This window comes from Sphingobacterium olei, assembly GCF_005048855.1.
Lineage (GTDB): Bacteria > Bacteroidota > Bacteroidia > Sphingobacteriales > Sphingobacteriaceae > Sphingobacterium > Sphingobacterium olei.
The window spans coordinates 57,672-101,833 of sequence record NZ_SUME01000013.1 but is presented as its reverse complement, the minus strand read 5'-3'; the positions used below and the strand labels follow the sequence as shown (position 1 = coordinate 101,833).

Here is a 44,162-nt window from a genome sequence, read left to right as displayed (position 1 = left end):
CTATATTGTATTCTTGTGGCTTATACCCCAATATATCACCGCTTTCATTGATCATGGTGTCTACATAATCATAAATATACGCGTAGTATTTGCGCTCTCCAGTCTTATCGTAAGTTTGTAATATCGACTGCGACACTAATCCGTGACAGTAGTTCCATTTCGGCGCTTTTGAAAAATCAAGCATCCAGGCTTCAGGATTACGTTTCATCTCTGAATCGACCATTCGCACATATTTTTTTTGGGCGAATGCTCCGAAGCTAAGAAAAGAAATACAGATCAGTATTAGTAGTTTTTTCATGTGCATTTTTTCTAAAAAACATCTTTCTAGATGAGGGCTTACTTTTGGTGTAAAGATTGTTTTTACGTTCATCTAAAAATACGAACTATATCTCCCCCTCGGGGCAAATATTTCGTAAAAAAGGTTTGATTTCTCGCTCAACACAACTTTGTTACATTTATTTCGGCGTTATAGTGATATCATCTTCTATAAAACCGGGATGTTGGCTGCCGATCACCTTCTCATAGGTGAAGCTCGTCGCTTGCTCTGTTGTCAGCTGTCGAGACCAAGCTACTCGTGTACTTGGACTAGCTCCTTCTCCGGTAGAATTATATTCAGCATAGAAAGCGGTGGTTTCATTAGCAGCATTCCCCCAATTGTGCCATCCCTCCTTACGGATATGTTTACCTAAATTAGGCTGTAGAAATACAACCTTTGCATGGGGTCGCCAAGGTCTTCCAAGATAAACAGACCCTTCAGCAACAGTTGGATAAGCAATAATTTTACATTTTTGAAAAACATACCCGTATAGTTGATTTTCTGGGGTTGAAGCCGCAGTAATGTAGCCATTTCGTGTACTTTGCATATGGCATTCATCAAAAAAAGCGGTAGACCCACCAAAGATAAAGTCTACTGATCCTTCGATAAAGCAATCCCGAAGATATTGGAACGTACCATTGCCTGCATACCAGGTATCTTGATGTCCCAAAAAACGACAATTCCGAAAGGAAGATCGTGCTCCGCCAATATTGATTGCCAAGGCCTGGCCTGCATCGATACCTGCGGTATTTTCAAATGTCAGGTTTTCTGCCACAAAGAAATCACCATTTGCAAAAAATGAGGCAGATCCACTGGTACCAAATTCTGATCCATCAGGCCTTAGTCGTTTGGCATAGTTGTCAAAGATCAGGATGGTATATGCAGCATCCTCCCCATAGAGATAAATATAGTCTTTATTTTTAGAGATCGTGATTACTTCTTTATACGCTCCTTTCTTAATATAGATATAGAAATAGGTCTTCCTATTATTTGGGGCAGCATTAATGGCTGCCTGTACCGTCGTAAAGTCGACTGTACCGTCTGCTGCCACAACGGCATTGGCTTGAATATTTTTATCCGGCTCATCCTCCTCTTTGATAAGTTCCGACAACGAATCATCTTTCTACTGATCCTAACCTAACATAATCTTTTGAAACCTTTAAAATTTTATTGAATGGAATTTTCTTTTTATAGCGCTCTTCTATTATTGTGGATAGCGACGCAAATTCTTCTGTTTTCTTATCAAACCAATATATCTGTTTATCATAGGTTTTAATCCAGAGTAGATTATTCTCCCCATCCAAAATCTGTACAATCCTTTTACTTTCCAGATATGAATTACCTTTTAACGTAGGTTTGTACGTTTTGAAATTCTTGCCATCAAATCTATTTAAGCCATTCCAAGTACCGAGCCACATAAAGCCATCTTGATCCTTTACGACAGCGGTTACAGAACTATGTGCTAGTCCGTCTTCTCCTGAGTAGTATTCTATTTTACAATTTACCTGTGCAAAGGAAAATGTAGAAATCATGAAGCAGATGAAAAAACAGATTGATATATTTGGCATTTAATATTAGAAAATAGGACTAAAGATACTAAATTATTTAGAAGCTTAAAGACCCCCGATCATCGAATAAACAGTTTATTCTAAACCAATCAAATTCTGCAATCCCCCATCGTTTTGTTTTACTGGCCTATACAAGGCTTCCTTTTTGGACGCCTTTAGGTTCAATTTAAGGATATATACATTAAGCCTATCTTAATTATCTCTTATCCCCTAATAGATTCCTGTACCGCATAAGTGCTTCGACGTAATAATAGTCTGCATACGTTAGTGGTACATCCACTTCTGAATTGGCTAAAAGGTGTCCGACGGAGTGCGTGAGGATAAATCCACCGTTACTACCTTTTTTGGCTTTGTAGACATCTGAAGACAGGTTGGTTAACATATTCTCGGCTGCCCGCAAATATTGATTTTGTTGTTCTCCATCTACATATGTTTGTAACTCTAGCAGCGCAGAAGCAATAATGGCAGCTGCAGATGCATCACGCTTTGCATCAGGAATATTCTCGGCATCAAAATCCCAATATGGAACACCATCTTTTGGAAGATTCGGATGGTTAAGGATATAATTTGCGATGTGTACCGCCTGGTTTAAGTAAATAGAATCCTGAGTGTCTCGATACATCATGACATAACCGTATAATCCCCACGCCTGTCCGCGTGCCCATGCAGATTCATGTTGTGCACCCTGTGCGGTATGGCGATGGCGCACAGCACCCGTAATGGTATCGTAATCTATCACATGATAAGAGCTATAGTCATTACGAAAATGATTTTTAAGCGTGCTATTGGCGTGAATTTTAGCAATATTTGCAAACTTGGAATCACCGCTTTCACGAGAAGCCCAATTCAGAAATTCCAGATTCATCATATTATCAATGATAACCGGAAATTGCCACTGATCGGTATGGTGATCCCAGGATTTAATAGCTCCAACGGCATCTTTGTACCTCGATATTAGAGATTCTGCACCTTGCAACATCACACTTCTATAATGCAAATCGGGCATGAGACGATTGGCATTGCCAAAACTACAATACAACATAAAACCTAGGTCATGCGTACCTTTATTATTTTTTTCTTTTTCGAGCAACTGCAATTTTTGCTTAGCCTCGACAGCTAAAGTCGAATCGCCAGAATATTCGTATAAATAAAGTAATGTTCCAGGGTAAAAGCCAGATGTCCACCATCTGGTCGAGCTAGTTTCCAACGAATCTTGTTCTTCATAATAGGTTTTTGGTAACGATTGAGGAGGTAACCGCTTGGCCATAACTTGATATTGTTCTACGGCGTTCTTAAGTTGTTGGTCAACGAAGTCTGCTGTCAAAAGTAACTGATCTCCATTTGTTGATGAGGTAGACTGACATGCAAGTAACGTCCCTGTTAAAGCTAAGAGTAAAATTGATTTTAATTTTTTCATCATCTAAATATCATGTGGTTTATGGTTAACAACGAACAAGATAAAGAAAAATCAAAAAGCATTCAAAGGATTGTAATGAATTAAAAGCGAAAACGTTTTCGGATTGTCGATTGCGTTTAAAACTGTTCGTTCATTGGTTCCAGATTTACCATCACTCTGGTCATGTTTCCTATGTTAACAGCGCTAGCTATCGAAAGCATTGTCGTTGTGCTGTCGCCATAGGCATAAGATACCTCTATCGTTGTTTTATGAAAATGATCTATTTGGATCTATCCGTGTTTAGTAAACTCGAAACCCAATGAGGTTGGGATATCCGAGTGCTGTGTAAAAAGAATTACTTGAAGAAAAGGTCGAAATTAAAAAAGATGTTTATAATTTGATTTTATAATTTCAAATACTTCGTCCATCTTTCCGCCAAGCATCAATTTTGTCATCGACTTCACCATGCCCACAACCTGTTCTGCTTCAACTTTAGGAGGCATAGCTAAGGCATTGGGATTGGTAAAAACATTTAAGAGATAAGGCCCTTGATATGTAAAAGCACGTTGTAAAGCCTCTTCGACTTCATCGGGAATATGTACTGACTCACTACGTATACCCATCGCCTCTCCTACTTTAGTAAAATCTGGATTGAGCATATCGGTTTCGCTGTCGGGCAAACCAGCAACTTGCATCTCTAGTCGCACCATGCCTAATGTCCTATTATTGAATACAATTATTTTTATCGGCAACTGATACTGCTTGATGGTGGCTAGATCACCTAGCAACATCGATAGCCCGCCATCTCCGCATAAGGCGATAACCTGTCGATGTGGGTGTGCCAATGCGGCACCAATGGCCATTGGCATTGCATTGGCCATAGAACCGTGATTGAAAGAACCGAGCATTGTCCGCAATCTCGTTGATTTTATAAATCTTGCTCCCCAGACACAGGACATTCCTGTATCAACCGTAAATATAGCGTCGTCGCTTGCCAACGTGCAGATAGTGCTCGTTAAGAATTCCGGTTGGATATTATCTTCCTTACCAGTTTCCTTCACATACGTATTGAGATTTTCTTTTACTTTTTCATATAGTTTGAGTTGACTCCTTAAAAAATCATCATTCTCCTTTTTATTTAACAACGGTAAAAGCGCCTGAATAGTCGCCGCAGTATCACCACAGAGTCCCAGAGTTAATTGCGCACGACGGCCAAGTCTCTCGGGGGCCGTATCAATTTGGACAATTTTATTCTTGGTAGGCATAAATGCCTCATAAGGAAAATCGGTACCAAGCAATATGACTAAATCAGCGGCATGCATACTATGAAAGGCCGATGGCATTCCAAGCAATCCCGTCATTCCTATCTCATTGGGATTGTCATATTGAATACTCATCTTCCCTCTAAAAGAGTAACCCACAGGTGCATGGAGGTATTGGGCTAATTGTAAAACTTCTGGATGTGCATGCTCTGCACCGATACCACAAAACAGGGTTATCTTTTCATGCGCATTGATAAGAGTTGCCAACTGTTCTAGTTCCGCATCATTCGGGCGGATAACAGGTTTTGTCCAAAAATATTGGGTCGATGTAAGATTCTCAACAGCATCCATTTCGGTCAAATCGCCCGGTAAACCGACAACTGCTGCACCTCTTTTACTTATGGCATGCTGTATGGCAGCTTGCAACATTCGTGGTGCCTGTTGAGCCGTAGTAATCATTTGGTTGTATACACTGCAGTCATCAAAGAGTTTAATCGTATTGGTTTCTTGAAAATAATCCATTCCAAACTCATGTGTGTTTATTGTTGAAGCTATTACGAGTAAAGGTACATGAGATCTATGCGCATCGTATACACCATTGATTAAATGTACGTGTCCAGGCCCGCAGCTGCCAGCACAGCAAGCCAAACCATCCAACTCAGCTTCCGCTGCCGCCGCATAGGCCCCTACTTCTTCATGACGTACATGTATCCATTTTATTTTTCCATTTCTTCTAACGGCATCATTTAAATGATTTAGACTATCACCCGTAACAGCGTAAATTCTTTTTATGCCCGCCTCTACGAGCATTTCTACAATTTGATCAGAGATATTTTTTTTCATAAGTACATTACCTGTCTTCTAACAGCTATATGGAACATTCCATAAATAGCGAATTGAGCTAACTCCTTATTAACAACATCTATAGCTAAATGTTGTTTGAAAAAACTAAAACTGAGATTCTCAGGCATGAATTAGCAGGCAGTTTATTAACCAGCGTTAAAAAAGAAAACTTTCTTGGCTCATAACGGTTGTTAGAACTATAAGATCAGTTATGGCAAAATTAATACTATGCTATTTATTTATATTCAGCGTTCAGCCGAGTAAAATGCAGTCAAGTTTGGAACAATTGCGTCAGGCTTATTCTTCAGCTTCAACAAATACAGAAATCTGTAGAAAACAGCTTGACCTGATAAAAGAGATCAAAAACCCTACAGTCTTAGAACTGGCATATTCGGGAGCATATCATGCGATGTGGGCCGAACATGCTACTTCTCCTTTAGCAAAGCTAAATTCCTTTAAAAAGGGAAGGGATGAACTGGAACAAGCCATCAGGGACGGCAAAGGAAATACTGAGATTCATTTTTTACGTTTAACTATTCAGTATCATGCACCTGCAATGGTACGATACAAACAAAATATTGAAGAGGATCTCCAAAACGTACTTACAAATTATGACCAGGTATCGTCCGAAACTCTGAAAAAAAATATTAAAAAATTTTTAATTCAAACGGACCTTCTTTCTAACGAACAACGAAAAAAAATGATATAAATCACGTTACACTTTGCCGTAAGCAGGACGGCTGGCAAGTTAGCAAAGTGGTAACGACATACCCCTAAAGAATGGCAATTAATTCCATTTGGAAAATTAGTGTACAATTGCCACCGGATGTATCCGTAAGGGGTTCAAAACCGTAGGCCAATTGGTGGGGAATATATAACTTCCAAACACTACCTACTGGCATTATTTGCAAAGCTTCTTGCCAACCGCGAATAAGTTCATACACAAAAAAAGCTTCCGGTTTATTACGTTTGTACGAGCTATCGAATACAGTGCCGTCCAATAACTCTCCTTTGTAATGGCAAATAACCTTGGATTTCATTTTTGGAATATCGCCCTCTCCTTGCGATATTACCTCATATTGCAATCCTGAGGACAAAACAATAACTTCTTTGCGAGTAGCGTTTTCCGTTAAAAAGAGTACGCCTCTATTTAAGTTTCTTTTCGCTAAATCCTTTATATGTTTAAGATATTTATTCGATTTCGCCATTTTTATCACTATCACTGTAATCCATCCAATTGGAACCTTCATGATAGGCTACGATAGGAACAGCATTATTATAATCAGAAAGATCTGATAACAATTTTTTGATATCCATTTCCATATGTTTAAAGCTATTCTCAAACAGATCTGTACGAAACCCTTTCTCTACCATGAGATCTACATACTGTAGACACACTAAGCGAGCGATTACCTTACCAAGTACTACCATCTGTCTTTGTACCAGCGTATGTTCCAACGAAAAATTAAGATGTTTTTTTAAACGAGAAGCTATACGATTTGTGCTTTCAAACTGAGACATGAATAGATAGAAGTTTTCTTCCTTCTGCTTTTTCATCTGCTTGATAACGATTTCGGATATTTGTGTATACAGCATCTCATTAGATCCTTCAAAAATTTGAAAAGGTCGACTATCCACGATACCCCTTCCTGCAATGTGATCGATCTTATAGCCACTAGAACCTGATAGCTGGACACATATCTGAGCCGATTCTTGCATAAGATCTGTTACAAGCGCTTTCATACTATTTGCTTCTAGCCCTTTTGAAGACAGGTCATATGATATTCCACTCATAGTGGCGCTGTATGCACACATTCCTGAACACAACGTATAAGAAGACTGTATACGGGATAACTGGAATTGTACAGAATCTAAATCAATTAGTTTTTGTGCTCCAACCTTTCGAGTAATACAATGTGACAGTGCTTCGTCCAACATCCGTTGAATAAAGCCCATCCCCATGCCTGGAAATTGTAGGCGGCTACGATGCAGAATATCAAGCATCATCTTAATACCTGTACTCGGAGGTTGTAACTTTTGATTAGCAGGGACAGTAAGATCAATTGTATTTAATCCATAAGGAATCATATATAGCCCAAGGTTGTTGAAGTATTGTTCCACCTTAATCTTTTGTTCTGTCTTACTATTATCTGTAACAAAGAACTCGATATCACGAGCAAGTTCTCCACTGGATAACTGTTTCCGGGCGGCAATTAACCAAAAATCGGCCATTCCTGTAAGTCCTTGCCAATGTTTCTGCCCTTTAAGCTTATATTCCCCATTGTCCAATGTGGTAAAATTCGTACGCATATTCAATGCATCGCTACCAAAATCGGGTTCTGTTATCATTAGTCCACCCATCGCTCCATGTTCAATAAACCGTTGGAATATATCAGCCTGTATCTCAGGTAGACCATATTTTGCTAATGGTTCTAAAAAAAGGGCAATATTTATTCCGAATGTTAGAGACAATGGAAGCGACTCATAAGAAGCTGCGGATAAAATACCTAAACACTCCTTTACTTTAACTCCACGACCACTAAATGCTTCTGGAACCGCAACAGATAGCGGGCTTAGTTCCATTATGTCCGTCCACACTTCAGGCGGTAAACCTCTCTCAATACTTAACTCATTTATATTAGATTCTTGGTGGAATAGCTCCACTAGCCGTTGCTTAAATCGACTAATAAAATCTTCATATCTTTCACTCATAAACTATAATCTTTCATTGTTTAATAACACGTTTTTAAATTTATGAAAATCTAACCAATAACACGACCAAATTTCGAAAAGACAGAAGAATACCAAAGAAAACCTTTCGATTGAGGGCACATATTAAATGCGTATCAAAATGATCGAGAAATAAATCTTAAAAGGTTACAAACTTACTAATGTATCATCTATTCTATACCCCTATCTATCAGACAGATTGACATAATAGCAATGTGAAATTTTATCTTTTATCCATTCGTAGGCAATTTTACTGCGAATACCATTGACACATATGAAAACAATTTTCTTAGATTCATGTCCTAGATGAGTTTCCCAGCAATGCGGCAGATCGTAAACCGAAATATTGAGGTCAGCCAAATTATTTTCCTCATGCTCATGTTGTTCCTGCACATCCACCAGCAGCAGTTCTTCCTGTTCTTTCCATTCCATTAACGTATGAAAATCAATTTTTCCGGTAGATATCTTCGATTGCGATAGTGTGTTATCCGACTGTATATTAATAACCTGCACCTGATTAGTAAAACTGTCTATGAGCATCATTTTACCGGCTAGGCTATCACCAATACCGGCAATCAGTTTAAACGCCTCGCTAACCATCAAACTTCCAACCACACCAACCAATGGCGACCATACTCCCGTAATAGCACAGGGCTGTTGATCGCTTGGTTCGGGGAAGATATCCCGATATCCAATATGTTGTGAAGGGCTGAAAACACAAATTTGCGCTTCATAAGTTCCTAGGGCTCCACTGATTAAAGGTGTCCGCAGATCTCTACCGATATCGGCCAGTAGATAACGGGTATCAAAATTATCGCTTCCATCAATAAGGAGATCCGCTTCCGGAATGATCTCCTTAAAATTGTTGGCGGTAAGTCTTGTTTTTTGTGGAAACACGATCTGTTGTTGATATTGCGCATTCAACTTATCCGCTAATATTTCTGATTTAAATAGCCCCACGTCATGATACCCAAAGCTAGTCTGCCGAGCTAAATTAGACACCGACACACAATCGTCATCTATCACGGTGATCTTTCCTACACCTCCTGCAGCGAGAAAAGGAATCACCACATTTCCGAGACCACCGGCGCCAACTACAACGACGTGAGCTGCCTCCAACTTTTCCTGTCCTACTAACCCGAACTCAGGGAGCGCTATTTGACGAGCAAAGCGATTATTATTGCTACGTAGCATAACACCTTTCCCAATCTTTCCAAACGGCTTCATAACCCTGTCTTTCTATTACCTTAACCATTTCAAATGCAGACCGTTCGTCCGAAATTTCAAATTGCTCAAGTGCTTGGGGCTCCACTATATAGCCTCCGGGATTTGTTTTAGATCCAGCACTTAAACTTGTAATACCCAATGGGATAACATGATCCCTAAAATAAGGCTCCTCCCGTGTAGAAAGTGAAAGTTCGACCTGTTCATTGAACAATCGATACGCACAGATTAATTGAAGAAGTTCCCTATCCTTCATGTAGAATTGCTGTGTTTCTATTGTTCCGTCAACAGCATCTTTCATTGAAATAGGCCGCAAGCGTGGAAAAGATAGTGAATATTTTGTTTTCCAATAATGCTGTTCGAGGTACTGTAAATGTAAACCCGTAAAAAAAGCTTCTGTACGCCAATCTTCTAACCCGATCAATGTACCTAGACCGATCTTGTGAATTCCTGCCCGTCCAAGACGATCTGGCGTATCCAAGCGGTATTGAAAGTTGGATTTTTTACCCTTGGGGTGGTAATTTTTATACACGTCCTGGTGATAGGTTTCTTGGTATACTAAAACTGCATTTAGCCCCTCTTTAATTAACCGTTGATAGTCTTCCTGTTCGAGAGGCTGCACCTCCATAGAGATATTTGCAAAATGAGGTTTCAATTGGCGAATCGCCTGCTCCAGGAATTCTACACCTACAATTTTGCTGGCCTCTCCCGTTACCAATAAGACATGCTCATAACCCATACTTTTAATGACTTCTGCTTCCATATGGATTTCTCCCGGGCTAAGTGTACGACGTGGGATCTTGTTATCCATACTGAATGCGCAATATGTACAGATATTCTGACATTCGTTGCTGAGGTACAGTGGGATGTACAGCTGAATGGTCTTTCCAAAACGCTTCTGTGTGATCGTCTGACTTAATGTTGCCATCTCCTCTAGGTAATGGGCTGCTGCTGGAGAAACAAGCGCTTTGAAATCTTCCATAGATCGGTCATTTTTGATCAATGCGCTTTCAACATCCTTGGCGGTCTTATGATAAATACTTGATTTTACCGTGTCCCAATTGTGATTTTGAAATAGTTGATGAAACATTTATACCTCCTCATTTCTTAAAAACGACGTCAATGGACTAGATGGCTGTGCCAGCGTAGAAGCTGCAGCAAGTTCGGCTTCGTATGCCTTTCTGCCTGCCTCCACCGCTAATCTGAAAGCTTGTGCCATGCCCACAGGATCTGTCGCAACCGCTATAGCTGTATTAACTAATACCGCGTCTGCCCCTAACTCCATGGCGAATGCGGCATGTGAAGGGGCTCCCAATCCCGCATCTACTATAACGGGAACTCGACTTTGCTCAATAATAATAGACAAAAATTCTTTTGTCAATACGCCTTTATTACTTCCAATCGGTGCACCCAAGGGCATCACCGCTGCAATACCTACTTCTTCAAGTCTTTTGCATAATACCGGATCAGCATGTATATATGGGAGTACAACGAAACCTTGTTTAACTAACTCTTCTGCCGCTTTTAATGTCTCGATTGGATCAGGCATCAAATATTTAGGATCGGGATGAATTTCTAATTTCACCCAATTAGTCTCCATGGCCTCTCTTCCTATTTGAGCCGCAAAAATCGCCTCTTTAGCGTCACGCGCTCCGGATGTATTAGGTAATAGGGCGGCTTGCGGTTTTGGAATATGCTGCAGCAAATTATCTGAATGTTCGGCTAAGTCTACCCGTTTGAGTGCTACCGTCACCAATTCACTCCCCGATGCTTCTATCGCTTGCTGCATCAATTGAAGACTGCCAAATTTCCCTGTTCCGAGGAAAAGTCTGGATTGAAATATTTTATCTGCTATGTGCAACATCATCGTGTGCTTTAAATTGTGAAAGAATCTGCTTCATCTGCACTACCTGTGCGAAGTTTGCATTTAAAAGTTCGGTAGAGAGGGCGACGCCATACACACCTGTGGACTGAAGCGATAACAGGTCTGCCTTCTTAATACCTCCTACCGCAATAATAGGAATGTTCGAATATCCCAATTGACTCGAGATAGTATGATAGCCAGCCGAACCTAAAATTGGACTGAGACGCTCTTTTGTTGATGTATAGGCATAGGGGCCTAAGCCGATATAATCACAACCCTCAGACATGCGTTGCCGCACGTCTGCGATAGTATTTGCCGTTCCGCCTATAATTGCCCCCTTCCCTAATTGTAACCGAGCAGTTGAAATATCGACATCTTGCAATCCCAAGTGTACACCATCTGCATCTACGTGTTGAGCAACCGATACCCAATCATTTATTATACATTTAGCGCTATACTGAATGCATATACTTTTTACCTGTTCGGCCAAAATTCGAACAGCTTTTTCTTCTTGGTTCTTAAAACGTAATTGTATCCATTTGACACCTACATCGAGCGCATGATGAATACCTACTATCTGTCGTTCAGCTGTATCTCCTTGTGATATAAACTGTAATCGTTCTATATTCCTTTCCATAGTTTCCTAATTTTCAAGAATGTGGCATGTATATCCTCTACTTGCCACAATCCCGACATCAATGCTATACCATCAAAGGATTGAAGAATTTCTGGAAATTGTATTATGCGTTCCAAGCTAATTCCTCCTAAGCCAATTTTTCGGATGCTATCTGAACTGTTTTCAAATTTCATCCGCTCGGATGCAGCCATCGCTGTATAGTCTGATTTACTCACGCTATTAAACAGCGGACTTACCAATATCATTTCGTATCTATCATTTAAGGTTTTCACCGCCGAATAACCATGTATAGCCGTTGAAAACCTATAATCACCTATTTCTTCTTGTTCAAAATATAATCCTTCTACGCCACGCTGCTTTTCCTTAACATGATATCTTTTGAACCCCGTTTCATGGCGCCACTGCGCTGCGGCAAGTGGTAGGATTAAGCGATTATGAAAATGCGGAGGGATATGTTCATACACGTACAGGATTTCTTCCCGAGTCATCTCCCGACGGAAATAAAGATCATCTAACCCAGATTCGAAGAGGGTCAAAAGTACTTCATGTTCGTTGTCGAGCAGATGACCCGGGAGAATGGCCGTTATAGATCCCATACACGCCTTTTATCCATAAATTTCGCTTCCCTGTTCTTTAAAAGCTGAGGCTTTTTCGAACATACCTTCATCCGCTGCATCACGAATTTCCTGTGTAATTTTCATGGAGCAGAACTGGGGTCCGCACATGGAACAAAAGTGTGCTATCTTAGCACCTTCAGCAGGAAGCGTTTCGTCATGATAAGCACGAGCCGTATCGGGATCCAACGCCAAATTAAACTGGTCTTCCCACCTGAATTCAAATCGTGCTTTACTCAAGGCGTTATCTCTATATTGTGCTCCGGGATGTCCTTTTGCAAGGTCTGCTGCATGTGCAGCTAATTTATAGGTGATCACACCATCTTTAACATCATCTTTATTCGGTAATCCCAAATGCTCTTTTGGCGTCACATAGCATAACATGGCTGTTCCAAACCAACCGATCATTGCCGCACCTATGGCGGAGGTGATATGATCATAACCAGGCGCTATATCCGTAGTCAGCGGTCCCAATGTATAGAAAGGGGCTTCTTGACAATCCTTCAGCTGCTTCTCCATATTTTCCTTGATAAGATGCATGGGAACATGGCCTGGCCCTTCTACCATCACCTGTATATCGTGTTTCCAGGCAATTTTAGTCAATTCACCCAACGTTTCCAATTCTGCAAACTGTGCGGCGTCGTTCGCATCGGCTATACTTCCTGGGCGTAATCCATCTCCCAACGAAAATGCCACATCGTAGGCTTTCATAATTTCACAGATCTCCTCAAAATGGGTGTACAAAAAATTTTCCTTATGATGTGCCAAACACCATTTGGCCATAATACTGCCCCCTCTGGAAACGATCCCTGTTACCCGTCTCACGGTCAATGGAATATAACGCAATAAGACACCGGCGTGAATGGTGAAATATGACACTCCTTGTTCGGCCTGCTCGATAAGTGTATCCTTAAAAATTTCCCATGTCAGATCTTCTGCCTTGCCGTTTACTTTTTCCAGTGCCTGATAGATCGGAACGGTACCGATTGGAACCGGAGAATTGCGAAGAATCCATTCTCGCGTCTCGTGAATATTTTGTCCGGTAGAAAGATCCATTATGGTATCGGCTCCCCAGCGACATGCCCATACCGATTTTTCAACTTCTTCTTCAATACTTGACGTAACAGCACTATTCCCGATGTTGGCATTGACCTTCACCAAAAAATTGCGTCCGATGATCATCGGTTCGCTTTCTGGATGATTGATGTTATTCGGTAAAATTGCCCGGCCCGAAGCAATTTCATCACGCACAAATTCAGGTGTAATCATACCCTTAGGTGTATTAGCCCCAAAGCTTTCTCCTGTATGCTGCTGCAACAGATCATTATCTTCGACCTGCTGTATGCGCTGATTTTCGCGGATGGCGACATACTCCATTTCTGGAGTAATAATGCCTTGCTTAGCATAATGCAATTGCGTTACATTCTTCCCACTTTTTGCCCGAAGAGGTTGATGCTGTATTGGAAAGCGGATAGCATCGAGTTGTGCATTTCCTAATCGTTCCTGCCCATAGACTGAACTGATCTGCGGCAACTGCTCCACATCATCCCTATCAGCTATCCATTGTGTGCGAATACGGGCAATACCTTCGTAGATATTTATGGCAGCTTGATCATCCGTATAGACACCACTCGTGTCGTACACGGTGACGGGGGCATTAGGAGAAACTTTGCCGCTGCTCAATTTCGTATCGGAAAGTACGATTTCCCGCATACCGACCCGAATGTTTGGTGTAGTTCCTTCAACATAGATTTTACGTGAACCAGAGATAGCTCCAGTTGTCAACGCTCCTGATTGAGGTAGATTTTCTTTTTTCTTAGCCATTTCTATCCTCCTTGTGCTGCTTTGATTAATAAAATACGATCATTTTCCTGCAGCTTATAGCTACCATGTTGAGATCTCGGGATGAGGTTGTCATTAACGGCAACACCTATCCCTTGGATAGCATCGCCTAATAGGGACTGCAGCAGCTCTGTAAGATAGCATGTGCTGTCTACTTCGTGAATCTTGTTGTTTACATTTACTTTCATTTCCTGAATTTTTAATTGAAATCTTCAGAAATGAACTTGAATGGAGAAGGTATGTATGGGTTTATAAAATAACCCTTTGATCAGTACATTTATATCAAAAAATCAAATTTTGATACACCTATCTTTTCCCTTCGCCGGTACTAACCGGATCAAGTTCTAAGGGTATAATCTCAGCACTAAGGCACCCCTAAAGATTTTGACCAAGTTCAGTGTTTTATTTAAGTTTTCAAAATTTTATTTAAAAAACATTTTAAACATTAAAAAAAGTAGCCGTCAATAAAGATAAAATATGAACACATTATATCAGATATCTTCGATCACATCATCGCTTCTGCTCCATATTTCGGACTACAGATTTATGAAATGGAAGGCATAATACCAGCACCGAACATGATTTAGATGTATATTTAGATTGTAACACGCTAATAGTCGCAAAAAATAAATTTATCATTTGTTAATGACATAAAAACAATGGCAATAAAATTGCGGTAACAAGCCTATGAACAAACTATCATTCTTCGCACCAGCAATATTATTAGCCATTGCGTCCTCGTGTAATACATCACAACGAAATACAGGCAGTACCGCTACAGATTCTATAACTACTGTCAATGAGCCCACTGATACTTCCTTAACAGCCAAACTGAGCATACCTGCCACAATTTCATTGGATCACCCCATTGAGATGACATTTACTGTATATAATCCTACAGACAGCGTAATGAAATTTTGTAAATGGCACACTCCTTTTGAACCGTTGATGAGTAAATACTTAGATATCGTATCGGATACTGACGGCGAAGTAAACTACTTAGGACCTATGGCCAAACGTATCATGCCTCCCCCTGCTAATAGCTACCTTTCGATAAGTCCATCCGACAGTATTTTAGCTAAAGTCGATCTCAAAAAAGGTTATGACCTCACAAAGCCAGGTACATACACTATAAAATACAATTCCGACGGCATCAGCAGGTTGATCGTCCACGATAGTGTAATATTCACAATCAACTAGCAGATATTCTTTGTTAATTGCTTCACAATGGCACAGGTGTATGTGAAGCAATTAATATAAAATGCCCCAATACACTTAATAAGATTCAATAGTGGTTAACTGACCTGTTTCTATCAGTTCTTTAAAGTTGCGCAGGTCACTTTCTAAAAGTTTCTCAAAAGTCGGTGTAAATAAATTCGCTACATTCCTACCGACTTGGCCCGCCGGGGCATGATACGTTACCACTAAATTGATGATCGTCCCCACACCACCGATTACATCCGAAAACTCTACTTTGCCACTATTTTCAACTACCGCATTGGTTTGCGAATGCCACCCGATAAGTTGGTTAGGTTCATCTTTGACCAATACGGTATTCCAACTAAGCACATCCGATCCCCAGGGTAATTCAAATTCCCAATGCGAGATTGTATCGGTCTTTTCTTCCACGCGCTTTATGTATTTCATGAAATTGGGAAGATTAGCTAGATAACGCCAATATGCGTATACTTCTTCACGCGGTTTATTAACGATAATTTCTGATTGTACATTAATAGCATTCGATCTATGACATGAATCAGTACAATCCAATTTTTGGGATAATTTACATTTACCGGTTACCCCCCGATAAAGCAAATATGAGCCCGTTAGCAATTTTAATGGACGTTTTAATGGGTTTCTTCGAAATGATCTCGTGATTATCATTGCACCTAAGGCGATGGATACAGCACGTTCTGAAAAACCCAGTTGTTTGTCGTCCTGTGCGGATTCAAGGTTATGCTTCCTGACATTATCTTGATTAGTGATTATGCTTTCCATTTATTTAAGTTTTAAAGCGTATTAATTTATCCCTCTTTTTTAATGCATATACAGCGCCAAAACACACTGTATAAATACTTCTTTATAACCAAATAATACGTCTTTTCTACCTATATAGTTAGTATACGCTGATTTCCATAAAAGCAAAAAAATCTAGGCTTATAATTAAAAAGAGCCATTCCTAACGGGAATGGCTCTTTTTAATTATCTTCAAATGGTCTTGCTACCACTTAACAATGTCGTTCCCTAAGGTAAATATCATTAGTGCTACTAATATAAAGAAACCTACCATTTGTGCACGTTCTAAGAATTTATCACTTAGTGGTTTGCCCTGGATCATTTCTACCAATAGGAAGATAACGTGTCCTCCATCCAATGCTGGGATTGGTAACAGATTCATGAATGCAAGAGCCATGGAAAGCATGCCTACTAAATTCCAAAAGCGGTACCAGTCTACATCAGTGCCAAACATCTTTGCAATACCAACTGGTCCGGATAAGGCTTTATCCGCGCGAACCTCACCTTTAAATATTTTACCGAAACCTTTGATGTTATCTGTAATAACCGAGAAAGCTTTCTTCGTGCCTATTGGTAGTGCTTGCATAAGACCATATTGGGAAGTGATCAGTACCAAAGATGGATCGGGTTTGATTCCAAATCCTAGTGTACCATCAGCAGAAACATTACCATTTAAAGCTACTAATTGTCCATTCCGAAGTACTTCCAATGAAATTGATTTTTCAGCTTGATTCAAAATAGCATTTTTAAACTGGTCGAAATAAACTATAGATTGACCGTTTACACTAACAATACTATCGTTCTTTTGTAACCCCATTTTCTCTGCTTCCGAAGCACCTTGAATTTGATCGATTCCCATCATTTTAAGGCGCGGTTCAACGAATTCATTCGTTTTATGATCAGCAACTTGATTTAAAATATCAGATGGAACCTGAATCTCCTGTGGTGCACCGTTTCGTTCAATAGTCAATATCGCATCGCCCATTAGGACTTCAGAGCTAAATAAATCTTTATAATTAATGACGGGTCTATTGTTAATTTCTATTATTTTATCTCCGGCCTGAAGTCCGATTTCCTTTCCAATTATTCCAGGTACAATACCATTTGTCAATTTGGAATTATCTATATCGGTTTGTCCATATTTGAACGTTAACATCCAAAAAACCATAATCCCTACAATCACATTGACGATTATACCGCCCAACATGACGATAAGACGCTGCCAAGCTGGTTTGGAACGGAACTCCCAAGGCTTCGGTTCTTCTTGAAGTTGCGCTGTATCCATGGATTCGTCTACCATACCTGCGATCTTCACATAACCACCTAACGGTAACCAACCAATTCCATATTCACAACCTTTATAAGTGAATTTAAACAACTTAACACCCCATGCATCGAAAAATAAATAGAATTTCTCTACTTTAATACCAAACATGCGTGCCGCCAAAAAGTGTCCAAGCTCATGTAATATTATCAAAATTGACAGGGCTAGTATTACCTGTCCAACCATTACGAATGTTCCCATCTAAAATATTTACTTTTTACTCTTAAGTATTAAATCTCGTGCCACAATCCGACTTTCGGAATCATAGGCAATATAATCGTCTATATGTAACGTTGTACTATTTTTCACCTGACATAATGTCTCTTCTATTACGTCGCTCATACCCAAAAAAGAAATTTCGTTCTTCAAAAATGCGTCAACTACGACTTCATTCGCGGCATTCAAGACACAAGCTCTATTACCTCCCTCACGCAAGGCTTGATAGGCCATCTTCAAATTTCGGAATGTGTCTAAATCGGGCTTCTCAAATGTCAATGATCCATGGTTCATAAAATCAAAACGAGGAAATGAGTTCGAAAAACGAACAGGGTAAGTTAACGCATATTGAATAGGAAGTTTCATATCAGGAAGTCCCATTTGTGCTTTCATGGACCCATCCTGAAACTGTACGATTGAATGTATAATAGATTGTGGGTGGACAATAACATCTATTTTATCGGTTTCCAAATCAAAAAGCCATTTCGCTTCTATCACTTCAAGTCCCTTATTCATCAATGATGCCGAATCAATTGTAATTTTAGCACCCATTGACCAGTTTGGATGTTTCAATGCCTGCTCGCATGTTACATTTTCCAAAAAAGAACGGTCTTTCCCACGGAAAGGGCCTCCGGAGGCTGTAAGATATATCTTCTCTATGGGATTTAATTCCTCACCAGTAAGACATTGAAAAATAGCGGAATGCTCCGAATCAACAGGTAGTAATTTAACACCATATTTTTTCACCAAATCGATTACTAACTCTCCGGCCACCACCAACGTTTCCTTATTGGCTAATGCAATATCTTTACCGTGACGGATAGCATTTACTGTAGGATGTAATCCAGCCGAACCAACCACTGCATTTAGAACAACATCAATTTCCTCCAATTCAACTGCTGCTTCCAGCGCCTCACTTCCACAAAAAACTTCGATAGGCAGACCTTGCAGGGATGTTTTTACATAGAGATAATGTGATTCGTTAACGATGACAACAATTTTTGGTTTAAATTCTAACGCCTGTTGAATTAATTGTTCCGCATTATTACTCGCTGTAAGCACAGTTACATTAAATCGATCGGGAAAAGCACGGACAACATCAAGAGCTTGCGTCCCAATACTTCCGGTAGATCCCAGTATAGCTATTCTTTTTTTGTTCAATGCTTTTATTCTCCTTTATATTATATTTTTGAACAGCTCAGGATCATCACCCCCTTTATATTCTTCGACCATATCCGTATAAGCAACAGCCATGGCCAAACTTACCAACGGAACTATTAAAAAAATACTAATTGCCATAAAGAATAAGGCAGTCATATTATAACTAAGATTCAAAAGTACAAAAGATATGATAGAGGTTAACGCCAAAAAGAAAAACAGCGTAACAATCTTAAAAAAATTACCTTTTGTAAATGCAACACTTAGTTTTACCGCTCTAAAAAAATTCACATTCTTCTCCAATATAAAAAAAGGAAAAAATGTTATTCTCAAAAGCAAAACAGTTACAATTATACCCGTCAAAACAGGGACAATTTCGAAGATGACGAAATCCGTCTCCAAGCCCAAATAAATCAAAGGAAAACAGATAATTCCCGACACCAATGTTACGATACCGGTTAATAGGGAGCACAAAACAAGTCCGAATAAAAAATTGACAAATTGTTTTGTTGAAGGAATATAATGCATCAATGAACTATGTTCTACACCCTGCGAAAGTAATATCGCCCGTTTTATTAGCACCAATTGTAGTCCAAAAAACAAAACAATAGTCAACAGCATTAAAACAACTTTTGCTATCATATTCGACTCCAAAAAGTACACCGGAAAATATGCAGCCAGCTGACTTATTACAAACAGAATAAAACACAGTCCGGCGATAGAAAAATAATGTTTTTTTAAGATATCTAAAGCTCTAAAAATAACATCGTTTGCTTTAAAAGTACTTTCTTTAAGAAACTCTAACATGTTGCTAAATAATAGTGCAAAGATGATATAATTTTTGGAATACAACAATCTTAAAACAAAAAGTTTAGAAAATTATATCATATTTATTTACTTCGGAACCATATCTGTATAAATCTCACACAGGGGTGATTTTTTGAAATAAAAAAGGCTTCCTATAAAGAAAGTGCAAAGATTTTATTTAAATGTAGGTGGCACTGGCTTTTCCAATAGATATTGGTAATAAAACCGTACCCTTTCATTAAAGTCATACCGCGATTTAGACCGTTCAAATCCATGTCTACTGCCCGGATATATCATCAACTCAAATGGCACTGCTCGGTCAGTAAGTGCATCCACCAATTGAATGGTATTCTGCATATGCACATTGTCATCCATATCACCGTGCATGATACGCAATCCGCCTTTATATTTATCTACATAAGTTAAAATAGAGCCGTTTTTATAGCCTTCAGCATTATCTTGAGGCGTGTCCATCCATCTCTCAGTATAATGGGTGTCGTACAATTCCCAGCCTGTAACCGGAGCCCCCGCAATACCATAGTCAAAATAATCAGCTCCTTTTGTCAATGCCAGGCAAGTCATGTATCCACCATAACTATGTCCTGTAATCAATAGTTTGTTTTTTGCTACCCAAGGTTTCGCCTTCAACCATTTTGCTACGGTAATGTAGTCCACTAGTTCCCAATTTCCCAGATTTCGATGCATTAATGCAACACCTTGTTTACCATAATGTCCCGAGGCTCTATGGTCACAGGCGATTTGAATTATTCCTTCAGCAGCCCAATATTGATTAGATGTACCTTTCCAGGTATTGCGTACAGATCCAGCATCGGGACCACCATAAATACTCATTATGACAGGATATTCGGTTGTTACGTCGAAGTCCGTCGGATACGTAATAATTATCGGCAGGTCAAACTTACCATCATCAGACTTAATGGTAAAATATTCTGTTTTTCCAATTTTATAATCATCGAAATCAGCAGATTTTGTATCAGCCAACTCTTTTAATACCTTACCTTGATTATCCAATAAAGCGATCTTATTCGGCGCCTTTACATTCGAATAGTTTGTGATGAAATATTTACCATCTGGAGAGACTTGGACATTATGTGTGAAATCACCAAAAGTTAACCTTTTGAAGTTTTTACCAGAGTAATCCACGCGGTACAAATCTACTGTTGCAGAATTTTCTTTCCGAGCGGTAAAATAAATGACCTTATTCTTTTCGTCGATATATTGCAAAGAAGAAACTTGCCAATCTCCGGTGGTAATCGGATTCAACAATTTACCAGCTAATGTGTAGAGGTAGTAGTGTGCCCATCCGGTTTTATCAGATTTAAGAATATAGTGCTTATTATCCGCTAGATAGGTAATTCGTTCATCATGATCCAGGTTGATCCAAGAAGATTGCTCCTCATTATAAATTTCGTTCTTTGTTCCATTCTTCGGGTTTACGGCATAAAATTTCAAATTAGTCTGGTCTCTATTCATCCATTGTACCATGATTGTTTGACTATTGAAACTCCAATAAGGCTGACCGAAGTATTGGTCATCTTTCTCATTAAAATCTGCCCAAACTATTGGAGAACCCTCCACTTTTACAAAACCGATTTTCACCTCTGGATTATCCTGTCCTGCTTTCGGATAGCGAGTCTCTTCCAAGTAACCGTTTTGTCCCTTCGAAACATAAATTGGGAACATCGGCACCTTTGTGTCATCGAAGCGCATGAAGGCTATTTGCTTACTGTCTGGCGACCACCAAAAGGCTTTATAATTTGTGGGTCGTCCTAAAATTTCTTCATAATACACCCACGATGACCAACCATTGTACATTACATCTGTGCCATCTGTAGTATACTGTATTTCTTTTGTTCCCGACACATCGATACTAAACAAATTACTCTTACGAGTAAAGGCAATGTATTTTCCATCCGGTGATAAGGTAGGATTTTGCTCTTCTAGATCAGGTGATTGCGTTACTCTTTGCGCCGCTTGCTGTCCAAATTGAATGTAAATATCATTCTCCTTGACAAACACTCTTACATCTGAAGAAGGAGCTCGCTCATAGGCACTTTTTTCTCCTGTCTTTACATTTACCTTGTACGTTGTACGGTTATCTTTGTCTATCTCTAAATAATGTTCAGCATCCGCCCAACCCGTATATTGGTTAACAGGTTTTGTAACCGTATACCCATTGCCCCATGACTCATTAAAATTTAAACGCTTGGTTTGTGCTTTTAGGGGGTAGGCTGTTATAAATAACGCAGCAACAAAAATGTTGCATATCAATGTCTTCATAAAATTGATCATAATGTATTGAAACACGAAATTAACAATTGTATTCCTATTACCATGTAACATATTTACAATAAAATTCTCATGGAACATCTAACTCGTCTTAAGTGAGATCAATATGAATTAAAACAACTCAGTTTACCGGCTACTCAATAATGCCAATAAACAGCAACTACTAAATAAACTTTTATCTGTACATTTTCCTATTTAAACGGAATAGACAAAGGTAGTCTGAGGTAAAAAAAAAGCCACTCAAAAAGTGGCTCATATCTAGTTAAATGATTTACGCTAGAACGAAAAATCGTCTTTTTCGACTAATGCTCCATTACTTTCGTAGGCAGAATCATCTTGACTGGGCTCATATCTCTTCTCAACCACTTCTTGATTAGATTTGATGTACGCGACTACGTCTGTTAGTCCTTCTGCAAATTTCTCAAAATCTTCTTTGTATAAGAAAATTTTATGTTTAATAAACTGTCCATCCTCAAAACGTTTTTTACTTTCTGTGATTGTCACATAATAATCGTTTGATCGCGTCGCTTTTACATCAAAAAAATAAGTACGTTTACCCGCTCTCACCTTTTTTGAAAATACCTCTTCACGCTCTTTGTTTTCAAAATCTCCCATTAGTCTAGTAAGTATTTAAGTTTAAATCCTATGTTTTATGTTATAAATATATAATATTTAATTTCAAACGTCCAAATTTTATCCAAAAAAAGTGTTTTTTTTATTTACTTATTTCAAATACAAAAGAAGTGTGTTATTTTCACCGATGTTTTTAGGTCATTAACCGAAGTATAAATGAGGTATACCTAAATGCTATTAGTCATATCTGTAGCTATTTCTACATTTGGACTATAAACAACGAACAAATGAAAACAAAGAGAAATTATCAAACACCTCCCCCCCCTCCAAATAATAGCAAAAGTGCTACCATTGTAGGGGCCTTCATCGTGTTATTTGGTGCATTTTTATTATTAAAAAATTTGAACTTAGGTTTTTTAATACCTTCCTGGTTGTTCGGATTCCATTCCATATTGATTATAGTAGGACTCGTAATAGGTGTTAATTCAAAATTTGAAAAAAAATCATCTTACATATTGATCACGATCGGGGTCATTTTCTTGTTGAAAAATTGGATGGATTTTTCAACGGGTAAAGTACTCATACCATTGCTAGCAATCGTATTAGGGATTTATTTGATCCAACGCAACAGAAAATTGCCGTCCCTGCCGGACGACCCTGAAACTCCCCCAGTTCCTCCCACTCCACCCTTTAGAGATGAATTCGACTGGGATAAAAGAGTTGATGAGAATGACCCCATAAACGTCAATAATTCGGATGAAAGAACAGATTCAAACCCTTTTGCTCATACCAATGAGCAAAAGGGGTATTCGTATAATCGATATGCAGAAAACTACCTCAAAGTAGATTCCATATTCGGGAGTTCGAAAAAAATTATTCTATCCAAAAACTTCTTGGGAGGAAGTATGACCAACATTTTTGGAAGCACAGAAATAAATTTACTTCAGGCTGATCTTACCCAACCGATAGTCATTGATGTTTTTCAACTATTTGGAAGCACCAAGATTATTGTTCCACCACATTGGATGGTTTCGACAAGTATTTCGTCCATTTTAAGTGAAAATGACGACCGTCGGGTTATTATAAACCATCCATTTGACGAAAATAAAAATTTATATATCACTGGAACTTCTATCTTAGGAAATGTAACAATAAAAAACAGTTAATCCATAAAATGTCAAACTCTACTGAGGTATTAAAAATAAACAAAAAGCGTCTTATCCATCTGAGTTCATGGATAATTTTTGCGCTATACTTCGTTGTTTCATATATGTTAGTTTGGCTGGAGCACAGATCCAAAGACATATCTATTTACGAGCCTCTCTTTGGTGCTTTATGCATTACAATTTGTTCATATCTAATATTCAGTTCGTTACAATTTTACTTACCCCGAAAGAATCAATATCTCAAAATACTGTTCATCTGCTTATTTTTGACAGCAATGAGTGTTTTTCTCCCTCTATATCTTATCAACCAAATATCAGATACTTTTTCGATTACACAATATTATAAAATTCTTCCCTACCGTACGATTATTAATTTCTTGCTTTTATTCTGTATCCTAATAATCAATATCACCTGGAATATACAGGAAGAGTATGAGGAAAATAAAAAACGTAAAGAAGAATCTGAGCGTCTGGTACGTGAAGCAGAGCTTTACAACCTTCGTCAACAATTGCAGCCTCACTTTCTGTTCAATAGCTTAAATTCGATCATTGCATTGATTGGTGCAAAACCGGATATGGCAAAGAAAATGACTTTTCAGCTGTCGGATTTTCTACGGGGAACAATGCGAAAAGACGACAAACAACTTATTTCCCTTTCGGATGAAATCAAACACCTTGAACTCTATCTCGAAATTGAAAAAGTTAGATTTGGCCATAGATTAAATACGGCTTTCCATTATGATGACGAGGTTTTGCAGGCAAAAGTCCCCAGCATGATCGTACAACCCCTAATGGAAAATGCGATTAAACACGGCCTGTATAATGTAACAGGTGATGTATTAATAGAAACCCACATTGCACTGGAAAATAACATCTTGACGATAGAGATCTCAAACCCTTTTGAAGCCGATCAGTATCAGAATAAAAAAGGGAACGGCTTTGGATTGACCAGCATCCACAGAAGATTATTTTTAATCTACAGCCGCACAGATCTTTTGAGCGTCAACAAAACAGAAACTAAATTTATTGCCCGCATAAAAATTCCTCAAAATGATTAAAGTAATAATAATAGACGATGAGCCTCTTGCTCGGATGATCATTCGCGATTATTTAGAACAAGAAAGTGATATTGAAGTCATCACGGAATGTGGTGACGGTTTTGAAGGTGCTAAAGCCATTCAACAACACAAACCCGATCTGATATTTCTAGATATCCAAATGCCAAAATTAACAGGGTTCGAGATGCTGGAAATTATCGACGAACTCCCGCACGTCATATTTACAACAGCTTTTGAGGAATTTGCAATTCGTGCTTTTGAAAAAAATGCCGTCGATTATCTCCTGAAACCCATCAATCAAGAGCGTTTTTCAAAGGCCCTAGAAAAATTCCGAAATATCCATGGTAACCAGCAACCGAAACAAAGTCTTCAACAATTAAAGACAGATATTGAGGAAGAGACATTAGAACGAATCGTTGTCAAAAACGGGACCCAAATTAAACTGATTCCGGCGCAGCAAATTATCTTTTTAGAAGCTTACGATGATTATGTTAAAATCCACACGCAAAACGGCATGTTCCTCAAAAATAAAACCATGTCATCTTTTGAGAAACAATTGGACAGTAAGCAATTTGTACGTGTGCACCGATCATTTATCATTAAAGTAGATCAGCTTGCTAAAATAGAACCTATGGAAAAAGAAAGTTACCGAGGTATATTGCTGAACGGCGAAAAAGTAAGCATTTCCAAATCCGGATACGCTCGACTAAAACAAACGATTGGTTTATAGCATATTGTTTTTGTACTTTTGTATTGTGAAATATCCTTAGATACGACGTAAACGTAAAACAATCGGAACGATATTAGCTATGGATATTCCCAGCCTGCGGTAGGCTGGCGTATGACCATTAAAAGTCAAACATTTGCATATGAAACGAATAGTCAGTACACTGCTGTGTATAGTCGGATTTACTATATTAATAAAAGCTCAATCTATTGAAGAGAGACAAAACAGAGCCGTTTACAATCAAATTGAATACCTATTCAATACGAAACAAATGGACTCCATCTATAATATGGCCGACGAAAATTTCAAAAAGACCATATCTTCTGTTCAATTAAAAGGGATATTAAACCAGCTGCATTCATTAGGTACAATAAAAAATGCAACTCCAGAAAAATATCAAAATGGTATAGCGGGATATAAGATAGAGATCGGGGACCAGAAATTATTATTCATATTGGGTGTAGACAGCAATTTTAACTATCATACGCTCGCTTTTCAACCCTATGAAGCAAAAGTAGAAGAAAAAAAAGAAAAAGTCATATCCAAAGTGGAAGTGCAAAATCCCTTGGATTTTTTTATCGACTCTGTGGCACGCACATACATCCAAAAAGGGAATACGCAGTCTTTGGTCATCGGTGTGATTCATAGAAATAAAGTAAATACTTTTTTTTATGGAGAGACTGAAAAAGATAACAATACCCTCCCTATTGCAACCACCTTATATGAACTGGGATCAATTACAAAAACGTTTACGGCTACTCTTCTGGCTGATTTGGTAGAAAAGAATGTAATCAGCTTGGATGATAGTATCGCTAAATTTTTACCTGATTCGGTAAAGTCTAATCCCAATTTACAAAAAATAACCTTTAAATCTTTGGCAAACCACACTTCAGGATTGCCACGTATGGCGTTAAACTGGAACACAAGCAGCAAATTCGTGGAAAGCGATCCTTATGCACATTACGACCAGAAAGAACTCTTCAGTTTCCTGAAAAACTTTAAAGCAACCAAGGAGGTCGGAGAAGAATACGAATACAGTAATGTAGGATATGGTTTATTAGGCGAGTTAATTTCTATGATTACCAAAAAAACGTACGCTCAAAATATTGAAGAGGTCATTACCAAACCACTACATATGACAAACACCGTAGAGAAAGTAAATTCCAAAGAGCAACAGCTTGTCAGAGTGTACAATGTACAAGGAGATACTGTACCGACCTGGAACTTTATTTCTCTCGCGGCAACTGGTTCTTTAAAATCGACCATCCAGGATATGTTGTTATATGCCCGATCTCAATTCCAGATGCCTTTATCTCCATTGGAAAAAGCAATGGCCCTGACTAAACAATTCACATTTTTCATCCCTCCTAACACCGATATCGGGCTTGCATGGCATATGTCAATGGTAGACGATATCATCTATTACAACCATAATGGAGGCACTGCCGGTAGCAGTTCTTTTATCGGCATCGCTCCCGATGCCAAGTCGGCTGTAATCGTTCTGTCAAATTCCGCGGTTCCTGTTGAGGCTATCAGTGAAGAAATCCTAAAAAAGGTGATTTTAACAGAGTAAATCCATAACCTGAACTCATCGTGTTCAGTTTGCGAATACAAAGCATTTTATCTAAGTTTGGTAAGAAAAGTTTTAATTTGAATAAATCGAATAAAGAGTGAAAAAACGTATAGCGATTTTTGCTTCCGGTTCCGGATCCAATGCACAAAAAATAATGGAACATTTCAAGTATTCTAATGAAGTTGAAGTGGCTCTAATATTAAGTAACAATCCGGATGCCTATGTACTGCAGCGTGCTGATAATTTCGAGATTCCCTCACATGTTTTTGACAAGCACGATTTTTATCAAACAACGGAGGTCGTAGATCTTCTAAAGAGGTTAGATATCAATCTCGTTGTACTAGCTGGCTTTTTATGGTTGATACCACAAAGTCTATTACAGGCTTTCCCTAATAGGATTATAAATATCCATCCAGCACTTCTTCCTAAGCACGGCGGAAAAGGCATGTATGGCGATCGCGTACATCAGGCTGTCCTCAATGCTGGAGACGATGAACATGGAATTACTATCCATTTTGTAAATGAAAATTTTGATGAAGGCGAAGTGATTTATCAAGCTCGATTTAAAGTTGAACCTGATGACACATTAGAGACTATAAAATTCAACGGTCAACAGCTAGAACATTTACATTATCCCAAAGTGATCGAAAATCTATTGAAGAAGTACGGTTAATGGCTAGTTGTTAAGTTTGAGAACATCTTGCAACGCGCTTAATAAAAATGAAATTAGTTATTTGATTTCAAGAAAACACAACACAGGTCGGTTATTTTTTGTATCTTTGCGGCTTCAAATAAAGAACAATGAATCATCCTGTTAAGATTAAAAATGCACTGGTTTCTGTTTATTATAAAGACAACCTCGCCCCTCTTATTCAACTTCTAAATAAATACGGAGTTACTTTCTACTCTACAGGCGGTACGGAAGCGTTCATCCGAGATTTAGGCATCGACGTAGCGCGTGTTGAAGATCTAACGAGTTATCCATCTATCTTAGGTGGCCGGGTAAAAACGCTTCACCCGAAGGTATTTGGCGGTATCCTTTCCCGCCGTCCTTTAGAAAGCGATCAACAACAATTAGCGCAATACGAAATTCCGGAAATCGATTTGGTTATAGTAGATCTGTATCCATTTGAAGCGACGGTTGCTTCTGGGGCTTCCGAACAAGATATTATTGAAAAAATAGATATCGGTGGTATTTCGTTAATCCGTGCCGCAGCTAAAAACTTCAATGATGTTGTCATCATTTCTTCGAAAACAGATTACACCGAACTGGAGCAAATTTTAGCATCACAAGATGGTATAACCACATTGGAACAACGTAAATCTTTCGCTAAACGTGCTTTCAATACGTCTTCCCATTACGATACCGCTATTTTTAACTATTTCAATCAGGAAGAACCTTTAGCCGTTTTTAAACAATCCCAACAAAAATCGCAGGTATTACGCTATGGAGAAAATCCACATCAAAAAGGAGTTTTCTTTGGTGATCTAGATGCCATGTTTGACAAATTGAACGGGAAAGAGTTATCATATAACAATTTAGTAGATGTAGACGCAGCTGTAGCTATTATCGATGAATTCGAAGAGCCAACATTTGCGATCTTAAAACACACCAATGCCTGTGGAGTAGCCTCTCGTCCCACTGTAAAACAAGCTTGGATAGATGCGTTAGCGTGTGATCCCGTATCGGCTTTTGGGGGCGTGTTAATTACGAATCAGGAAGTAGACGCCGAGACTGCTGAAGAAATTAACAAACTATTTTTCGAAGTATTAATTGCACCTTCCTATAGCGAACAGGCCAAATCCGTACTTACTGCTAAGAAAAACAGGATTATCTTAGTGCGAAAAGAAGTTAATCTGCCTACAGATCAATTCAAGACGTTATTGAATGGCGTGATTCTCCAAGATAAAGATCATACCATAGAAGGGCCAGAATTGATGACGACGGTAACGAACATAAAACCAACGGCAAAGCAGCTAGAGGATCTATATTTTGCAAATAAAATTGTGAAACACACGAAATCAAATACGATTGTATTTGCCAAAAATGGGACGTTAATTGCATCTGGAGTAGGTCAAACCTCCAGAGTGGACGCTTTGAAACAAGCCATCGAAAAAGCTCACGCGTTTGGTTTTGATTTAAAAGGCAGTACAATGGCCTCCGATGCCTTTTTTCCTTTCCCAGACTGCGTAGAAATAGCAGGTGAAGTTGGAATAGCTGCCGTGTTACAGCCAGGCGGTTCGATTAAGGATCAACTGTCTGTCGATATGGCAAACGAAAAAGGATTAGCGATGGTTATTACTGGCGTGCGACACTTTAAACACTAAAATCTAACAGTGCGAAATAAAAAAGGGGGTTTGAAAAATCAAACTCCCTTTTTTATTTAACTAAACTTAACATGCTTGCTCTCAATAATATTCCTTATCTTTAAAACAGAATAACGTTACTTATATTCGATTTATAGATAAATAATAAAAAATTAAACCCACTCCCTAGTAACAGAGTACTACAACTCTTAATGAAATCTACAATTAAATTCAACAACGCCAACACATTATTTTCCAAAGCACTAAAGGAAAAAATAAATACATATTTTAAAAATAATAATCTCAATAAAACTGGGGGTCGGAAAATTTTAGCTAAAGGAATTATTCTTTTCGCTAGCTTTTTAGGGATTTACAGTACATTGCTCTTAGTACAGCCACATTGGGCGATCAGCATTCTTCTATGCGCTCTATTTGGGGTTAATCTTGCCGCAATTGGATTTAATGTGATGCACGACGCTGGGCATGATACATTCTCCAAAAACAAAAAGTTCAACAACATTCTGTCTTATAGCGCCAACTTGATGGGTGCAAATATCTATTTTTGGAAATTAAAGCACAACATAGCACATCATACCTTTACAAATATCGAAGGTGAAGACCATGATATCGATGTTAAATTCATGCGCTTACATAAAGAACAAAAGTATCAGAAACATCATAAATTTCAACAGTATTATTTCCTCGCACTCTATGGTATCTCCTACCTTGCCTGGATTTTCTATCAAGATTATGAAAAGTACTTTAAAGCTTCGTTAGGAAAGAATAATAATGCATTCAGTTTCCCGATACGTGAAAAAGTTATTTTTTGGATAAGCAAAGTTATTAATCTGATTCTATTCATTATTTTGCCTATCATTTTTGTAGGCCCGATTGAGACACTAATTGGATTATTAATATTAGGCGTAGTCTGCGGACTGATGTTAGCTATAGTGTTTCAACTGGCGCATGTGGTTTCCGAAACAAGCTTCAATATCGTAGAAGATGACAATCGAAAAATAGAAAATGAATGGATGATTCACCAATTGAATTCCACCGCAAACTTTGCCACGCAAAACAAGTTTTTAACTTGGCTATTAGGAGGATTAAATTTTCAAGTAGAACATCACTTATTTCCAAAAATAAGCCATATCCACTATCCTGCGATCAATAACATTATTCGTCAGACTTGTGTAGAATACAAAATTAACTATATCGAATTCCCAACATTTGCAAAAGCCTTCAATTCTCATGTCAACGTAATAAAAGAAATGGGATCGAATAAATAAATAACAAAAGAAAAAAAATCATATAAACAATAAAGAAGCCAATCTAGATTATAGACTGGCTTCTTTATTGTTTATGATTGTAAGTAAATCGAAATGATCTTACGGTTCCAAAATAACTTCCGAGACCTGATTTCCTTGTTTAGAACTCCTATATTTATACTTAACCTTTTGATCTATTTTCAATACAAACCCTACTAAATTGTCATTAAAATATACTGTTTGTCTCGATAAATTATCGCGAATAAATCCATAATGACCTTGGTCATTATAATACGATACTTTTCCAAAATTGTATTCGTCCTCAACTTCTGGACGTAACAAGTCCTCTTCCTTAAATTCATATTTCTTTAAAGGAGGAGAATCTGATATATTACCGTACTCGTCAACATATGCAAACATTTCTTCAAAGGACTTTCCTTTGTCATTGTTTTGTTTGTTGAACTCCTTTTTCTCTTGCTTGTGTTGCTTTTTTAATTGCTTTTTCTTTGCTTGTTCTTTTTTTCTGAATGTAATTTGGCTTTGCCCCATTAAACGTGTATAATGTAAATAAATAAATTAAGATATGTCTTAGCGACCAACGGGCTTTATGAAACTTGTTGAAGACAGTTAAAGCGAGGTGATGTATAAGGCTTTCATACAAAGATACAAAATGTAAATGAAAAATCGAAAACTTTGCTCTAGTAAGTTATATATGCCTTAAAAGTTTTGTCATATGAAAATACTTTTAGTATGGAAATAGTGTATTACAAATAATTATCCCTATCCTTGTCCTAATACTAATAAAAAAAATAATGAATACAGGAACTGTAAAGTTTTTTAATGAAACTAAAGGATTTGGTTTTATTACTCCAGAAAATGGTGGCGCTGATGTGTTTGTACACACTTCAGGATTAAAAAACCAAGTTAGAGAAGGTGATACCGTAACTTACGAAGTTGAACGTACACCTAAAGGTCTAAATGCTATTAATGTGAAATTGAGCTAATCGAATTTATATTTAATACTAAACAGCAACGGCTACCTAAAACAGGTAGCCGTTGTTGTTATTTAAAAAATAAGCGAGAAGCTGAAAAACCCAGGTTGCATTACAAAAATAATCCCATTGATGTGGTCTATTAAGCCGAATCTATAGGATATCAAATATCACGTGAGAAATACCTATTTTATTGCGGATAGAAATACCTGTCTTTATTTCTATCCATAATGTAGACATAATTTTCAAAAAAAACAACACACTTTTCTTAACCTTATGCTATATCTTAACATATTTTAAAGAAAAAAAATATCTATAGAATATAAAACACCATTAAATTCGTTACAAAATTGAAGTTTTTTTATTTAAGGCACGTCATTTGTGTTAGTGTTCACTTAAAACAAACTAAACATTTAAAAGAATTATGAGAAGAACACCTTACACCACTTTTCTCGTGCTGCTGGTCATCACCTTTGTTTTGATTTTTGCAACGACATGCGCCGGGGCATTTTAAAATATTTTGTATTGCGCACTTATCATCAATCAAATCACGCTGATTTTTTAAAACAACTAGTATACAGACAAGATAAACGGTTATATTGTCTGTATACTAGTTTACTGTCCCCGGTTTTCCCAGAAATCCGCATTTTTTATTCCCAACTCTTTCGGATTAAAATCTGGGTTCATTATTCCATTCTTACGCTTCTTTACATAATCATTCCACACTTTCATGGCAGTTTTGCTCATCAACAATATAGCAATTAGATTGACCCATGCCATCAGTCCGACACCGATGTCTCCGAGATCCCAAGCCAGACTTGCACTTCTAATAGTACCAAAGTAAGTTGCTGCTAAAAATAAGAAGCGAAGTATCCAAATAAAAATGTTAGCACATGTGCCTTTAAAGATATACGCAACATTTGTCTCCGCATAGTAATAATACGCCATAATAGTTGTAAAGGCAAAGAAAAACAGTGCTAAAGCTACAAATTGCTTTCCGATAGCCGGAAAATGATGTGATATAGCTGCCTGCGTAAATCCGTCGGGATTTACACCAGAAATATTGTCTACGAGATAAGCTGTTGCGTTCCCTGCAGTATCAAATGTTTCACCTACGTTATACATTCCTGTAAATAAAATCATCAGTGCAGTCGCTGTACATACGAGTAATGTATCCACATATACGGAAAAGGCTTGAACCAATCCTTGTTGAGCTGGATGCTTCACGGCTGCCGCTGCTGCTGCGTGAGGTGCGGTACCTTGTCCTGCTTCATTGGAATATATACCTCTTTTCACTCCCCAGGCAATGGCCATCCCGATAACGCCCCCAAATGTAGCATCTATACTAAACGCTGAACTAAAGATCAGTCGAAAGACAGCCGGAACTTGCGTAATATTAAGGGCGATAATTATAATAGCCATCAATATATAAGCCCCTGCCATAAAGGGTACTATAAATTCCGATGCTTGTCCCAAGCGTTTTACGCCTCCTATGATAATTACAGCCAGCAATGTGACAATCCCAAGGCCTACCCAACTTAAGGTCAATTCAATACTTCCGATTTCAAAAACTGGATTCGCAAAATTGAACGCGTTAAACAATGTACTGCTTACTGCATTACTCTGCACACCAGGCAACAATAACCCAGTGCTGATAATTGTTACTATTGCAAAAATAACGGCATACCATTTCACTCCCAATCCCTTTTCGATATAGTAAGCAGGACCTCCTCTAAATTCCTCGCCATCTTTCTGCTTGTAGACCTGAGCTAGTGCTGCCTCTACATAAGCAGATGCAGATCCAAAAAATGCAATGGTCCACATCCAAAATATGGCCCCTGGCCCACCCATAAAAATTGCGGTAGCTACACCCACGATATTCCCGGTTCCTACCCTTCCGGAAATTGCCAAAGCAAATGCCTGGAAGGAAGAAATTCCCTTGTCGGATTGTTTTTTAGCAAAAAGCAGCCTCAGCATATCCCGAAAATAGGTAACCTGTAAAAACTTTGTGCGTATAGAAAAATATACGCCTGTGAATAAGCATAGAAAGATAAAAACATCACTCCAGACCAAATTTGAAATCGATTTAACAATATTTTCCATTTTTTTCGGTTATATCTAATATAATTGTTAATAATTCCTGTAAAGAAACTATTTTTTCAACGTAAATCACAAAAAAACATTAGAAGATCTATATAAAGCAAACGATTTGATATCGTTCCATAATTAGAGAATAAACCGTATCTTTGCGACATGATTAATGTTTCTAATTTATCGCTTCGCTTTGGCAAACGTGTGCTATTCGAAGACGTAAACTTAAAATTTACTACCGGAAATTGTTATGGTATTATCGGGGCAAATGGAGCCGGAAAATCTACATTCCTAAAAATTATATCTGGTGAGGTAGATCCAAGTACTGGATCAGTTGCTTTCACTCCCGGCGAACGTATGTCGGTGTTGAACCAAAATCACTATCAATTCGATGAATTCCCTGTTATTGAAACAGTAATGATGGGAAATCAGGAATTGTATAAGGTGATGAAAGAAAAAGACGCGATCTATATGAAAGAGGACTTCTCTGATGCGGATGGCGAGCGCGCCGGAGAATTAGAGAGCTTATTTGCCGAAATGGATGGATGGAACGCCGAAAGTAATGCCGCTACCCTTTTGAGTAATTTGGGAATCAAAGAAGATCTTCATTACAAATTAGTAAAGGAATTGGACGGTAACGAAAAAGTTCGTGTTTTATTAGCGCAGGCCTTGTTCGGAAAACCAGATATCTTAATTCTGGATGAGCCCACCAATGATCTGGATATCAATACGATTGCTTGGTTAGAAGATTTCTTAGCCAGCTATGAAGCTATTGTATTAGTTGTATCCCATGATCGTCACTTCTTGGATGCTGTATGTACACATATCGTAGATATCGACTTTAGCAAAATGTCGATCTACTCGGGTAATTACACATTCTGGTATGAATCTTCTCAATTAGCCCTGAAACAACGTACCGATCAGAATAAGAAAATGGAGGATAAGGTTAAGGAACTGCAAGAGTTTATCCGTCGTTTTTCGGCCAATGCTTCTAAATCAAAACAAGCTACCTCACGTAAGAAAGCGTTGGATAAGATCAACATTGATGAGATCAAACCTTCCAATCGGAAGTATCCGGCAATTATGTTCAATACGATGGATCGCGAACCAGGAGATCAAATCTTGCAAGTCGAGGGGTTAAGCAAAACCATAAATGGTGAAGTCTATTTCAAGGACATCAGTTTTATGATCAACAAAGGCGATAAAATTACTGTTCTTGCAGAAAATTCACTTGTCACTTCTGCTTTTTACGATATACTTGCTGGCCGTGATAAAGATTATAAAGGAGAATTCAAATGGGGTATAACCATTACACCTGCCGATATGCCCATCGAAAATGCCAGCTTTTTCGACGGAAAAACGGATAATTTAATTGACTGGTTGCGCGACTATACGACTAAACCAGATGCCGATGAACAATTTATTCGGGGTTTTTTGGGCAAAATGTTATTTTCAGGTGAAGAAGTGCTGAAAAAATGTTCGGTACTATCCGGAGGTGAAAAAATGCGCTGTATGTTCTCCAGAATGATGCTCCAGGGAGCAAACTTCTTGTTATTTGATGAACCTACGAATCACCTGGATTTGGAGTCGATCACCGCACTGAACAACGGCATGAAAGATTTTAAAGGATCTATGTTATTTACTTCACGTGACCACGAACTAACAGAAACAGTCGCCAACCGCGTTATCGAATTAACACCAAACGGTATTATCGATAAGTTGATGAGTTACGATGAATATATCAATTCGGACGTCGTAAAAGCACAACGGGAAGAGTTATATGCTATAAAAAGGTAAAAGACCAATCTATTTCGACTGGAGCGAAGCGCCTTTAACGTCATTGTGATGAGCGCAGCGAGGGAAGCAATCTGAAAATGTTATAAACGCAGATTGGTTTCCTTCGGAGCTGCTTCGCGGTCGTCATTCTTCTTCGCAATGACGCGTTTTTTCAAATATTCAAAGGTCTTTTAAACATCGTCCTTTTAAAAAGATCAAGAGCCTATCCAATTACAATGAGGTCAAAGCGATCGGCAAAAAAGGCTTTATTAAATAAAAACTGCTTCTAAATCTTCTTCCGATTGTCATCCGAATCCGTATCAATCAATTTGTTGTAGGGATCGACTCCCACTTCTATCGGCTTTTCCGACACATAAAGCGTGATCTTATTGTTGACTTTATCGATTTTATGCTTTGCTAAATAAAGTTGGTGATCCACCTTAAATTTCCCCTGTACTTTTTGCTCACCGAAAACACCTATTTCGATGTAATCCTGAAGCGGAAGCGACAGTAACTCTTTTTTATCCTTCCTACCGTTTATAGCAGTACCTTTTATATCTTCATAACTGCGTTTCCCTTTTTCATCCGTACGGTATTTCGACACGTTGAATTCAATATCTACCTGATAACTGTTATCTGCTATTTTCTTAGATGTTACTTTGTGGATGGCATTGTCGTACAACGTTATGGTTTCGAACATATCCTGCACCAAGTACTGCAGTGAATCCGGAGTTCTTTCCTTCAGTAATTTAACAAATTCAATAGACGTGGTATAAGGTGCTTCTTGAAAAGCAGTTCGACCGATATATTCCTTCAAAAAGGAATTGAAATTATTTTCACCTAAATAATCACTCATCGTGTACATCACCACTGCTCCCTTATTGTAATGTATATATTGTTGGTTCTCATTATACATCAACGGGTTCTCCTTCAGTTTTTCACCCGCTCGACCAGACAGATAGTTATCCAACGATTCTTTCAAGAACTTTCGCATCTGACCTTTCCCATAGGTATGCTCCAATACTTTGAGCGAACTGTATTCAGCCATCGATTCGGAAAGCATAGTGACTCCTTTTACTTTCGCTCCTATTACCTGATGTGCCCACCATTGATGCGCTAATTCATGTGAAATAACACTGTAAGGGTAGTCAACCTTGTTCGGATCCTCCTCGTCCACTTTGGCAATGAAGCCAATACTTTCTGAGAAAGGCACTGTATTGGCAAAAGCTTGCGCAAATGTGCCGTGGGTTTTCGGAAATTCAATGATCCGCATTTGTTCAAACTGATAGGGACTAAATTGCGATGAATAATAATCAAACGATTTCTTCATCGAAGCCATGATGCGATCGAGATTATATTCATGCCCCTTATGATAGTATATTTCGAGATTTACCCCTTTCCATTTCTCTTTCCTAACTTCATATCTAGCCGAAACAAAAGAATAAAAATTCAACATCTCCTTGTCCATTTTATAATGGAAATATCGTCGTCCTCCCGTCGTCCATTCCTTCTGTAGGTAACCAGGGGCAAGTGCGATTTGATCCACGGATGTACCTACGGTTGTCTCAAAACTGATCCAATCCGCGTCATTCGAAATATAGGTATTTTGTAACGCCAGTGTATCCGTAGTTTCCGCCATACGTTCTTTTTCGGGCAACCCATACTTCTTACGAATATCATTGTCTACCAATTCCATAGCTTCGTTATAACCCAAAGAAGGGAATATGCTATTATTCAAAAAGGTACCATTTCGCAAGATTTCAGACTGGTCAAACAAGAAATTATTCGGTTTATTTTTTACGACACTCGTAATTAATAGCGTATCCCCGGGCTGTAGTGTCCTACCTAGTTCGTACATATCGAAATTAAAAACCGTATCAATAGAAATAGCTTTAGCCCCATCCCCGAGTTGAATAGATTGTAAATTATCCCCGTGATCAATAAATAGGGTATCAATAGATGTCGCACTTTTATTGACTGCTTTATAAATAATCACGGCATCGTAATTCCGTTCATCGGGAAAGATATTCAGGTCGACTTTGACGTCCACAATTCGTGGTTGTGCATAATGTTCATATCGTTTATAGATCTTTTCATAGGATACAGCTTCCTTTTCCCTATCCTGCGCTGACACATAACGGTTCACTACATTATTCTGGTAATATATGGCAGTTCCCAGTCCGAAAAAAGCACTGAGAAAAAACCCAATCGACACGCCTACGTACGGACGCATTCTTTGAAATGCAACGGACACACGCTCCTTAACGCCAGTCAGTATTCCCCTACGCCAAAATAACAACGTAAATCCTACCAAAACACCACTAAATAACAACCAGTACAACCGATAGTAGAGATAAGTACGGATCTCTCCATAGCCGTTCATATCGGAATAATTATACCTTGGCCCTGTATTGAATTTAAAAATGCTTTGTTCTATTCCGATTTTAGACAACATTGGTGTACCGATAATAATTACCAGACAAACAAAGAACCCAACGAAATAATTTTTAAAGAAGGATTGGACAAATAGCGCAAAAGCGATGAGGACGAGATATCGAAGCATATCCAAGAAAAAAAGCTCTGTGATATAATGTCCAATCTCAAACTGATAGAAGCCTGCATACGACTGGTAGGCAATTCCCGAGAACATACTGATTAACAACACCAGGACAGTCATTTTGACCAGGGCAATAAACTTAGTAAGAAAAAGAACCCAGTTAGGCACAGCTGTGGCATCTAACATATTTGCCATCCTTGCGTTTTCAGACCTTTGTATCAACATGCCAGCAAAGAGAAAGATCAGAATCTGTAAAAAGAAAGAATACATATTACCTAGCGTATTTAGCATTTTCCAAGTCACCGGATACGTTTCCGTTCCAAATAGCTGAGCCGTTACACCAGCGGTCACCCATACCATTAAAACGGTTATGATCATAATCACAATGAACGTCCAATTCCTAACGACGTATTTAAAATCATAATGGGAAAGACTCCACGCTGTTTTCAACCGCGACCAAAAAGAATAGTTGAATGTAACCTGTGGTAATTTTATCCTCACGAGCCCCCCAAAATTATTTTTAGTGAAACGTACTCCGCGCTGTTTTCTAGAAAAGATCAATGCAGATTGGGTAAATGCAAACCATCGATATACCGTCAACATAATCCCGACAGCTACACTAAGCCAAATCAGCCTATTATATAAGACCACTCCAAAGAAAGGTAAATTGCGTGTATTCTGCTCCTCCACTGTCCAATATTTGGTATAATAACTAATTGGTTCCAAACCAAAGGGATCAAATAAAGCCGTAAGATAGCGGTTATCCATATTTGCGGTTAACTGTTCTAAAAAGGCTTGTAGTACAAATAATAACAAAATAAAGATAAAACCAATGTATATATTCCGCGCAAAGGTCACGATCGCAAATACGATCGAACCAAAAAACAGGAGATTAGGAATAACAAACAAGACTAAAGCTTGTAAATATGCCCATGCACTGTTAGGGCCTATTAAGTCTTTATTTACACCGGGGAGAAATTGTGCCAGAAAAAATCCGATTATTGTGGTTGATGTAATCAATACGGTTATGATTATCGAACTCAAAAACTTCGCCGACAAGTAGGATAATTTGGTCAACGGATAGGAAAACACCACCTGGTGTACATTGTATTGAAAATCACGATATACAGCTGCCCCTACGATAGTCGGCAATAAAAAATAAACAAATGTCGTAAATGAATTCAGGAATCCACTAACATTTAGTGGTGAGTTTACATAAACCGGACTAGAAGTGGTCGAAGAGACCATATCGAAGACACCTAACGCCGAAGCCATCACCAAAACGGAAACCGCAAAGAAAACGAAGCTGTACACGTAAAATACAGGTGTATTAAGCCAGCGTCTTATTTCGAAAAAGAATATCGTACTAAACATTAGATTGATCACTTTTAAGTGTTACAAAATAAACGTCTTCCAGTAATGGTTTTGTCGACACAAAATTATCTCCCGGAAGAATGTCGCTATATACGCGAACATTTAATGTATTGTCTTGATTGTAATTGGTAAAAATTACGTTATGGTTTGAATTAATTTCGTCAAATTCATCACGCTGGATTGTGCAAGTCCAAATTTTCCCTTCTAATGAAGCTTCACCATCTTGTTTGGATCCTCTATATAATACCTTTCCTCCATTGATAATCGCCAATTCGTGGCATAATTCACGAACATCATCGACAATATGCGTAGAAAAAATAACGGTATGATTTGTACCGATTTCACGCAGGACATTGAGAAAGCGATGTCGTTCCGCAGGATCCAGACCCGCGGTAGGTTCATCCACGATAATGAGTTTTGGGTTATTGAGCAACAGTTGAGCGATGCCAAATCGTTGTTTCATACCTCCGGAATAGCTGCTTACATTTTTTCGTCTCACCTCATATAAATTGGTAATGTGCAACACTTCATCCACTATTTTTTTTCGATCAATACGATTAGGAATTCCTTTAAGCTGAGCAAAGTAATGAAGTAGTTCTTCAGCTGTTAAGTTAGGATACACACCAAATTCCTGTGGCAGATACCCCAACACTTTGCGCAGGGACATTTGATCTTCGAGCACATTTATTTCATCAAAAAAAATGGAACCGGAATCGGGCGTCTGCAAAGTCGCAATAGTACGCATGAGAGATGATTTTCCAGCCCCATTTGGCCCCAATAAACCAAACATACCTACCCCGATTTCTAAATCTAAATTATCTAAAGCTTTTACACCGTTGCTGTAGGTTTTTGTCAGTTGTTTAATTTTTAAACTCATATTTCAGTTTTGATCCATGTTCATATAACTAGTTAGTAGAATTAAATTTATATTTGTTACAGCGTAATCGCTATGAAAACAAAAAAAAACAAAAGATGAAAACAACCAAACTCCTCACCCTCGGTATACTGTTCCTTATACTCGGTACTTCGGCCATGTATTCTATCGTCGATTGGAAAATTATTGACAACGATTACATCATTAAATTTGAAACAAAAAAAGCAAGTGGAACTATCGGCGGATTAAAAGGAACAGTCCATTTTGACCCCGATAATCTTGCCAGAGCCGACATGGACGTTAACGTCGACGTTAACACCTTGAATCTCGGAAATCGTCTAAAAACCAAACATGCCAAAGCCGATGATTTCTTCGATGTGGAACAATATCCTACTATTCATTTCAAATCGACCGAATTCAAAAAAGTAAGCAATGGTTATGAAGTAAATGGCAATTTAACAATCAAATCCACGACAAAGCCCATAAGTATTTTGTTTGCTTTTGATCCTAACGCAGTTAAGCCTACTTTTCTAGGTAATTTTGAGCTAAACAGATTGGATTATGGATTGACAGGAAAAGGCAGTGTTGGTGAAATCTTAAAGGTAAATATAAAAGTACCTGTTAGTAAATAATCTACTCGCTAACAGGTACCAGGTCTTTATCTTATCAATTGATACATACTATGTATCTGTGATTGTGTGAAGATAACTTGACCCCATATAGAAGATGCATTAGGTGCTACGTATGTGGCATCCAATTCTATTCTGTGAATATATTCGGGTAACGAAAGCCCGTCCAAAAGCAACTTTTCATTTTTCATGTTCTGCATGACGAAGGAAAAATAAGCATCATTGTCAACTAATTGCTCTTGTAACCCGAAGTCGGCAGACGTAGCAAGTCCGATCATATCGGCCTTTATCTTTTTCGTGAATTTATAAAATATCTTTTCCGGTAAATAACTAGCTAGATGAGGAGAAGCCTTGACCGTGATCTGCAGGTTTGGCACCAGCTCCTCCCTCAACTCCTTTTTCTCCGTCATCTCAAAGTTCTCGTCCATTTCGTAAGCGATTATCGTGTCAGTTTGTACTACACCGCCTTGTTTCCATTGCATGTCTATATATCCGCCGAAATAGCGTTGCAAAGTATCTACAGGGATTTTGAAATTGGCTAAGGTCGACTGATATTTTTGCATAAGTGGGCGAAGATCTGCATCCAATGCCACGTTCAGGATATTATTTTCATGCAGTATACGTTTTCTGGCTTTTGCATTGGCTCTCCATAACGTGGAATACAATAGTCCTTCCACCTGTATTTTTCCGTTCTGGAAATCAACCTTTAAACGGGTGCTATCATGGAGATTGTTATACAGGATATCCGACTTTGTTGCAAGGAAATCCGTACCTGCAATAGCGCTCATGTTTACCAAATCGCCATTCTCATTTGTCAATAAATGTTGCATGCGTTCCCGTCGATCACTAGTGCTAGTTCCTACAGAGAGAATAAAATTACGTTCATTGCTTAACAAGGCAATTCTTTTGTCTTTGGAAACCAAATACGAAAGATCTGTCGGGTCGAGAAGCGAATCCACATGGATGCCCAGACTTTGGAGGGCAAACGCACGAAAGCGTTGGGCATTGTTTATTTTCTGCAGACTGTAAAAGACAGCAGAGTCTTCCGGAGTTGAAAAAAATATAAGTCGAGCAGGGACGGACCATCCAGACTGCCAGATCTTAATCCGTTTTACAACCTCATCTTCCGATTGCCCGGAAGTATCCTTTCCGAAATAGGTAAAAGGATGCATTACCGCATTTGTAGCTATCTCTCCCAGTAATCGATCGACAGAAATCTGAATCAGCGCATCACTTTCCTTATGCACTTGTGCATCCAACGACTTTTCTGCTCTAACACTAAAAAAAATCCAAATCCCTACAATAAGAAGAAGTAAAACAATTAGGAGTCCAAAGAAAAATTTTCGCATCATACTACTGTCCTTCTTTTTATCGAGTGACGGCCACCCGTTCTAATAAATCTATCAAAAAGTATAGCGCATTTTTACCCTTTTTTGGAAATTCAATTCCCAGTTCACCTTGGAAACTATTTCCCTTCATACCCGGAGATATCATATAAAAATCACCATACTGTGCGAGATCAGACGTGAGGTTATCCAAGTCTCTCGATACCGGAAGATCCAAATCTGCTATTAATGTCGGTATTTTGTTCACATGGAATAGAGCCGCAAATCGATTCTTCTTCATCACCTTCCTACTAGGCCCATCTACATTAGGCTTGTATGTATTATTTTTAATGGCTGTGATCTGGTTTTCATCATTGCCCAAGAAAACGATACCATCTTTCATCAACACGTAGAAATTACTGAATTGACGAGACACTTTTCCAATTTTATAGATTCCGTTCTCCAGCAGTACTTCCTCCTGACGCACACCTAGCTCCAATAGCTGTTCGAAGATACGCATGTCATCTGAGGAAAACATCCATAAGAATTGTGGAATTTCGTCCATTTTTGTCTTTTCGATTTGCGTGTAGTTATAATCTTCATCGTATTCGTAATCGGTATAGGTAATTTCCTGTTTTGTTACACCATTAAGTACAAATAGATTGTCACCCTTGAATACTTTAGCTACGGCTTTCTCGTCTACGATAATATCAAACAGCGTAGCTCCGACCGTAAAAGCTTCTTGATACTGCGGCACAAAAGCTCCGTAATAGCGTTGAATATACTGTGGAATATACTTCAGATAAGCTTCCGAATTCATACTTAAAGACAAAAAGCCCAATGCATCCCAATCTAGGTATTTATACATTTTAGGATTGAGTTTCTTATCGTAAATTTTCTTAAATATTTTGGCGGTTTCCTGATCTAGATCCAATGCGCCGTGCAATTTCAATTTATTTTTGTCCACATCAAAAGATAAATTTGCCTGCTCGTACCCATATTTCAATTTAGAAAGTGATCCGATTCCAAATGCCTGTTCTATGATACCGGTAGGCATAAAATTTTGATACAGTTCATCGACACTCCTTATCCAATAATGTGCAACTGTATTCTTACTGGATTTTCCGGCAAATCCCTTAGGCGCCACGAAGGATTTATAATGACCTGTGATGATATTAGCCATCTCGGCATCGACCCATTCACTTGCAATCACCCCCTTTATAGAATCTGTTTCCGCTAACCATCTATAATATGCCATGCTAGTTTCATCCTGATAGATATCCTCCTGATTCTCATAGATCGAATACCCAATGGAATCCAACATATCATTATCGGTAATCGTATCATAATCGTCATATGAATCTATCATTATTAAATTACTATCACTAACTACATCATATTCGTCATATCCTATTGAAATAGAATCTGCTACATCATCGAATACAGCATAGGCTGTATCCGTAATATCAACCAACGTATCTACATAGTCGTATTCATATGCGGCATCTGCTGCAGCTTCGATGCTCTCTGCTACGGCGTCATCCGTATCGTAGTAATTATAATACGGGTTTTCTGTCAAACCATACCTCTCTTTGACATCTTCTCTGGCCAAGTAACTGTCTTTGACGACACCGGTCAGTACGTAAGCCGTATTTTCATCCCAGCTAATCCGAATACTGCGATCTACAGAATAAATAGTCTGCAAACCATCCACGACATGTACCTTCTTATGGCCGGGTATAAATGCT

38 protein-coding genes and 1 riboswitch (1 of these 39 only partly in view) are annotated in these 44,162 nt (G+C 38.4%); of the genes, 12 read left to right on the top strand and 26 right to left on the bottom strand.

What is annotated here, in order from left to right:
* The 5 genes from FAZ15_RS21705 to FAZ15_RS21685 form a co-directional block, all read right to left on the bottom strand.
* A partial coding sequence (locus FAZ15_RS21705; protein ID WP_202912468.1) for a glycoside hydrolase family 88 protein occupies positions 1-298 on the bottom strand: 298 nt, incomplete at its 3' end.
* Between the two features lie 157 nt (positions 299-455).
* Complete coding sequence (locus FAZ15_RS21700; RefSeq protein WP_136903472.1) at positions 456-1,427, bottom strand: pectinesterase family protein; 972 nt, start codon at positions 1,425-1,427, stop codon at positions 456-458.
* 4 nt (positions 1,428-1,431) lie between these two features.
* Complete coding sequence (locus tag FAZ15_RS21695; RefSeq protein ID WP_162305028.1) at positions 1,432-1,848, bottom strand: two-component regulator propeller domain-containing protein; 417 nt, start codon at positions 1,846-1,848, stop codon at positions 1,432-1,434.
* Positions 1,849-2,080: 232 nt separating this feature from the next.
* Positions 2,081-3,304: a glycoside hydrolase family protein gene (locus FAZ15_RS21690; RefSeq protein WP_317130501.1), complete on the bottom strand. Its 1,224-nt coding sequence runs from the start codon at positions 3,302-3,304 to the stop codon at positions 2,081-2,083.
* A 353-nt stretch (positions 3,305-3,657) separates the two neighbouring features.
* A complete protein-coding gene (locus FAZ15_RS21685) occupies positions 3,658-5,385 on the bottom strand; it encodes a thiamine pyrophosphate-dependent enzyme (RefSeq protein ID WP_136903470.1) in 1,728 nt (575 codons plus the stop codon).
* Positions 5,386-5,596: 211 nt separating this feature from the next.
* Between FAZ15_RS21685 and FAZ15_RS21680 the strand changes: the two genes are divergently transcribed.
* The gene (locus tag FAZ15_RS21680; protein ID WP_136903469.1) at positions 5,597-6,094 is read left to right on the top strand and encodes a hypothetical protein; all 498 of its coding nucleotides are present in this window, start codon (positions 5,597-5,599) and stop codon (positions 6,092-6,094) included.
* Positions 6,095-6,158: 64 nt separating this feature from the next.
* On the opposite strand, the gene FAZ15_RS21675 is transcribed toward FAZ15_RS21680, so the two are convergent.
* The 9 genes from FAZ15_RS21675 to thiS all read right to left on the bottom strand — a co-directional run bounded on the left by FAZ15_RS21675 (position 6,159) and on the right by thiS (position 14,484).
* On the bottom strand, positions 6,159-6,593 hold the full coding sequence (locus FAZ15_RS21675) for an FKBP-type peptidyl-prolyl cis-trans isomerase (protein ID WP_136903468.1): 435 nt from the start codon (positions 6,591-6,593) through the stop codon (positions 6,159-6,161).
* Positions 6,577-8,097, bottom strand: a complete 1,521-nt coding sequence (locus FAZ15_RS21670) for an acyl-CoA dehydrogenase (protein WP_136903467.1) — start codon at positions 8,095-8,097, stop codon at positions 6,577-6,579. The genes FAZ15_RS21675 and FAZ15_RS21670 overlap by 17 nt, the downstream gene beginning before the upstream one ends.
* A 201-nt stretch (positions 8,098-8,298) precedes the next feature.
* A complete protein-coding gene (locus FAZ15_RS21665; protein WP_136903466.1) occupies positions 8,299-9,342 on the bottom strand; it encodes a HesA/MoeB/ThiF family protein in 1,044 nt (347 codons plus the stop codon).
* Entirely contained in the window at positions 9,299-10,429 is a 1,131-nt protein-coding gene (gene thiH, locus FAZ15_RS21660) for a 2-iminoacetate synthase ThiH (RefSeq protein ID WP_136903465.1), read from the bottom strand. Before thiH ends, FAZ15_RS21665 begins: the two co-directional genes overlap by 44 nt.
* Complete coding sequence (locus FAZ15_RS21655; protein WP_202912469.1) at positions 10,430-11,203, bottom strand: thiazole synthase; 774 nt, start codon at positions 11,201-11,203, stop codon at positions 10,430-10,432. It abuts the gene before it with no gap.
* A complete protein-coding gene (locus tag FAZ15_RS21650) occupies positions 11,184-11,840 on the bottom strand; it encodes a thiamine phosphate synthase (protein WP_136903463.1) in 657 nt (218 codons plus the stop codon). The genes FAZ15_RS21655 and FAZ15_RS21650 overlap by 20 nt, the downstream gene beginning before the upstream one ends.
* Positions 11,825-12,436, bottom strand: coding sequence for a beta/alpha barrel domain-containing protein (locus FAZ15_RS21645; protein WP_136903462.1), 612 nt, complete (start codon positions 12,434-12,436; stop codon positions 11,825-11,827). Before FAZ15_RS21645 ends, FAZ15_RS21650 begins: the two co-directional genes overlap by 16 nt.
* A gap of 9 nt (positions 12,437-12,445) precedes the next feature.
* Positions 12,446-14,278: a phosphomethylpyrimidine synthase ThiC gene (thiC, locus tag FAZ15_RS21640; RefSeq protein WP_136903461.1), complete on the bottom strand. Its 1,833-nt coding sequence runs from the start codon at positions 14,276-14,278 to the stop codon at positions 12,446-12,448.
* Positions 14,279-14,280: 2 nt separating this feature from the next.
* Positions 14,281-14,484, bottom strand: a complete 204-nt coding sequence (gene thiS, locus FAZ15_RS21635; RefSeq protein ID WP_136903460.1) for a sulfur carrier protein ThiS — start codon at positions 14,482-14,484, stop codon at positions 14,281-14,283.
* 109 nt (positions 14,485-14,593) lie between these two features.
* Positions 14,594-14,683, bottom strand: a riboswitch (TPP riboswitch).
* A gap of 300 nt (positions 14,684-14,983) precedes the next feature.
* Here thiS and FAZ15_RS21630 point away from each other — a divergent pair.
* Positions 14,984-15,496 (top strand): protease, encoded by a 513-nt coding sequence (locus tag FAZ15_RS21630; RefSeq protein ID WP_136903459.1) that lies wholly within the window; start codon positions 14,984-14,986, stop codon positions 15,494-15,496.
* 75 nt (positions 15,497-15,571) lie between these two features.
* Here FAZ15_RS21630 and FAZ15_RS21625 read toward each other — a convergent pair whose 3' ends face one another.
* The 6 genes from FAZ15_RS21625 to FAZ15_RS21600 all read right to left on the bottom strand — a co-directional run bounded on the left by FAZ15_RS21625 (position 15,572) and on the right by FAZ15_RS21600 (position 22,742).
* Positions 15,572-16,294, bottom strand: a complete 723-nt coding sequence (locus FAZ15_RS21625; protein ID WP_136903458.1) for an SRPBCC family protein — start codon at positions 16,292-16,294, stop codon at positions 15,572-15,574.
* A gap of 223 nt (positions 16,295-16,517) precedes the next feature.
* Positions 16,518-17,837, bottom strand: coding sequence for an RIP metalloprotease RseP (gene rseP, locus FAZ15_RS21620; RefSeq protein WP_136903457.1), 1,320 nt, complete (start codon positions 17,835-17,837; stop codon positions 16,518-16,520).
* 9 nt (positions 17,838-17,846) lie between these two features.
* Positions 17,847-19,013, bottom strand: coding sequence for a 1-deoxy-D-xylulose-5-phosphate reductoisomerase (locus FAZ15_RS21615; RefSeq protein ID WP_136903456.1), 1,167 nt, complete (start codon positions 19,011-19,013; stop codon positions 17,847-17,849).
* Positions 19,014-19,028: 15 nt separating this feature from the next.
* Positions 19,029-19,817 (bottom strand): hypothetical protein, encoded by a 789-nt coding sequence (locus FAZ15_RS21610; RefSeq protein WP_136903455.1) that lies wholly within the window; start codon positions 19,815-19,817, stop codon positions 19,029-19,031.
* A gap of 174 nt (positions 19,818-19,991) precedes the next feature.
* The gene (locus FAZ15_RS21605) at positions 19,992-22,118 is read right to left on the bottom strand and encodes a S9 family peptidase (RefSeq protein ID WP_136903454.1); all 2,127 of its coding nucleotides are present in this window, start codon (positions 22,116-22,118) and stop codon (positions 19,992-19,994) included.
* Positions 22,119-22,403: 285 nt separating this feature from the next.
* Positions 22,404-22,742: a DUF3276 family protein gene (locus FAZ15_RS21600; protein WP_136903453.1), complete on the bottom strand. Its 339-nt coding sequence runs from the start codon at positions 22,740-22,742 to the stop codon at positions 22,404-22,406.
* Between the two features lie 245 nt (positions 22,743-22,987).
* Between FAZ15_RS21600 and FAZ15_RS21595 the strand changes: the two genes are divergently transcribed.
* The 7 genes from FAZ15_RS21595 (at position 22,988) to FAZ15_RS21565 (ending at position 30,817) form a co-directional block, all read left to right on the top strand.
* The gene (locus FAZ15_RS21595; protein WP_136903452.1) at positions 22,988-23,866 is read left to right on the top strand and encodes a LiaF transmembrane domain-containing protein; all 879 of its coding nucleotides are present in this window, start codon (positions 22,988-22,990) and stop codon (positions 23,864-23,866) included.
* A gap of 275 nt (positions 23,867-24,141) precedes the next feature.
* Positions 24,142-24,924, top strand: a complete 783-nt coding sequence (locus FAZ15_RS21590) for a sensor histidine kinase (RefSeq protein ID WP_238387341.1) — start codon at positions 24,142-24,144, stop codon at positions 24,922-24,924.
* Complete coding sequence (locus FAZ15_RS21585; RefSeq protein ID WP_136903450.1) at positions 24,917-25,654, top strand: LytR/AlgR family response regulator transcription factor; 738 nt, start codon at positions 24,917-24,919, stop codon at positions 25,652-25,654. The genes FAZ15_RS21590 and FAZ15_RS21585 overlap by 8 nt, the downstream gene beginning before the upstream one ends.
* Before the next feature lie 139 nt (positions 25,655-25,793).
* Entirely contained in the window at positions 25,794-27,224 is a 1,431-nt protein-coding gene (locus tag FAZ15_RS21580) for a serine hydrolase domain-containing protein (protein WP_136903449.1), read from the top strand.
* Positions 27,225-27,321: 97 nt separating this feature from the next.
* Positions 27,322-27,897 carry a phosphoribosylglycinamide formyltransferase gene (gene purN, locus FAZ15_RS21575; RefSeq protein WP_136903448.1) on the top strand — a complete coding sequence of 192 codons (576 nt, stop codon included), beginning with the start codon at positions 27,322-27,324 and terminating at the stop codon, positions 27,895-27,897.
* Between the two features lie 128 nt (positions 27,898-28,025).
* On the top strand, positions 28,026-29,552 hold the full coding sequence (gene purH, locus FAZ15_RS21570; protein ID WP_136903447.1) for a bifunctional phosphoribosylaminoimidazolecarboxamide formyltransferase/IMP cyclohydrolase: 1,527 nt from the start codon (positions 28,026-28,028) through the stop codon (positions 29,550-29,552).
* 191 nt (positions 29,553-29,743) lie between these two features.
* Complete coding sequence (locus FAZ15_RS21565; RefSeq protein ID WP_136903446.1) at positions 29,744-30,817, top strand: fatty acid desaturase family protein; 1,074 nt, start codon at positions 29,744-29,746, stop codon at positions 30,815-30,817.
* 99 nt (positions 30,818-30,916) lie between these two features.
* Here FAZ15_RS21565 and FAZ15_RS21560 read toward each other — a convergent pair whose 3' ends face one another.
* Positions 30,917-31,345: a cold-shock protein gene (locus tag FAZ15_RS21560; RefSeq protein WP_238387340.1), complete on the bottom strand. Its 429-nt coding sequence runs from the start codon at positions 31,343-31,345 to the stop codon at positions 30,917-30,919.
* Positions 31,346-31,608: 263 nt separating this feature from the next.
* Between FAZ15_RS21560 and FAZ15_RS21555 the strand changes: the two genes are divergently transcribed.
* Complete coding sequence (locus FAZ15_RS21555; RefSeq protein ID WP_136821091.1) at positions 31,609-31,800, top strand: cold-shock protein; 192 nt, start codon at positions 31,609-31,611, stop codon at positions 31,798-31,800.
* A gap of 603 nt (positions 31,801-32,403) precedes the next feature.
* On the opposite strand, the gene FAZ15_RS21550 is transcribed toward FAZ15_RS21555, so the two are convergent.
* Entirely contained in the window at positions 32,404-33,891 is a 1,488-nt protein-coding gene (locus tag FAZ15_RS21550) for an alanine/glycine:cation symporter family protein (RefSeq protein WP_136903445.1), read from the bottom strand.
* 150 nt (positions 33,892-34,041) lie between these two features.
* Between FAZ15_RS21550 and FAZ15_RS21545 the strand changes: the two genes are divergently transcribed.
* Positions 34,042-35,676 carry an ABC-F family ATP-binding cassette domain-containing protein gene (locus FAZ15_RS21545; protein ID WP_136903444.1) on the top strand — a complete coding sequence of 545 codons (1,635 nt, stop codon included), beginning with the start codon at positions 34,042-34,044 and terminating at the stop codon, positions 35,674-35,676.
* Positions 35,677-35,941: 265 nt separating this feature from the next.
* On the opposite strand, the gene FAZ15_RS21540 is transcribed toward FAZ15_RS21545, so the two are convergent.
* Together FAZ15_RS21540 and FAZ15_RS21535 are read right to left on the bottom strand one after the other, a co-directional pair.
* Positions 35,942-39,586 (bottom strand): ABC transporter permease/M1 family aminopeptidase, encoded by a 3,645-nt coding sequence (locus tag FAZ15_RS21540; protein WP_136903443.1) that lies wholly within the window; start codon positions 39,584-39,586, stop codon positions 35,942-35,944.
* Positions 39,579-40,463 carry an ABC transporter ATP-binding protein gene (locus tag FAZ15_RS21535; RefSeq protein ID WP_136903442.1) on the bottom strand — a complete coding sequence of 295 codons (885 nt, stop codon included), beginning with the start codon at positions 40,461-40,463 and terminating at the stop codon, positions 39,579-39,581. The genes FAZ15_RS21540 and FAZ15_RS21535 overlap by 8 nt, the downstream gene beginning before the upstream one ends.
* A gap of 95 nt (positions 40,464-40,558) precedes the next feature.
* Between FAZ15_RS21535 and FAZ15_RS21530 the strand changes: the two genes are divergently transcribed.
* Complete coding sequence (locus FAZ15_RS21530) at positions 40,559-41,092, top strand: YceI family protein (protein WP_136903441.1); 534 nt, start codon at positions 40,559-40,561, stop codon at positions 41,090-41,092.
* Between the two features lie 26 nt (positions 41,093-41,118).
* Here the strand turns inward: FAZ15_RS21530 and FAZ15_RS21525 are convergent, their stop codons facing one another.
* Positions 41,119-42,441, bottom strand: coding sequence for a hypothetical protein (locus tag FAZ15_RS21525; RefSeq protein WP_136903440.1), 1,323 nt, complete (start codon positions 42,439-42,441; stop codon positions 41,119-41,121).
* Positions 42,442-42,457: 16 nt separating this feature from the next.
* On the bottom strand, positions 42,458-44,162 hold the 3' portion of the coding sequence (locus tag FAZ15_RS21520; protein WP_136903439.1) for a hypothetical protein. The gene runs 338 nt beyond the window's last position; 1,705 of the gene's 2,043 nt are visible here — the last part of the coding sequence; the start codon falls outside the window, past its right edge; it ends in the stop codon at positions 42,458-42,460.

Coding starts and splice junctions, on each gene's coding strand:
- FAZ15_RS21650 (WP_136903463.1), bottom strand. CDS start 11,840: ATGGAAAGGAATATAGAACGATTACAGTTTATATCACAAGGAGATACA.
- FAZ15_RS21690 (WP_317130501.1), bottom strand. CDS start 3,304: ATGATGAAAAAATTAAAATCAATTTTACTCTTAGCTTTAACAGGGACG.
- FAZ15_RS21545 (WP_136903444.1), top strand. CDS start 34,042: ATGATTAATGTTTCTAATTTATCGCTTCGCTTTGGCAAACGTGTGCTA.
- thiH (WP_136903465.1), bottom strand. CDS start 10,429: ATGTTTCATCAACTATTTCAAAATCACAATTGGGACACGGTAAAATCA.
- FAZ15_RS21540 (WP_136903443.1), bottom strand. CDS start 39,586: ATGTTTAGTACGATATTCTTTTTCGAAATAAGACGCTGGCTTAATACA.
- FAZ15_RS21565 (WP_136903446.1), top strand. CDS start 29,744: ATGAAATCTACAATTAAATTCAACAACGCCAACACATTATTTTCCAAA.
- thiC (WP_136903461.1), bottom strand. CDS start 14,278: ATGGCTAAGAAAAAAGAAAATCTACCTCAATCAGGAGCGTTGACAACT.
- FAZ15_RS21645 (WP_136903462.1), bottom strand. CDS start 12,436: ATGGGATCTATAACGGCCATTCTCCCGGGTCATCTGCTCGACAACGAA.
- FAZ15_RS21675 (WP_136903468.1), bottom strand. CDS start 6,593: ATGGCGAAATCGAATAAATATCTTAAACATATAAAGGATTTAGCGAAA.
- FAZ15_RS21630 (WP_136903459.1), top strand. CDS start 14,984: ATGAACAAACTATCATTCTTCGCACCAGCAATATTATTAGCCATTGCG.
- FAZ15_RS21665 (WP_136903466.1), bottom strand. CDS start 9,342: ATGAAGCCGTTTGGAAAGATTGGGAAAGGTGTTATGCTACGTAGCAAT.
- FAZ15_RS21525 (WP_136903440.1), bottom strand. CDS start 42,441: ATGATGCGAAAATTTTTCTTTGGACTCCTAATTGTTTTACTTCTTCTT.
- purH (WP_136903447.1), top strand. CDS start 28,026: ATGAATCATCCTGTTAAGATTAAAAATGCACTGGTTTCTGTTTATTAT.
- FAZ15_RS21680 (WP_136903469.1), top strand. CDS start 5,597: ATGGCAAAATTAATACTATGCTATTTATTTATATTCAGCGTTCAGCCG.
- FAZ15_RS21580 (WP_136903449.1), top strand. CDS start 25,794: ATGAAACGAATAGTCAGTACACTGCTGTGTATAGTCGGATTTACTATA.
- FAZ15_RS21685 (WP_136903470.1), bottom strand. CDS start 5,385: ATGAAAAAAAATATCTCTGATCAAATTGTAGAAATGCTCGTAGAGGCG.
- FAZ15_RS21695 (WP_162305028.1), bottom strand. CDS start 1,848: ATGATTTCTACATTTTCCTTTGCACAGGTAAATTGTAAAATAGAATAC.
- FAZ15_RS21550 (WP_136903445.1), bottom strand. CDS start 33,891: ATGGAAAATATTGTTAAATCGATTTCAAATTTGGTCTGGAGTGATGTT.
- FAZ15_RS21585 (WP_136903450.1), top strand. CDS start 24,917: ATGATTAAAGTAATAATAATAGACGATGAGCCTCTTGCTCGGATGATC.
- FAZ15_RS21555 (WP_136821091.1), top strand. CDS start 31,609: ATGAATACAGGAACTGTAAAGTTTTTTAATGAAACTAAAGGATTTGGT.
- FAZ15_RS21600 (WP_136903453.1), bottom strand. CDS start 22,742: ATGGGAGATTTTGAAAACAAAGAGCGTGAAGAGGTATTTTCAAAAAAG.
- FAZ15_RS21595 (WP_136903452.1), top strand. CDS start 22,988: ATGAAAACAAAGAGAAATTATCAAACACCTCCCCCCCCTCCAAATAAT.
- FAZ15_RS21535 (WP_136903442.1), bottom strand. CDS start 40,463: ATGAGTTTAAAAATTAAACAACTGACAAAAACCTACAGCAACGGTGTA.
- FAZ15_RS21530 (WP_136903441.1), top strand. CDS start 40,559: ATGAAAACAACCAAACTCCTCACCCTCGGTATACTGTTCCTTATACTC.
- FAZ15_RS21560 (WP_238387340.1), bottom strand. CDS start 31,345: ATGGGGCAAAGCCAAATTACATTCAGAAAAAAAGAACAAGCAAAGAAA.
- FAZ15_RS21625 (WP_136903458.1), bottom strand. CDS start 16,294: ATGGAAAGCATAATCACTAATCAAGATAATGTCAGGAAGCATAACCTT.
- thiS (WP_136903460.1), bottom strand. CDS start 14,484: ATGAAAGTAAATGTAAACAACAAGATTCACGAAGTAGACAGCACATGC.
- FAZ15_RS21610 (WP_136903455.1), bottom strand. CDS start 19,817: ATGTTAGAGTTTCTTAAAGAAAGTACTTTTAAAGCAAACGATGTTATT.
- FAZ15_RS21605 (WP_136903454.1), bottom strand. CDS start 22,118: ATGAAGACATTGATATGCAACATTTTTGTTGCTGCGTTATTTATAACA.
- FAZ15_RS21590 (WP_238387341.1), top strand. CDS start 24,142: ATGAGTGTTTTTCTCCCTCTATATCTTATCAACCAAATATCAGATACT.
- FAZ15_RS21670 (WP_136903467.1), bottom strand. CDS start 8,097: ATGAGTGAAAGATATGAAGATTTTATTAGTCGATTTAAGCAACGGCTA.
- rseP (WP_136903457.1), bottom strand. CDS start 17,837: ATGGGAACATTCGTAATGGTTGGACAGGTAATACTAGCCCTGTCAATT.
- FAZ15_RS21655 (WP_202912469.1), bottom strand. CDS start 11,203: ATGTTGCACATAGCAGATAAAATATTTCAATCCAGACTTTTCCTCGGA.